Below are 57527 nucleotides of genomic sequence, written 5' to 3'. Positions count from 1 at the left end.
GGGCGCTGCGTGACGCGGCCTCCGACGCGCGCGCCGCGGCCGTGCTGCTCGGGCACACGCTCGACGACCAGGCCGAGACCGTGCTGCTGGGCCTCGCACGCGGCGCCGGGGCGACGAGCCTCGCCGGGATGCCGCCCGCGAGGCTCGACGAGAACGGGCTGCGCTGGCTGCGCCCCCTGCTCGGCCTGCGCCGCCGGACGACCCGCGACGCCTGCACGGCGCAGTGCCTTGCGCCCTGGGATGACCCGCACAACGTCGACGACCGGTTCTCGCGCGTGCGGGTGCGCGAGCGCATCCTGCCGGTCCTCGAGGCCGAGCTCGGCCCCGGCATCGCCGAGGCGCTCGCCCGCACGGCGGAGCAGCTGCGCGAGGACTCCGAGGCGTTCGCCGAGATGATCGACGAGACGATCGAGGACATCGTCGAGCACTCCGAGGCCGGCATCGCCGTCTCCGCCGCGGCGCTCGCCGCGAACCCGCCCGCGCTGCGGAACCGGATCATCCGCCACGTCGTGCAGAGCGAATTCGGCGTGGCGCTGACACGGGTGCAGACGCTCGAGGTGGCGCGGCTCGCGATCGACTGGGCCGGCCAGGGGCCGATCGATCTCCCCTCGTGCAGCGCCGCACGCCGCGGCGGCCTGATCCACTTCACGGCGCGCGACCAGCAGCGCGCTACGTAGACTCGACGCATGCGCGCGGCGGACATCCCGAACGACCTCACCTCCGTCCTCGTCACCGAGGAGCAGATCAACGAGAAGCTCGCGGAGCTCGCGCTCCGCGTGGAGGAGGACTACTCCGGGAAGAAGCTGCTGCTCGTCGGCGTCCTGAAGGGCGCGGTCATGGTCATGGCCGACTTCGCCCGTCACCTCACCCGGGACATCGCGATGGACTGGATGGCCGTGTCCAGCTACGGCAGCTCGACCAAGTCGAGCGGCGTCGTGCAGATCCGCAAGGACCTCGACACGGATCTCGGCGGCTGGCACGTCCTGATCGTCGAGGACATCATCGACTCGGGGCTCACCCTCAGCTGGCTGCTCGACAACTTCGCGTCGCGCGGCGCGGAGTCGATCGAGGTGCTGGCGCTGCTGCGCAAGCCCGAGGCGGCCAAGGTCGAGATCGACTGCAAGTATCTGGGCTTCGACATCCCGAACGAGTTCGTCATCGGCTACGGCCTCGACTACGCCGAGCGCTACCGCAACCTCCGCGACGTCGCGATCCTGGCGCCCCACGTATACGCATAGTTTTCCAGGAACGTTTCTCGCACGGGGCCGGACTGGCCGACCGCTCGGGACTCACCGGTACGCCGTGGGCGAATACCAGGTCGCCCATAGCCGGCCAGGGGTAACGTGAACGGCACGTCGCCAAGGGCTGCGACGCGCACGACAGGAGGGGCAGGGGGAGACCCCGGACCATGGACTTCAAGAAGCTCACACGCAATCCGCTGATCTACATCCTGCTGATCGGCGTGCTTCTCGTCGTCGGCTTCTCGCTGATCTCGAGCCTCACCGGCACGAAGCAGGTGACGACCCAGGAGGGTCTCGAGCTGCTCGGCGGAGACACCGTCGAGAAGGTGCTCATCACCGACGGCGACCAGCGGGTCGACCTGCACCTCTCCGAGGCGCACGAGGGTGCGACCGACGTGCAGTTCTACTACGTCACCGCCCGCGCCGACGAGGTCGTCGCCGCGGTCGAGAGCGCCGCCCCCAAGGACGGCTTCAACGACGCGGTGCCGCGCGCCACGTGGTTCGACGGGCTGATCTCGCTGCTGCTGCCGATGCTGCTGCTCGGTGTGCTGTTCTGGTTCCTGCTGTCGAGCGCCCAGGGCGGCGGCGGCAAGGTCATGCAGTTCGGCAAGTCGCGCGCGAAGCTCGCGAACAAGGAGCACCCGGACGTCACGTTCGCGGATGTCGCCGGTGCCGACGAGGCGCTCGAGGAACTGCAGGAGATCAAGGACTTCCTGAAGGACCCGGCCAAGTACCAGGCGCTCGGCGCCCGCATCCCGAAGGGCGTGCTGCTGTACGGCCCTCCCGGAACCGGAAAGACCCTGCTCGCGCGTGCCGTCGCGGGTGAGGCGGGCGTTCCCTTCTACTCGATCTCGGGCTCGGACTTCGTCGAGATGTTCGTCGGCGTCGGCGCGAGCCGCGTGCGCGACCTGTTCAACCAGGCCAAGGAGAACTCGCCCGCGATCATCTTCATCGACGAGATCGACGCCGTCGGCCGCCACCGCGGCGCCGGCATGGGCGGCGGTCACGACGAGCGTGAGCAGACCCTGAACCAGATGCTCGTCGAGATGGACGGCTTCGACCCCAAGGCGAACGTCATCGTCATCGCGGCGACGAACCGTCCCGACATCCTCGACCCGGCGCTGCTGCGTCCCGGCCGCTTCGACCGTCAGATCGGCGTGGACGCGCCGGATCTCGCCGGTCGCCGCCGCATCCTCGAGGTGCACGGGCGCGGCAAGCCGCTCGCCGACAGCGTCGACCTCGAGGTCGTCGCGCGCAAGACCCCCGGCTTCACCGGTGCGGATCTCGCGAACGTCCTGAACGAGGCGGCGCTGCTCACGGCCCGCTCGAACGCGCAGCTGATCGACAACCGCGCGCTCGACGAGGCGATCGACCGTGTCATCGCCGGCCCGCAGCGCCGCACCCGCGTGATGAACGACAAGGAGAAGCTCATCACCGCGTACCACGAGGGCGGTCACGCTCTCGCCGCGGCGGCGATGAACCACACCGACCCCGTGACGAAGATCACGATCCTGCCGCGCGGCAAGGCCCTCGGCTACACGATGGTGCTGCCGCTCGAGGACAAGTACTCCGTCACGCGCAACGAGCTGCAGGATCAGCTCGCCTACGCGATGGGTGGCCGTGTCGCCGAGGAGATCGTGTTCCACGACCCGACAACCGGCGCGTCGAACGACATCGAGAAGGCCACCGGCATCGCCCGCAAGATGGTCACCGAGTACGGAATGACCACCGACGTGGGCCCCGTGAAGCTCGCCTCGTCCAGCGGCGAGGTGTTCATGGGCCGCGACATGGGTCACGGGCGCGAGTACTCGGAGCGGGTCGCCGAGCGCATCGACCAGCAGGTGCGCGGGCTCATCGAGCAGGCCCACAACGAGGCCTACGAGGTGCTCAACGCCAACCGCGACGTGCTCGACAAGCTCGCGCTGGCGCTGCTCGAGCACGAGACGCTCGACCACGTGCAGCTCGAGGACATCTTCAAGGACGTCAAGAAGCTGCCGCCGCGCCCGCAGTGGCTCTCGAGCGAGGAGCGCCCCGTCTCGCAGCTGCCGCCCGTGCAGGTGCCGCGCCGCTCCGAGCAGGTCGGCGTCGCCGCATCCACCGCCGCCGAGCAGACGGCCAAGGCCGCCGTGACGCGCCCGGCCACCGGCCAGGCCCGCCCGGCCACCGCCTGACCTCGGCCATAGGATGAGCCGGTGCCAGTCGACAGGGAGCGCGTCGCCGCGCTGACACGGGAGCTGCTTGTCGCGATCGGCGAGGATCCGGATCGTCCCGGTCTGCGCCAGACCCCCGAGCGCGTCGCGGACGCGTACACGGAGTTCTTCGCCGGTGTTGGCGGCGACCCGGCCGAGCCGCTCTCGCACACGATCAGCGTCGCGCACGGACCGGCTCCGGACACGCTGCCGTCGGGCGCCGTGATGCTGCGGGACGTCCGGTTCCGCTCGATCTGCGAGCACCACCTGCTGCCGTTCGCGGGGCACGCGCACATCGCGTACCTGCCGGGCGAGCAGGTCGTGGGACTCGGCGCGCTGCCGAAGGTGGTCGAGGTCCTCGCCGCCCGCCCGCAGGTGCAGGAGCGCCTCGGCGAGCAGATCGCCGACACGATCGCGTCCTCGCTCGATGCCCGCGGCGTGCTCGTGGTGCTCGAGGCGTCCCACCAGTGCGTGACGATGCGCGGCGCGCGCCAGAGCGACAGCTCGACGGTCACGATCGCGGCCCGCGGCGAACTCGCCGAGCCCGCCGCACGCGCGGAGATCATCGCGCTCCTGGGGCGCTCATGACGCAGATCTGGGGCATCGTCAACGTCACGCCCGACTCGTTCAGCGACGGCGGGCGGTTCTTCGACCCGGCCGCGGCAATCGCGCACGGCCGGATGCTGCGGGAGCAGGGGGCGGACGTCCTCGACGTCGGCGGCGAGTCGACGCGGCCCGGTTCCGAGCCCATCGGGGCCGAGGAGGAGATCCGGCGTATCCTGCCTGTGATCGAGGCGCTCGCGGCCGATGGTGCCGTGGTCAGCGTCGACACCTATCGCGCCGAGACCGCGCGGGCGGCGCTCGCCGCCGGCGCGCGGATCGTCAACGACGTCGCGGGTGGCCTCGCCGATCCGGAGATCCTGGAGGTCGTCGCGGAGGCGCAGGCGTTCGTCGCGCTCGGGCACTGGCGCGGGCCGTCGGCGGACATGTACGCGAACGCGGCCTACGACCGGATCGGCGCGGAGGTCGCCGCCGAGCTGCGCGATCGCAGCGAGGACGCGCTCGCGGCCGGCGTGCTGCGCGAGCGGATCATCGTCGACCCCGGTATCGGGTTCGCGAAGGCCGGCGAGCAGAACTGGACGCTGCTGCGTCAGCTCGACGAGGTGCGCCGGCTCGGGTTCCCCGTGCTGATCGGCACCTCCCGCAAGCGGTTCCTGAGCACCGCGCTCGGCGAGGATGCATCCGAGCAGCGCAAGGATCTCGCGACGGCCGTGACGAGCGCCTTCGCCGCGCGGCACGGCCTGCACGCGGTGCGCGTTCACGACGTCGCCTCCACGCGGGACGCGATCGCGGTCATGGAGGCATGGGAGGGATGGGGATGAGCTCGCTGGACACGATCACCCTGACGGGCCTGCGCGCCTTCGGGCGCCACGGCGTCTTCGATTTCGAACGCGAGGACGGGCAGGAGTTCGTCGTCGACCTCGCGCTCGGGGTGTCCACCAAGAAGGCCGCGAAGAGCGACGACGTCGCCGACACCGTGCACTACGGCGAGCTCGCCGAGAAGGTCGTCGCGATCGTCGGCGGCGAGCCGGTGAACCTCATCGAGACCCTCGCGCACCGCATCGCCGGCGCCGTGATGGAGGACGAGCGCGTCCACTTCCTCGCCGTCACCGTGCACAAGCCGCACGCGCCGATCCAGGCGCAGTTCCAGGATGTCGCCGTCACCGTCCACGCGACCCGGGAAGACCACGGGACACACGGATGAGCCGAAACCTGCGTATGCCGCTGGGCTCGTCGCCGACGGCCGAGCCGCGCGCGACGGTCACGGCCGTGGTCGCCCTGGGGGCCAACCTCGGGGACCGCGAGGCGACCCTCGAGAACGCGCTCGCCGAGCTGCGTCGGCTGCCGCTCGTCGACGAGGTGACCGCGTCGACGCCCATCGAGTCGGTCGCGCTGACGCTGGAGGGGCCGGATGAATCCCAGCCCGCGTACCTCAACGCCGTGGCGCTCGTGCGCACGCGCCTGGCGCCGTCGGTGCTGCTGGGGATGCTCCACGCGATCGAGGCCCGGCACGGGCGGGAGCGCCGCGAGAAATGGGGCGCCCGCACCCTCGATCTCGACCTGATCGCGTACGGCGACGTGGTGTCCGAGGACGAGAGGCTGCAGCTGCCGCATCCGCGCGCGGCCGAGCGCGACTTCGTCCTCGCTCCCTGGCTCGAGGTGGATCCGGATGCCGTCCTCCCCGGTCGGGGACGCGTCGCCGACCTCCTGGCGGCCCTGCGCGGAGAAGGCGCATGACCCGCACGTCACCCCTCGCCCTGATCGTCGCCGCCGTGCTCGGCGGTGGCGTCGGATTCCTCGTCGATCACCTGCTCACCCTGTCGGGCCGGCCGACGTTCTCGCCCGCCGTGGGCCTGCCCATCCTGCTCGTGCTGCTCGGCGCGATCACGCTGGCACTCGCGTGGCCCGTGCGTCGGTCGGTGCGCTCGGCGGACGCCCCGCGCGTGGATCCGTTCCGCGCCGTCCGGATCGCCATGCTCGCCAAGGCGTCGAGCCTCGTCGGCGCGGCGTTCCTCGGCGCAGCGCTCGGCCTCGTCCTCTACGTCTCGACGCGACCGGTGACCCCCGGGCTAGGCTCGATGACGACGACCATCGCGACAATCGCGGCGGGTGCCGTGCTGGTGGTGGCGGCCCTGGTCGCGGAGCATTTCTGCAGCCTGCCGAAGGATCCTGATGAGCGAGATCGAGACGACGCCGAGCCCGGAGAGCCCGCGCACTGACCCGCCGGTGCTCGACCAGGGCACGTACACCGCGATCCGCGAGCCGCGCGGCGCGGGGCGCCTGGAGCTCGACGGCCAGTGGCACCAGATCTCGCCGAAGTACGTCGCGTCGCAGACCGTGCAGAACGGGATCTTCCTGGTGGTCGTGCTCGCCGCGGTCATCGCCGCCTGGCTGATCCTCGGACACTGGTGGCCGTGGCTGCCGGGCGGCGTCCTGATCCTGACGACGCTCATCACGCAGATCGTCCTGCCGCGTCAGGCCCGCGCCCTCGGCTACATGCTGCGCGCCGACGACCTCGTGTTCCGCAAGGGCATCCTGTGGCAGCGGATGATCGCCGTTCCGTACGGCCGGATGCAGCTGATCGACATCACCCACGGGCCGATGGATCGGGCGTTCGGGATCGCGAAGCTCAAGATGGTCACGGCCGCCGCGACGACCGGCGTCGAGATCCCCGGGCTCGGCCGCGAGGCCTCCGAGGCGCTGCGCGACACCCTGATCCACGTGGCCGAGACGCGACGGACGGGCCTGTGACGGATCCGCAGACCACCGCTCCGCAGCCGGCGCAGCAGCAGCCGCTTGCCGACGGCGGCTCGTCCTCGCTCGCGGACGGCGGCTGGCACCGGCTTCACCCGCTGACGCCCCTGTTCCAGGGCGGCCTGGTGCTGATCATCGTGGCCGGCATCGTGCTGTCGAACTTCCGCGACCACGCCGTGTTCTGGTTCATCTCGATCGTCGCGCCGGGGGAGCTCGACGACGACGAGATCGACCCGAGCGAGGGTGACTTCCTCGGCTTCCTTTTCGAGAACAACTTGATCCTGCTGGGGCTCGGCATCCTCCTTGCCGTGCTCGTGGTGCTGATCGTCGCCTTCTGGGTCGTCTGGCGCTTTCACCAGTTCCGCATCACGGGCGATGACGTCGAGGTGCGGAAGGGAATCGTCTTCCGCTCGCACCGCCGGGCACCGCTCGACCGGGTGCAGGGAGTGAACCTCACGCGGCCGTTCCCCGCGCGGATCATCGGCATGGCCAAGCTCGAGGTCGTCGGCGCGGGAACCGACGCGAACGTCGGGCTCGAGTACCTCTCGACGGATCGTGCCGAGCAGGTGCGCAGCGACATCCTGCGGCTCGCGTCCGGCGCCCGCGCGGCGCGGCAGGCCGCGCGTGACGAGGCGGCCGGAGTCGCTCCGCGCGCGCGCCTCGTGGATGCCCTGAACCAGGGCGTCGTCGGGATGATCGACGGCGTCGACCGCGCGGATGTCGCGCCCGAGAGCGTCGTCCACATCCCCGCCGGCCGCCTGATCGCCGCGCAGCTGCTTCACGGGGCGCTGTGGCTCGTGCTGTTCGCGGTCATCTGGGGAACGAGCGTGCTGCTTCCGCTGCTGCTGAGCACCGACGGCACCGAGGGGACCGTGATCACCATCGGCGTCGGGCTCGGCACGGGCATCCCGATGGCGTTCGCGGCCGTGGCGATCACGTGGTCGCAGATCTCGAAGTCGCTCCGCTACGCGATCGCGCCGACGCCCGACGGCGTGCGGGTGACGTTCGGCCTGTTCACGACCATCACCGAGACCCTGCCTCCCGGCCGGATCTTCGCGGTCGAGGTGACGCAGTCGATCCTGTGGCGCCCGTTCGGCTGGTGGGCGATCAAGATCAACCGGATGAGCGGCAAGAGCGCCGCCCAGCAGCAGTCGGGGACCGCGCAGCAGTTCAACACGGTGCTGCCCGTGGGGACGCGCGCCGACGTGGAGCGGGTGCTGTCGCTGATCCTGCCCGGTGTGCCGCGCGAGGACTGGCCGCTGCTGTGGGACCACGGAATGCTCGGCCCCGTGCCGGACGCGCCCGACCCGTACCGGACGATGGCGCGCCGCGCCTGGTGGCGCCGGCCGGTGTCGTGGCGCCGCCACGGCTTCGCGCTCACCCCGTACGCGCTCGTGCTGCGGCGCGGTGTGGTGTGGCGCAAGCTCGCGCTGTTCCCGCTCGCGCGCCTGCAGGGGATCTCGATCCAGCAGGGGCCGATCGACCGCTGGCAGCGCGTCGCGGCGGTGCAGGTGCACACGGTGCAGGGCCCGGTGCTCGGTCATGTCGTCGGCCTCGAGCGCGACGACGTGATCGGGCTGCTCGAGGACGTCAGCCGCGGAGCGGTCGCCGCCGCGGCGGCCGACCAGTCGCACCGGTGGCTGCAGCACCTCGCTCCCGTCGAGGAGACGGTGCCGGAGGAGGACTGGCCAGTGGCCGCGCCCGTCCCGCCTGTCGTGCCTGCCGCGCCGGTGCCGCCCGCCCCGCTCGGGAGCAGCGAGGAGCCCCGGGCATGAACCGCGACGGACGCCTCGGGGTCGGCATCATCGGCGCCGGGCGGGTCGGCCCGGTTGTCGGCGCCGCGCTCGCCGGAGCAGGTCACGCCCTCACGGGCATCACCAGCGGGTCGGATGACGAGCGCGTCGAGGCGATCCTGCCCGGCGTGCCGGTGCTCGACGCCCTCGAGGTCGTGCGGCGCAGCGAGCTGGTGATCGTGGCGGTTCCGCACGCCGAGCTGCCGGGCCTCGTCTCGGGCCTCGCCGAGCTCGGCGCCTGGCAGGTGGGGCAGCTCGTGCTCCACACCGACGCCGCGCACGGGATCGAGGTGCTGCGTCCGGCGGCCGAGCGTGGGGCCATCCCGCTGGCCGTGCACCCGGCGGTCGCCTTCACCGGCACCAGCATCGACCTCCGTCAGCTCGCGGCGTCCTACGCCGCCGTGACCGCCCCGGCGGCCGTGTTGCCGATCGCGCAGGCGATCGCCGTCGAGCTGGGCTGCGAGCCGGTCGTCGTCGCCGAGCAGGATCGCGCCGCGTACGCGGAGGCGATCGCGACCGCGTCCGAGTTCTCGCGGCAGATCGTCCATCAGGCCACCGGCATCCTCCGCGGCATCGGCGTCGAGAATCCCGGCGGCTACCTCTCGGCCCTCGTGCGCTCGACGGTCGACCACGCGCTCGCCGAGGCGTCGCCCACGGTGATCCTGCCCCCCGACGAGTAGGGAATGGGGTTTCATCCCGCGTTTCGGCTGTGCCCCTTTGCGAGCGAAGCGAGCGTGCTTCTTTTCCCGCTTCGCGGGGTAGTGCAGTGAGCGTGCGCGATCCTTCGCCCGACGCTTCGCGCCGGGGCTCTGGAATCGCGGGCTGTCGCTGCGCTCCATCCGCCGACGGGCGTTGCGTTTTCGAGGTGGTCGGCAGTCGCTTCGCTCCACGCTCGCTTCGCTCGCACAGGGGTACATGCCGGGACCGGCGTACAGGCCGTGACGGCTCGACCAGTCCTCTCAGATAAACGGGAACCGGGGCCCGCATAGGATTGAGCACATGCCTGAAACGCCCGCCGAGAACGCGCCCGAGCCCACCGAAGAGGACATCTTCGAGCAGAAGGCCGTGCGGCTGGCGAAGCGCGAGCGGCTCATCGCCGAGCGCGAGACCGCGGCTGGCGGGGCATACCCCGTGTCGGTGCCGGTGACGCACACGATCCCGGCGCTGCGTGCCGACTACGGCGACCTCGAGGCGGGGGCCGAGACCGGCGAGACCGCCGCGGTCGCCGGGCGGATCGTGTTCAGCCGCAACACCGGCAAGCTCTGCTTCGCGACGCTGCAGTCGGGCGACGGATCGCGCATCCAGGCGATGGTGTCGCTGGCGAACGTCGGCGACGACTCGCTGCAGCGCTGGAAGGAGCTCGTCGACCTCGGCGACCACGTCGCGGTGTCGGGCGAGATGATCTCGAGCCGCCGCGGCGAGCTGTCGATCATGGTGTCGGCGTGGGAGATCGCGGCGAAGGCCATCCTGCCTCTGCCGAACATGTACACCGAGCTCAACGAGGAGAGCCGCGTCCGCAGCCGCTTCCTCGACCTGATCGTGCGCGACACCGCCCGCACCACCGTGCGCGCCCGCGCCACGGTGAACGCGAGCCTGCGTGCAACGTTCGCCGGCCACGACTTCGTCGAGGTCGAGACGCCCATGCTGCAGGTGCAGCCCGGTGGCGCGACCGCGCGTCCGTTCATCACCCACTCGAACGCGTTCGACACCGATCTGTACCTGCGCATCGCGCCGGAGCTGTACCTGAAGCGCGCCGTGGTGGGCGGCATCGACCGCGTGTTCGAGATCAACCGCAACTTCCGCAACGAGGGCGCCGACTCCACGCACAGCCCCGAGTTCGCGATGCTCGAGGCATACCAGGCGTACAGCGACTACAACGGCATCGCCGACCTCACGCAGGAGCTGATCCAGAACGCCGCGGTCGCCGTGGCCGGATCGACCACGGTCACGTGGGCGGACGGCACCGAGTTCGACCTCGGCGGCGAGTGGGACCGCGTCTCGATGTACCCGTCGCTGTCGGAGGCCGCGGGCGTCGAGGTCACCCCGGAGACCGGCATGGACGAGCTGCTGAAGCTCGCCGAGGACAACGGCGTCGAGGTGCCGTCGCACGTGACGCACGGAAAGCTCGTCGAGGAGCTGTGGGAGCACTTCGTCAAGCAGCACCTGACGCGCCCCACGTTCGTGATGGACTTCCCTGTCGACACGAGCCCGCTCGTGCGCGAGCACCGCTCCATCCCGGGCGTCGTCGAGAAGTGGGACCTGTACGTGCGCGGTTTCGAGCTCGCCACGGGCTACTCCGAGCTCGTCGACCCGGTCATCCAGCGCGAGCGGTTCGTCGAGCAGGCGAAGCTCGCGGCGCGCGGCGACGACGAGGCGATGCGGATCGACGAGGAGTTCCTGCGTGCCCTCGAGCACGGAATGCCCCCCACAGGCGGCATGGGAATGGGAATCGACCGCCTGCTGATGGCCATCACGGGCCTCGGCATCCGCGAGACGATCCTCTTCCCGCTCGTCAAGTAGCACCGCCTCTACCGCCGGGACTTCGCCCAGCGGCGCCGCTCGTCGCGGTTCTTCGGCGGCGGCCCGGGGATCGCTCGGTCGAGCGCCCAGGACGGCAGATGCGCGTGCCGGATCATCGTCGCGACGATGTTGGCGAGCCCGTGGGCGGAGTTGATCTCCTGCGCGAGCCGCACGTAGTGCGCGGCGTGCGTAGACGACCCCAGGGCCCAGCACAGCCACGCGGTCGAGGCGAGCACGCCGGTGCGCAGGCGCGGCGGCGCGACCGAGGCGACCTTCTTGGTGACCTCGAGCGCGCGGCGGAGTCGCACGGGGTCGGGTCGCGGCCCCTCGCCGGCAAGACGGAGCGGACCGCGGAAGTCGGACGCCGTCCCCTCCAGCCAGGACACGTTGAACTGCTGGACCTCCCTTCCCTCCGCGAGGTCGCCGCACCACTGGCTGAGCGCGATGTCGCGGGCCGCCGGACGCTCGAGCGCAAGGACCAGCAGTGCGAGCGCCTCCGTGGAGAGCTCCACGTCGCTCGTCACGGCGTCCTCGAAGGCGAGGGGGAGCTCCGGATCCGCGGGGTTCAGCGTCAGCGCGCGGATCGCCTGCGCGACGCGCTCCCGCTCGTCCGCGTCGCTCGGCGGCAGCTCGAGTCCGGCGTGCTGGTCGGCGAGCGGCGCACCGTCGCCGAAGTCGAGGTCCTCGGGGCGGATCAGGTCGAGCGGGCTCCCCGAGTACGGGCCGTCCGGCTCGAGGTACGACCCCCACGCATCGGCCGCGACGCACAGGGCATCGACGACGGCGTAGTCGGCCGCCTCGGCGCACCGCACGAGGGCCTCGACGAACGTGGCGCGCGCGATCCGGCCCCGCTCGTCGCGGTAGCCGTCCTCGGTGTAGACGACGATCGCGATCCGATTCGCGTGGCGGACACGCGTGAACAAGCCGATGAAGCTCGCGGCGAGTTCGGCTGGGTCTGGCTCGTCGGCGCCCGGCAGGTCGACGCGCAGCGCGCCGAGCGTGCGCTTGTCGGCGAAGGGGACGAGCACCACGCTGTCGCGCGGGTGGCATCCCGCGAGATGCGGGATGAGCGAGAGGAACTCAGCGCTGTCGCCCGCACGGACGATCACGGGGCTGGGAGCGGAGGGCTGCAAGGTCATGCGTCGAGCCTGTCCGCGGCCCGCCGGCCGGCCCAGGGTGAAGGAGGGGAACAGGGCATTCATGCCCCTGTGCACGAGTCATCCGGCGGTTGTACACAGCCGACGGCCGTACCATTGAGGTGTGGACGAATACTGGCTGGCAGTGGTGTGGTCGCTCCTGCCGACCGTCGTCATCTGCGTGATCTTCTGGTACGTGCTGCGCAGCATCCTGCGCTTCGACCGCACCGAGCGTCGCGCCTACGCGCGGATCGAGGCCGAGGAGCGCGCGAAGCGCGGTCTCCCGCCCCGCGACGCCGCGGAATGACGCCCGGCCGCGTCTGATCCGGCCGCGTCCGACGCCCCCGATACGCTGGGGACGACCGCGCGAGAGGGGTGTCTTTGGACCTGTTCCTGGATCCGTCGTGGTCGCTGATCGCGGTCACGGTCATCGACCTCACGATCCGCATCGTCGCGGTCATCATCGTCCCGCGCAACCGCCGCCCCACGGCAGGCATGGCGTGGCTGCTGGCGATCTTCTTCCTGCCCATCCCCGGCCTGCTCCTGTTCCTGCTGATCGGCAACCCGAGGCTCCCGCGGCACCGGCGGCGACGGCAGCAGCAGATCAACGAGTACATCCACGAGGCGCGCGAGTACCTCGAGCTCGGCAGCCTGCGCCCCAACGAGCCGGCGTGGTTCACGTCGCTCGTGCGCATGAACCGCGAGCTCGGCGCCATGCCGCTCACGGGAGACAACGGCGCGCGCCTCATCCGGGACTACGACGAGAGCCTCGCCGAGATGGCCGCCGCCATCCGCAGCGCGCGCGAGTACGTGCACGTCGAGTTCTACATCTTCAAGTCCGACGAGACCACGGATGACTTCTTCCGCGCGCTCGAGGAGGTGCGCGAGCGCGGCGTTCCGGTGCGCGTCCTGCTCGATCACTGGGCGAACCTCTCGAAGCCCTACCACCGCCGCACGCTGAAGCGCCTCGACGCGATGGGTGCCGAGTGGCGCTTCGCGCTGCCGATCCAGCCGCTGCGCGGAAAGTGGCAGCGCCCCGATCTGCGCAACCACCGGAAGATCCTCGTGGTCGACGGCGACGTCGCGTTCCTCGGCTCGCAGAACATCACCGCGCCGAGCTACAACCTGCGCGCGAACATCCGCCGCGGGCTGCAGTGGGTCGACCTGATGGTGCGCCTCGACGGGCCGATCGTGTCGAGCGTGAACGCCGTCTTCCTGTCCGACTGGTTCAGCGAGGCGAGCGAGGTGCCCGAGGGGATCGACCTCAAGAAGATGGAGGCGGGCTCGGGCGACCTCGATTGCCAGATCGTGCCGTCGGGGCCCGGGTTCGAGGTCGAGAACAACCTGCGGCTGTTCCTCGGGCTGCTGTACGCGGCACAGAAGCGCGTCATCATGATCAGCCCCTACTTCGTGCCGGACGAGGCCCTGCTGCTCGCCATCACGGCGGCCACAAAGCGCGGCCTGCAGGTCGAGCTGTTCGTGTCGGAGGAGGGCGACCAGGCCGTCGTCTACCACGCGCAGCGCAGCTACTACGAGGCGCTGCTGCGCGCCGGCGTGCGCATCTGGCTCTACCCGAAGCCGTACATCCTCCACACAAAGGGCGTGACGATCGACGACGAGGTCGCCGTGATCGGCTCGAGCAACATGGACATGCGCTCGTTCGGTCTGAACCTCGAGATCACGCTGCTCGTGCGCGGCGAGGAGTTCGTGCAGCAGATGCGCGAGGTCGAGGCCGAGTACCGCGACCTCAGCCGCGAGCTCACGCTCGACGAGTGGCTTCAGCAGCCGCTGCGCTCGACCGTGCTCGACAACCTCGCGCGGCTCACGAGCGCTCTGCAGTAGCCCCGCGGGTCGCGGCCTGCACGTCGGCCTTCGGCTGCTTCGCGCGCACGTCATGGCCCTTGGGCACGTTCACGAGCAGGTTGCCCTTCTCGATGCGGCACGAGACCCGCGTCGCCTCGCCGAACTCGTCGCCGTCGAGCTGCACCTCCTGCGGGACGGTCGTCGCCGCCTCGGCCGCGATACCGCGCAGGTACCGCACCGACGCATCCCGGCCGCGACGCTCGAGCACCGCCCGACCCGCGCGCGTGCGCCGCAGCACCGAGTTGTCCCACCACACCTTGCGCCACACGCCGAGCCACCCGAAGGGACCCGTCGGCTGCATCAGCGCGACGTCGAGCTCGCCGTCGAGCACCGATCCGTCGGGGATCAGCGAGATTCCGCCCGGCAGCTCGCCGCAGTTCGCGAACAGGATGCTCTGCACCTTCGCCGTGTGCAGGCGGGCCGACGTGGGGATCGCCTGGGTCTGACCGCGGCGGATCGGGTTCTTCACGACCTCGAACGTGATGCGGAACGGCTCGGCGCCGGCAAGAGAGCGGGCGGCGCCGTCGACGTACGCGACCCAGCCCACCGACTTCTTCAGCTCAGGCTTGGTGTTCGCGATCATCGCGGCATCCAGGCCCATTCCCGCCATCACGACGAAGGCGTGCTCCTCGATATGGCCGTCAGGGCGGCGGATGGCCGCAACGCAGATGTCGACCTCCACGGTGTCGCCGTCGAAGGCGCCGGCGACCGCGTCCTCCTGGCCGTCGAGCGGCAGGCGCAGGTTGCGCGCCAGCAGGTTGCCCGTCCCGCTCGGGACGATCGTGAGGGGGACGCCGGATCCGCGGATCGCCTCCGACACGGCGCGGACGGTGCCGTCGCCGCCGGCGACGAGCACGGCATCCACGTTCTCGTCGAGCGCCTGGCGGGTGGTCGCCTGGCCGGGGTCCTCGACTGATGTCTCGAGCAGCAGCGGCGGCTGCCATCCTGCCTCGGCCGAGTGCCGCTCGACCAGCGCGCAGAGCGCCGGTCCGTCGACCTTGACGGGGTTGAAGATGAGCGCGGCCCGCTTCGACGACGCCGTCGAGTCGGCGGGGGCGAGGTCCTGCTCCTGATCCTTGGACGACACTTCGTCTCCCTTCGGTCGCTGGGCACGGCGCATGCGGTCAGCCTAGAGGTCCGGGTGCGGCCGGGGCGCGGGGCTCGCGATGAGCGGGCGAGTCGCGGTTACGATGAGCCGATGACCGCCGCCGCCGATGCGACCACCGACGATCCGTCCGCCGACGAGGGCTTCCTCACGGGCCCGGGCGAACCCGCCGGCGTGACGATGTTCGGGCCCGACTTCCCGTTCCCGTTCGACGACTGGATCTCGCACCGGGCGGGCCTCGGCGCGATCCCCGAGCAGGCGCACGGCCGCGAGGTCGCGATCATCGGCGCGGGCCTGGCCGGGATGGTGTCGGCGTACGAGCTGATGAGCCTGGGCCTCAAGCCCGTCATCTACGAGCCCACGCGGATCGGCGGGCGCCTGCGCACGCACCGGTTCGAGGGCGGCGACGGCGCGGTCGCCGAGCTCGGCGGCATGCGGTTCCCCCGCTCGGGCGCCGCCTTCTTCCACTACGCCGACCGGCTGGGGCTCACGCACCGGCCGTTCCCGAACCCCCTCACCGAGGCGGCCGGCAGCACGGTCATCGACCTGTGGGGCGAGACGCACTACGCGCGCACGCTCGATGACCTGCCGGAGTTCTACCGCGAGGTGTCGGACGCGTGGGATGCCGCGCTCGAGGAGATCGGCTTCACCGGGCTTCAGGATGCCATCCGCCGCCGCGACGCCGCCGGGCTGAAGCGCCAGTGGGACGAGCTCGTCCGCACCTGGGACGACCGCACGTTCTACGACTTCATCGCCAGCTCGAAGGCGTTCTCGAAGCTGTCGTTCCGGCACCGCGAGGCCTTCGGCCAGGTCGGCTTCGGCACGGGCGGCTGGGACTCCGACTTCCCCAACTCGATGCTCGAGATCCTGCGCGTCGCGGTGCTCGAGTGCGACACCGACCAGCGCCTGATCGAGGGCGGCGTCGAGCAGCTTCCGCGCGGGCTGTGGGATCTGCCGGTGCGGCCGGGGAGCCCGTGGCCCGAGGGGACGACGCTCGCCGCGCTCCATGGCGGGGCGACGCTGCCGGCGGCATCCGCGATCTGTCGTTCCGCGGACGGCGAGGCGTTCGACGTCCGGGACCGCTGGGGCACCACCCGCCGCCACGATGCGGTCGTCGCGACGTGCCAGAGCTGGCTGCTGACCACCGAGATCGACTGCGACGAGAGCCTGTTCTCGCAGGACATGTGGATGGCGTTCGACCGCACGCGGTACATGCAGTCGACGAAGACGTTCGTGATGGTGGATGAGCCGTTCTGGAAGCGGACCGACCCCGCGACCGGCCGCGATGTCATGAGCATGACGCTCACCGACCGCCTCACGCGCGGCACCTACCTGTTCGACAACGGGCCGGGAAAGCCTGCGGTGATCTGCCTGTCGTACTCGTGGATGTCCGACTCGCTGAAGATGCTTCCGCACTCGATCGACCGGCGCGTCGACCTCGCGCTCAACGCGCTCGCGAAGATCTACCCCGACGTCGACATCCGCAGCCACATCGTCGGCGATCCGGTCACGGTGACGTGGGAGGACGATCCGTACTTCCTCGGGGCGTTCAAAGGCGCGCTCCCCGGGCACTACCGCTACAACCACCGGATGTACACGCACTTCATGCAGGATGGGGCGCCCGATGCCGAGCGCGGCATCTTCATCGCGGGCGACGACGTGTCGTTCACCCCGGCGTGGGCCGAGGGGGCCGTGCAGACGGCGCTGAACGCGGTGTGGGGAGTGATGCACCACTTCGGCGGCGCCTCGTCGCCCGAGAACCCCGGGCCCGGCGACCGGTTCGCCGAGCTCGCCCCCGTGGCGCTGCCGGAGTAGGCCGATGAGCCCCCGCCCGCTGCGTGTCGCCGTCTGGCAGTGCCGGTCGCTGCCCGGCGACGTGGCGGGCAACCTCGCCCGGCTGGCGGATGCGGCCTCGCGCGCGGCGGGGGCCGGGGCGGATGTGCTCGTCACTCCCGAGATGTTCGTCACCGGGTACGACATCGGCGCCTTGCGGACGGCCGAACTGGCAGAGCCGGCCGACGGGCCGATCTTCGAGGCGGTCGCGGGGATCACGCGCCGGACGGGCGTCGCGGTCGCGTACGGCTATCCGGAGCTGCTTCCGGACGGGCGGATCGCGAACGCGGCGCAGCTCGTCGACCACGGCCGGTCGGTCGGCGCGCACCGCAAGGCGCACCTGTTCGGTGGGCTCGACAGCGACCGGTTCGCGCCGGGGGAGCGCCCCACGGCGTTCGACTTCCGCGGACGGCGCGTCGGGATGCTGATCTGCTACGACGTGGAGTTCCCCGAGGCGGTGCGGTCGCTCGCGGTCGACGGCGCCGAGGCGGTGCTTGTGCCGACCGCCAACATGGTGCCGTACGCGCTCGTGTCGACCGTTCTCGTGCGGGCCCGGGCGTACGAGAACGGCGTCGCGGTCGCCTACGCGAACTACTGCGGTGCCGAGGGATCGCAGGTGTACGCGGGGCTCAGCACCGTGTGCGGGCCGGATGGCGCCGTGCTCGCGCTCGCCGCGCCCGACGGCGAGGACCTGCTCGTCGCCGACCTCGTTGGCGAGGGGCAGCCGTACCTGAGGGACCGCCGGCCCGACCTGTACTGAGGCTCAGGCGACGGTCGCTTCGGCTCGCTGGCGCTCGCTCAGCAACCGGTCGTCAGGCGAGGTCGCTTCGGCTCGCTGGCGCTCGCTCAGCAACCGGTCCCGGTTATCGAGCGAGCGAAGCGAGTCGAGATGACCCGCCGGCCCTCAGCGGAACGCCTCGAGGCCCGTGATGTGGCGGCCGAGCACGAGGGTGTGGACCTCGTCCGTGCCCTCGTAGGTGCGCACCGACTCGAGGTTGTTCGCGTGGCGCAGCGGCGAGTAGTCGGCCGACACCCCGTTGCCGCCGAGGATCGTGCGGGCCTCGCGGGCGATCGCGATCGCGTCGCGCGTGTTCGCGAGCTTGCCCACCGAGATGTGGTGCGGCTGGATCTTCCCCTGCTCCTTGAGGCGGCCCAGGCGCAGCGCGACCAGCTGGCCCTGCGTGATCTTCACCGCCATGTCGGCGAGCTTCGCCTGCGTGAGCTGGAATCCGGCGATCGGGCGGCCGAACTGGACCCGCTCCTGCGCGTACGTGAGTGCGGTGAGGTAGCTGTCGCGCGCGGCGCCGAGCACGCCCCAGGCGATGCCGTAGCGGGCCTCGTTCAGGCACGAGAACGGCGCCTTCAGGCCGCGCGCCTCGGGCAGCTGGGCCGAGGCGGGGAGGCGCACGCCGTCGAGCGTGATGTCGCACTGGATCGACGCGCGCATCGACATCTTCGGCTCGATGGGCGTCGCGGTGAAGCCGGGGGTGTCGGTCGGCACGACGAAGCCGCGCACGCCCTCGTCCGTCATCGCCCAGATCACGGCGATACCGGCGATGGAGGCGAGGCCGATCCAGCGCTTGGCGCCGTCGATGACCCAGTCGTCGCCGTCGCGGCGCGCGAAGGTCTTCATGCTGCCGGGGTCGGATCCTGCGGTCGGCTCGGTGAGGCCGAAGCAGCCGACGAGCTCGCCCTTCGCCATACGGGGCAGGTACTCGTTCTTCTGCTCTTCGGAGCCGAACTTGTAGATCGCGGACATCGCCAGCGAGCCCTGCACCGACACGAAGGTGCGCAGGCCGGAGTCACCAGCCTCGAGCTCGAGCGCCGCGAGGCCGTACTCGACCGCGCCGCGGCCGGGGCATCCGTAGCCCTGGTAGATCATGCCGAGCAGGCCGAGGCGGCCGAGCTCGGGGATGATCTCCGTCGGGAAGTGCGCCTTGTCGTACCACTGGGCGATGTTCGGGCGGATGTGTTCGTCGACGAAGCCGCGGACGGCCTCACGTGTGGCGAGTTCCTCGTCGGTGAGGAGGTCGTCGATGTCGAGCAGGTCGGTGGGGCCGGTCATCCGATCACGATATCCCGGGGCGGCTCGTTGCGCGGGATCAGCTGTCGAGCCAGGACCGGATCGCGTCGCCCTGCTCGTCGAGGGCGGGCGCCGCGCGGCGGGGCGCCTCGAAGGGCGGGTCCCAGAGCACCGGATGCCGCACCTGCCGGCCGTGCGAAGCGCCGTCCGCGCCGTGCACCTCGATGGTCGGCTCGAGGCCGAGCCGCTCGGCGAACTCGAGGCCCGAGGCGATGTCGCTTGCCTGTCCCGCCGGGACGCCGATGGCTGTCAGTCGCTCCTGCCACTCGGCCGCGGTCGCGGCGGCGAGAGCCGTCTCGAGGGCGTCGCGGAGGGCAGGACGGTGCGCGACGCGATCCGCGTTCGTCCGGAACCGCTCATCCTGCGCGGCGCCCGGGATCCCGAGCGCCTCCGTGAGCTTCCGGAACTGGGCGTCGTTGCCGCACGCGATGGCGAGCGGGCCGTCAGCACACTGGAGCAGCTCGTACGGCGCGATGGAGGGATGCATGTTCCCCATGCGGGTGGGGGAGGCCCCGGCGCCGAGGTGCGCTGCGGCCTGGTTCGCGAGCGCTCCCTGCAGACTGCTGAGGAGGGAGACCTCGATGCGGGATCCCTCGCCGGTCGCCTCGCGACGGCGGAGAGCGGCGAGCACCCCGATGACCGCGTCCTTGCCGGTGAGCACGTCGACCACGGCGACCCCGACCTTCATCGGGTCGCCGTCGGGCGCGCCGGTGATGTGCATCAGACCGCCGATCGCCTGCACCACGAAGTCGTAGCCGGGAAGCTGCGCGCCGCCCGCCGATCCGAATCCGGTGATGGAGACGTAGACGACGCCGGGGTTCTCGCGGGCGACATCGTCGTAGCCGAGACCGACGCGGTCGAGCGTGCCGGGGAGGAAGTTCTCGATCACGACGTCGGCGCGCTGCGCGAGCCGCTTCGCCCGGTCGAGGTCGGCCGGGTCCTTCAGGTCGAGCGCGACGGACTCCTTGTTGCGGTTGACGCCCTCGAAGTAGGTGGCGGCGTGCGGGCTCCACGGCGGGCCCCAGGCGCGGGTGTCGTCTCCGGTGCCGGGGCGCTCGACCTTGACGACGCGCGCGCCGAGGTCGGCGAGGGTCATGCTCGCCAGGGGGCCCGCGAGCACGCGCGAGAAGTCGGCGACCAGGATGCCGTCGAGCGGGGCGGTGGACGCCGGTGCGGCGGTCATCCGGTCCACTCCTCGGCGAGGAGGCCGTAGTTCATGCCGTCCATCCACACGCCGGAGCGGTGGAGGCCGGTCTTGCGGCTGTGCTCCTCGCGGCGCATGCCGAGCCGCTCCATGACCCGCCACGACGGCTCGTTGTCCGCGAAGCAGCCGGCGTGCACGCGGCGTAGGCCCAGGGGCCCGAAGCAGATGCCGATCGCTCCGCGGACCGCCTCGGTCGCGTAGCCGCGGCCCTGGAACGCGGGGTCGAGCGTCCAGCCGAGCTCTGCCTGCACGCCCTTTCCCTGCTCGAGGATCTCGGCCTGGGCCCAGCCGTCCTCGATCTTGAGCATGAGGTCGCCGATCGGCTCGCCCTCGAGTTCGACGATCAGCGTGATGGCCAGACGCGCGGGGTCGATGAACTGCTCGTGGAAGCTGTCGTACTCGGTGGGTGCGCGGGTGATCCACTCGCCCACCTCGGGCAGCTGCCGCCAGCGCCACACGGCCTCGGCGTCGCCGGCCGCGGCTCTGCGGATCGACAGCCGCTCGGTCTGCACGGGCCAGGTCACGGCGTCGAGAGGGTCCATGGGGACAGGTTATTGGGGGCCGCCCACACGCTGTTCGCGGGCGCGTCGGGCGCGGCGGCGTGTCAGGCCGCGGAGCCGGCGCGTCCGCGGTGCACGCGGCGACGGGCATCGTCGGCGCGGGTGAGGAACATCTCCGACGTGACGCCCTCGAGAAGCGTCCCGGGGTCGGCGCCCAGTGCCTCCGAGAGCCGGATCAGGGAGTGCAGGTTCGTGAGCGAGCGCCCCGTCTCATAGGCGCGGATGTTCGAGGAGTCGATGCCGGTCGCCGCGGCGAGCTCATCCTGCGTCCAGTTCCTCGCGGCGCGCGCACCCCGGATGTTCTCGCCGATGACGGCGGCTGCGGGGGACGGGACGCGGGGCACCGAATCAGCCTGAATGTGCCCGGTGGGACGTGCCAGAGTGAAAGTCACCGGGTACATGTACCGTCATGTCGTGCCCTTGACTTTTGCGCCCTCCGCCGAGCAGTCCGACCTCGAACTCGAGTTCCCGCTGGAAGCTCTGCTCGGGGAATTCGATCGTCTGGCCGACAGCGTCCGGATGAAGGGCAATTACTTCGAGCAGCTCGTCGCGCACTACCTGAAAGCAGAGCCGCTGTGGGCGGATCAGCTCGGTGCCGTGTGGCTCTGGAAGGACTGGCCGGGACGCAACGGGCTGCCCGACACCGGGATCGACATCGTCGCCGAGATCCAGGGTGGCGGGCTGCTGGCCGTGCAGGCGAAGTTCTATGCCGCCGGTCACAAGATGCAGAAGGGCGACCTCGACTCGTTCTTCGAGGCGCTCGGCAGGGAGCCGTTCACCGAAGGGCTCGTGATCGACACGACCGTCGGAGACTGGTCGGCGAACGCGGCCGAGGCGCTGAAGAACCGCAGCAAGCCCGTGCGCCGCATCGGCCGCGAGGATCTGCGTCACAGCCTGATCGACTGGTCGAGCTACGAGCTGCTGAAGCCGGAGGCGGCTCCGGCGCTGCATGAGCGCAAGACGCTGCGCGCGCATCAGCACGACGCGATCCGTGCGGTGATCGAGGGACTCCCGGCCGATGGGGGAGCCGACCGCGGCAAGCTGATCATGGCCTGCGGGACGGGCAAGACCTTCACGGCCCTGAAGCTCGCCGAACGGTGGACTGAGGAGCGGGCCGGCGGAGCGGCGACCGTGCTGTTCATGGTGCCGTCGCTCGCCCTGCTGCAGCAGACGCTCGACGAATGGTCGCGGGAGAAGGATCCCGAGCTCGGCTTCCGGGCGTTCGCCGTCGGATCCGACACCAACATCGGTCGCCGGAAGAACGACGATCTCACGAGCGTGATGATGGAGGACCTCGGCGCGCCCGCCACCACGAACGGCAAGCGTCTCGCCGAGCTGCTCGGCGACACCGATGAGCAGCACGACGGGCTCACCGTCGTGTTCTCGACGTACCAGTCGATCGAGGCGGTCGCCGAGGCGCAGCGGATCCGAGGTGACGAGTTCGACCTCGTCATCTGCGACGAGGCGCACCGCACCACGGGCGTGACCCTCACGAACGAGGACGAGTCGCACTTCGTCAAGATCCACGACAACGACTTCATCGCCGCCACCAAGCGCGTCTACATGACCGCGACGCCGCGCATCTTCGCGCCCGAGGTGAAGAACGCGGCGAAGCAGAGGGATGCCGAGCTCGTCTCCATGGACGACGAGGCGCTGTACGGCGAGGTGCTGTACCGCATCGGCTTCGACGAGGCGGTGAGCAAGGGGCTGCTCACCGATTACAAGGTTGTCGTCCTCGGAATCAGCGAGGACGACATCATCGAGGGTCTCCAGAAGGATCTTTCGGTCGGTGGGCACGAGCTGCAGATCACCGACATCGCGAAGCTGGTGGGCTGCTACAACGCCCTCGCCAAGCGGAACGCCGGCGAGGTCGCCGAGGGCTTCGGTTCGGATATGTCGCCCATGCGGCGCGCTGTCGCGTTCGCCAAGGACATCAAGACGTCGGAGAACGTCGCGCACGACTTCGAGGTGCTCGCCAACGGCTACCTGCGCAATCTCCTCAACGACGACCCGACCGACGACCTCGCCGTGCAGGCGATGCACGTCGACGGCACGATGAACGCGACGCAGCGCGGCGAGCGACTCGACTGGCTGAAGGCCGCGCCCGAGCAGGATGAGCTCGGCAAGCCGGTCGCGCGCGTGCTCACCAATGCGCGATGCCTGAGTGAGGGCGTCGACGTGCCGAGCCTCGATGCCGTGCTGTTCCTCAGTCCCCGCAAGAGCCAGGTGGACGTCGTGCAGGCGGTCGGCCGCGTCATGCGCCGTGCCGAGGGGAAGCGCCTCGGCTACATCGTGCTGCCGATCGCGATCCCCGCCGGCATCTCGCCCGAGGAGGCCCTCAACGATAACGAGCGCTACAAGGTCGTCTGGCAGGTGCTTCAGGCGCTGCGCGCGCACGACGAGCGTCTCGATGCCGCAATCCAGCGGGCACAAGTCACCGGTAACCTGCCCGAGCAGGTGCTGATCGAGCGCGTCAGCCTGACGAAGCCGAAGCCGCGCAAGGACTCGCCGTTCGAGGCCCCGACCGATCCGCCCACGGACACAGAGCCGAGCGCCGGATCGGGTTCTCCGACGCACGTCCAGCCGATGCTTCCCGGTCTCATCGACAGCGCCGCGGCCTGGAAGGACTCGGTCTTCGCCAAGCTCGTCGCCAAGGTCGGCGACCGCATGTACTGGGACGACTGGGCCGGCGACATCGGTCAGATCGCCCAGCGGTTCATCGCCCTGATCACGGCGCACATCAACGCCGAGGGCAACGACCGTGCGCCGTTCGAGGCGTTCGTCAAGGCGCTGCGCGCGACGGTGACGCCGAGCATCGGCGAGCCCGAGGCGATCGAACTGCTCGCGCAGCACCTGATCACCAAGCCGGTGTTCGAGGCGATGTTCCCCGAGGGGTCGTTCACAAACGACAACCCGGTGTCGGTGTCGATGGAGCGGGTGCTCGAGACGTTCCACGAGAACGCCGCGTTCGAGAAGGAGCGCGAGCCGCTCGACGCGTTCTACGCGAGCGTCACCTCGCGCATCCGCGGCCTCGACTCGGTCACCGCGAAGCAGCGGATGCTCGTCACGCTCTACGACAAGTTCTTCTCGAAGGCGTTCCCGAAGCTCGCCGACGCGATGGGCATCGTCTTCACCCCGGTGGAGGTCGTCGATTACATCCTGCGTTCGGCGGACGCCGCGCTCGCCCAGCATTTCGGCAAGCACCTGAGTGACGAGGGCGTGAACATCCTCGAGCCCTTCGTCGGCACCGGCACGTTCCTCACCCGGCTGGCGCAGACCGGCCTGATCAAGCCGCAGGATCTCGCCCGCAAGTACCAGCACGAGCTCTTCGCGAACGAGATCGTGCTGCTGAGCTACTACATCGCCGCGGTCAACATCGAGAGCGTCTTCCGCGAGTGCGTGGACCAGGCCGTGGCGGCGGGGGAGCTCCCCGAGGGGACGATGCTTCCGGATGACGGCTTCCCCGGCATCTCCCTGACGGACACCTTCGCGATGGACGAACGGGCGAGTGAACTCGCCTTGAGCGTCTTCCCTGAGAACACTGCCCGCGTGGAGGCGCAGCGCGCGACGCCTATCGACGTGATCGTGATGAACCCGCCGTACCGCGCCGGTCAGTCGAGCGCGAACGAGGGCGCGCAGAACGCGAAGTACTCGCTTATTGACGGTCGGATCGCGGCGACTTACGCGAAGGAGTCGAGCGGAGCGAACAAGAACGGGCTGTATGACTCGTACTACCGCGCGCTGCGTTGGGCGACGGATCGCCTGCGTCCCGAGGGCGGTGTCATTGCCTTCGTTTCGAACAGCGGCTTCATCGACGGCGGCACGGCGGATGGGGTGCGCAAGACCTGGGGCGGCGAGTTCTCGGACGTCATCGTCTACAACCTGAGGGGCAACCAGCGGGTGAAGAACTGGCAGGCCGAGGGTGGCAAAGTCTTTGGCGAGGGCTCGCAAACTGGCGTCGCGATCACGATCCTCGTGAAGACCGCAGATCACGCGGGCCCTGCCCGCATCCATTACGCGGACGTCGGCGACTACCTGAGTCGTGAGGAGAAGATCGACCGGCTCGTTGCAGAGCGGTCCATCGAAGGCACCGCCTACGACGTGGTGACTCCCAACGAAGCGGGCGACTGGATCAACCAGCGTGACGAGCGATTCGGGACATGGACGCCAATTGGTGACAAGGCGACCAAACGCAGAGCGGAGACCACGGCGGTTTTTCGCGAGTTCTCTAACGGCGTCAAGACAAACCGTGATGCGTGGGCGTTCAACTTCTCGGAACCGGAGCTGAGATCGAATATCCGCACTCATGTCGACCATCTCAATGCCGAACGGGAGCGCGTGTGGGCAGCCATCGCCGCCGGTGATGATAGGGCGCCGGAACGCATCCTCTCGGCCGACTCGACTCGCGGGGCGTGGTCGCGCCCGAATGTGGCCGATCTGAAGCGCAACCGTGCCACAGTCATCGACGTCAATGGTTTTCGGAGTGCCCAGTACCGCCCGTTCACGAAACAACACATGTACCTCGACGGCCACGCCAAGCTCACGGAGATGCTCTATCGAATTCCCGCGATGTGGCCGACCGCAGCGCACGAGAATCTAGCGATTGCGGTCGGCACTGACCAGCGAAAGGCGACGCTTCCGCACGTCGTCACTGCGATCCCGAGCCTCGACTACAGTGGCGCATCCCAGCTCTTCCCGCGCTACACCTGGGCGACTATTGGTCCCGAGGCCGGCGGCTTTGACTTCGCCTCCCTCGCCGAAGGCGCGGCCGACGTCGTCGACGGCTACCGCCGCGTCGACAACATCACCGACGCCACCCTCGACCGCTATCGCGCCGCCGTAGGGGAGGCGCTGCCGGCGGAGGACACCGCGGCGAAGGATGAGATCTTCTACTCGGTCTACGCGCTGCTGCATCACCCGACGTACCGCGAGACGTTCGCGGCTGACCTGCAGAAGATGCTTCCACGCATCCCGGTCGTGAAGGGCTTCGCGGACTACGCGCGTATCGGTCGTGAGCTGGCCGATCTGCATGTCGACTACGAGACCGTCGCGCCCGCCGACCTCGGCGAGCAGATCACCTCGATAGATCCGCCGACGGATCCGTACGAGCTCTATCGCATCGACAAGCTCGCCTGGGTGTCTCGCAAGGACCACACGGCGATCCGGTACAACGCGCACCTCACGATCACGGGGATCCCGCTCAAGGAGAGCGAGTACAAGGTCGGCGGCCGCAGCCCGCTCGAATGGGTGCTCGACCGCTATAAGGTGACCGTCGACAAGGCCTCGGGCATCGTGAACGACCCGAACGCCTGGCTCCGAGAGCACGAGAATCCGCGTTACGTGGTCGACCTGATCCGCTCGCTCGTGACGGTCAGCCTCGAGACGCAGCGCCTGATCGCAGAACTCCCGACCTTCGAGGTGATCGAGTGAACGGCATTGAAGAGCTTTCCGAGTATGAGCGCGAGGCGTGGAAGCGCGTCCAGTCCTACCGCGGTCGGCCGCTGACCCAGTTCGGGCAGGAGATCGGTGAGCGCGTCGCGGCAGGAGCGAAAGCAGTCGGGGCGAAGACGGACGCCTTCCTCGAGCGGCATCCCAACGTCAACGGCGTCGCGGACAAGGGCAGGAAGGCGCTCGCGGCTGGTGCGGGAGGGGTGCGAAAAGGGGCCGCAAAGGCGGCCGAGCTGGTGCCGGAGAAAGTTGCCGATTGGGGTCCGCACGCGATCGCTTCAATGCAGAAGACAGGCGCACGGCTGGCGCGCGTTGGCCTGAGTCCGGCATGGATCCTCAAGAAGCATCGGAAGCGCGGGCACGACGTATCGGAACTCTTCCACCTGCGCCGGCTCGACCTGAAGCAGATCGACACGGTTCGGGGCGTCGGCGCGAGCTGGTACTACCCAGCAGCCGCGGCGATGTCCGGGGTCGGGGCCGGCATCCTGGTCACAGGCAGTCAGGCTGTCGTAACCGTCGGTGCCGGGGCAGCAGCCGCACCTGGCATCGGCGTGATCGCCGGCGCCATGGCGGGTGATGCAGCGTTCCTCCTGGGAGTGTCATCTCGCGCTGTGGGTCATGTCGCGCTGCAGTACGGATACGACCCGGAAGATCCCGCCGAGAAGCTGTTCATCCTGTCGGTGATCAACCTCGGCACGGCCGCCTCGACGTCCTCGAAGATGGCGGCGCTCGGTGACCTCTCCAAGCTGACTCAGAACCTCATGCGTGGCAGGAGTTGGGAGGTGTTGCTGAACGAGAGTCTCGTTGCCCGCGTTGTGCATAAGCTCGCACCTAGTTTCGGCGGTCGCCTCTACAAGCAGGGGCTGGGCAAGATCGTGCCCGCGATCGGAATCCTCATCGGCGGAACGATGAACTGGGCGGCGCTCGAGGGGATCGTCGACGCAGCAGACCTCGCGTACCGTCGACGCTTCCTCATCGAGAAGTACCCGCACCTGGCCGACGATGCCCCCATCGATCTCGTGCCCGTGGAAGGCGAGGACCTCGTCGAGGACGAAGTCATCAGCGTCGTGGACGCGATTGAGCGTGCCTCGGAGGAAGACGACGAGCCCGGAGAGCCGCCACGGGACGACTCGGACGACTGACCCTCATGGCGCCGAGGGTCGCCCGTGGTCAGAACATCGTCGGTCTCACCCACGCGCGCTACCGCTGCGTCATCGTCGCCGGCTGAGCCGACGGGCCACGGCGTCAGAACGGTGGTGGATCGGCGCCGGCGGCTTCGTCGGCCGCGGCGAGGGCCATAAAGCGCACCGCGGACGGCGGGGATTCGTCGAGGACCTGGCCGGTCGGGCTCGTCCACTCGTAGAGGCCGCGGCCGAGGTTCCTCGCGCTCCAGGCGGAGTTGTGCTTGAGCACGTGGTGTGCGCGGCACAGGGCCCCAAGGTTGTCGACGTGCGTGGCGCCGCCCTCGGAGTAGGGAACGGTGTGATCGAGGTCGCAGCGGTACACCGGGCGACGGCAGCCCGGGAAGCGGCAGTGCTCGTCGCGCGCGGTGAGGAAGCGGCGCTGCTCGGCCGTCGGGACGTAGGAATCGACCGCCGTGAGGGCACCGGTCTTCGGGTCCTGGAACAGCCGCGCCCACGTGTACGTCTTGCCGGCGAGGCAGCGCGCGGTCGACGGGGCGATGACGCCCACGCGAGGCGAGTGCGCGGCGCGGTCGTCGGCGCCCGCGATGACCTCAGCCGGAATCGTCACATGGACGACGGCGCGGATCGCGTCCAGGCCGTCTCCGTGGGCGGTCGGCGCAGCGGTGAGCAGCATGTCGGTCACGACATCCGCGCGAATCTGCGCGAGCGTGCGCGGATCCTCATCCTCCTCCGAGAGCCCGGCCTTCACCTCGCGGGCGATAGCCATCGTGCGGTCGTCGATTCCCTCGGCGAGAGCCGCATCCACAAGAAGCTGGATCAGGGCCATGCCGTCGCGCTCGGGGGTGAGCCACATTCCGCGCCGCTCGTTCGCCTGCTCGTGGCGCTCGGCGATCGTCTGCGGCTCGAGGCGCTCGGCGACGGCCTGGCAGATCGGGCGCAGCTTCGCCGGGGTCGTGTCGGCGAACTGCAGCGCGATTCCCTCGTATCGCGCGCGGACCTCGTCGTCGGCCAGGCGCTCGCCCTCGTCGCAGACGACGGCGGCGTGCGCGGCGGAGATCCCCATCTCGCACAGCGCCGTGAACGTCGCCGGGAAGCGCTCGATCATCGCGGTCGCGTCTTCCATCCGGTTGCGCATCGTGGCGTCGGACACGTGCTGGACGGCCGCGAGATCCGCCGCCATCGAGCGGATCGGGACCGCGTACTTGGACGGGGCGCCGGGGATGGAGTTCAGGATGTCGAGCGCGATCTCCTGCGCTCGCGCGTGAAGTGCGGCCTCCACCGCCGCGATGCCCGCCTTGGCTCGGGCCAGTTCGGTGAGGGCCTCCTTGACCGCACGCACGTGATCCTGCTGGGCGGGGGAGAGCTCCCAACGGTCCTCGAACGGGCTTTGCGGCATGAGGCCATTATAGTACGGATGTTCGAAAGTCGGAAGGGGTGTGGAGAGGATTTTTCGTAGGATTGGCGGCGGAGGGGAGTGAAGATTTGGGTGGGGAGTGATGGCCGTGGGGAGTGAGGTTTCGACTCGCGGAGACCCGCACTGAGCGAGCGAAGCGAGTCGAAGTGTCGCTCAACCCGTTTCGACTCCGCTTCGCTCCGCTCAACGACCGGAGGGGAGACAACGACCGGCGCGGAAAGACGCGCGGCCTAGACTGGCGGGGTGATCGATCCCGTGCTCCTCCGCGACAACCCTGACCTCGTGATCCGCTCGCAGGTGGCGCGTGGTCACTCGCCCGAGACGGTCACCGCCGCGATCGAGGCCGAGAAGGCCCGGCGCACGGCGATCACCGCCTTCGAGGAGCTGCGCGCCGAGCAGAACGCCTTCGGCAAGACGGTCGCCGCGGCGCCGAAGGACGAGAAGGCCGCGCTCGTCGCCCAGGCGAAGGAGCTCGCCAACGGCGTGAAGGAAGCCCAGCAGGCGGTCAACGCCGCCGAGGAGGCCTTCGTCGCGGCGATGTCGAAGATCGAGAACGTCGTGCTCGACGGCGTGCCCGAGGGTGGCGAGGACGACTTCGTCGTGCTGCGCGAGGTCGGTGACCGCCCCGCCTTCGACGCATCCGAGTTCCCCGACGGGCCCCTCGACCACCTCGCCCTCGGCGAGAAGCTCGGCGCGATCGACATGGAGCGCGGCGCGAAGGTCTCGGGCGCCCGGTTCTACTTCCTCAAGGGCGTCGGCGCGCGACTCGAGATCGCCCTCATGAACTACGCGCTGACGAAGGCCCTCGAGGCCGGGTTCACGCCCATGATCACGCCCACGCTCGTGCGCCCCGACATCATGTCGGGCACCGGGTTCCTCGGCGCGCACGCCGACGAGATCTACCGCCTCGAAGCCGACGACCTGTACCTCGTCGGCACGAGCGAGGTCGCGCTCGCCGGCTACCACAAGGACGAGATCGTCGACCTGCAGCAGGGCCCCCTGCGCTACGCCGGATGGTCGACCTGCTACCGCCGCGAGGCTGGCTCGTACGGCAAGGACACCCGCGGCATCATCCGCGTGCACCAGTTCAACAAGCTCGAGATGTTCGTCTACGCAAAGCCCGAGGAGGCCGAGGCGGAGCACGCCCGGCTGCTCGGCCTGGAGGAGGAGATGCTGCAGTCGCTCGGCCTCGCCTACCGCGTGATCGATGTGGCCGCCGGCGACCTCGGCTCGAGCGCCGCGCGCAAGTACGACACCGAGGCGTGGGTTCCCACGCAGGGCGCGTACCGCGAGCTCACCTCCACGTCGAACTGCACGACGTACCAGGCCCGGCGCCTCGACATCCGGCACCGCCCGGACGGCGCGAAGACGCAGCACGTCGCCACGCTCAACGGCACTCTCGCCACGACCCGCTGGATCGTCGCGATCCTCGAGACGCACCAGCGGCCGGATGGGTCGGTCGTGGTGCCCGAGGTGCTGCGACCGTACCTGGGTGGCCTCGAGGTGCTGGAGCCCATCGCATGACGAACCCCGCCACCACGCAGAACGAGGCCGACATCCGGCCGGGCCGCAAGCTCATCGCGCTCGACCTCGACGGCACGGTGATCTTCGAGGACGACACGTTCAGCCCCGGCGTCGAGGACGCGGTGCGCCGCGCCGTCGGCGAGGGCCACATCGTCACGATCGCGACCGGTCGCAGCTGGGAGGCGACCTCCCACATCCTGCATGGCCTGGCGATCCTGCCCGAATACGTCGTGTGCTCGAACGGGGCGGCCATCCTGTCTCGCGACTCGACCCAGCAGACCGGCTACGCCCGTCACACCACCGAGACGTTCGACCCGGCCGAGGTGCTCACGCTGCTTCACGAGCACCTTCCCGGCGCGAACTACCTCGTCGAGCTCGCCGACGGCACGCGCCTCTACACCGACTACGTCGAGGACTGGGGCCTGAACCGCGACGACGCCCGTCACGTCGAGTTCGAGGAGATGAAGCGCCACGAGGTCGCGCGCGTCGTCGTCGTCTCGCCCGAGCACAACCACGACGACGGCCGTCGCGACGACGTCGACTTCATCCAGCTCGTCGAGCGGATCGGCCTGCAGCACGTCTCGTACGCGGTCGGCTGGAGCGCCTGGCTCGACATCGCGCCGAAGGGCGTCGACAAGGGCACCGCGCTCGAGCAGGTGCGCGAGTGGCAGGGGATCGCCCCGCAGGATGTCGTTGTGATCGGCGACGGCCGCAACGACATCGGGATGTTCCAGTGGGCCGCCCGCAACGGCGGCCGCGCGTTCGTGATGGCGAACTCGCCCGAGGAAGTGATCGCGGCCGCCACCGACACGACCGGATCGCTCCAGGACGGCGGCGTCGCGCAGGCGATCGCCACGGTGCTCGACGCCTGATCCTCGTCCGAGGCCTCGCCGCTCGGACCTCGCAGAGTGCGCACCCCGCGTGCCACCGACGCGCCTCCGACCCGGCGGGATGCACGGTCGCCGCGCGAGTGATTGACGCCGCCGAGCGCGCGTTCGCATACTTCTTGCATCCCCTCCGTGCGATCCGCGGCGGGGTGCGTCCTGCCCGACACCCACGGCCAGGCGCGGCACACGAACGGCGACGACGCCCACAGGCGCGCGGCGCCGAGTGAGGAGCATCGAGATGCGGACAATGACCATCGCCCCGGCGGCAGAGGCGCTCGACATCGGCGACGAGGTGATCGACGGGCACGAAGAGGTGCTCTACTGCCACGACGAGGAGTCGGGGCTGCGCGCGATCATCGCGATCCACGACACGACCCTCGGTCCGGCGTTGGGCGGCACCCGCTTCAAGTCGTACGACACCGATCAGGATGCCCTCCACGACGTGCTTCGCCTCTCGCGCGGGATGACCTCGAAGAACGCCGCGGCCGGCCTTCCGTTCGGTGGCGGCAAGGCCGTCATCATCGGCGACCCGCGCACGGCGAAGACCCCCGAGCTGCTGCGGGCGTACGGCCGGTTCGTCGACTCGCTCGACGGCCGCTACGTCACGGCGGCGGATCTCGGCACCAACTCGGACGACCTCGACATCGTCGGCGAGACCACCACTCACCTGACCGGCCGCACCGCGGGTGCGGGCGGTGCCGGCGACAGCGGCCCCGCCACCGCGCTCGGCGTCTTCTCCGCCATGCGCGCCGGCGCCGAGCGCCTCTGGGGCGAGTCGGGCCTGCACGACCGGACGGTCGGCGTCGAGGGCGCCGGGAAGGTCGGCGGCGTGCTGACCCGCCTGCTGCTCGACGAGGGTGCGAACGTCGTCGTCGCCGATCCGGATCCCGCCGCGCGCGAGCGCGTGAGCGCCGCGACCGGCGGCGCGGTGACGCTCGCCGAGTCGCTCGCCGGCCCGCTCGACGTCTACGCCCCGTGCGCGCTCGGCGCGACGGTCACTGTCGACCGCGTGACGTCTCTCGGGGCGCGGCTCGTCTGCGGCGCCGCGAACAACCAGCTGCCGACGCAGGATGAGGACGCCGCGCTTCACGCCGCCGGCATCCTGTGGGTTCCCGACTACGTCGCCAACGCGGGTGGCGTCATCCACCTCGCCGGGCTGGAGCGGCTGAAGCACGAGCCCGACGTCGTGACGGCCGACGTGCGCCGGATCGGCGACACGGCGCGCGAGATCCTGTCGCGGTCCGCGGACGCCGGGATCCCGACCGGCATCGCGGCCGACGAGCTCGTCGCGGCTCGCCTGGCGGCCGGGCGTGGCTGAGCTCGACGCCGGCACGGTCACGGTCGGGCGATACCTCGCCGCGCGCCTGACGCAGCTCGGCTGCCGCCACCTGTTCGGCCTTCCCGGCGACTTCAACCTGAATCTGCTCGACGAGATGCTCGCGGGCGACGACCTCGAGTGGATGGGGTCGGCGAACGAGCTCAACGCCGCATACGCCGCCGACGGCTACGCCCGCGTCGGGCGCTGTGCCGGCGCGGTCGTGACGACCTACGGCGTCGGCGAGCTGTCGGCCGTGAACGGCATCGCCGGCTCCTACGCCGAGGACGTCCCCGTCGTGCACATCGCGGGGCTGCCGAGCAGCGAGGCGATCCGCAGCGGCGCGCGGCTTCATCACACGCTGCTGGACGGCGACTTCCTCCACTTCGTGCGGATGTTCGCCGAGGTGACGGTCGCGCAGGCGGTGCTGGATGCGACGGATCCGGCCGGCGCGATCGACCGCGTGCTCGAGACGATGCTCGCCACGAGCAAGCCCGTGTACCTCGGCGTGCCGCTCGACCTCGCCCGTCATCCGGTGCCTGCTGACCGCCTGCGGACGCCGCTCGTGCCGCCGCCGAGCGACCCCGAGGCCGTCGCCGCGTTCACCGACGCGCTGCGCGACCGCCTTCCCCGCATGGACCGCCTCACGGTGCTCGCGGGGCCCGGCGTCCACCGTCGCGGTCTCGAGGCGAGCGTCGCGCGCCTGGCCCAGGTTCCCGGCATCCGGATCGCGTCCCAGGTCGGCTCGAAGGCGATCCTGGATGAGACGCATCCCGCGAGTCTCGGGACGTACCTCGGCGTGAACACGAAGGATCCCGGATCGCAGGCGGTCGTGGACGACGCCGGGGTGCTGGTGATGGTCGGCACGGTCTTCAGCGACTTCACCACGGGCCACTTCAGCCACCGCTACCAGCCGGCCCACGCCATCGAGCTCGCGCTCGACCACGCGCGCATCGGGCCCGCGGTGTACCCGGGAGTGCGGCTCGAGGAAGGGCTCGCCGCGCTCGGCGAGGTCGTCGCGGACCTCGGCTTCACGCCGCAGGAGGACGTGCCGCCCACGCCCGTTCCGCCGGCGGCGACGGACGACGCGGCACCCCTCGACCACACGACGATGTGGGCGCTGCTGCAGGACTGGATCCACCCCGGCACCACCCTGATCGCCGAGGCCGGCACCGCCTTCTACGGCGCCGTCGACCTCACCCTTCCCGACCGCAGCGACCTGCTCGGGCAGCCGGTGTGGTCGTCCATCGGGTACACGCTTCCCGCCGCGTGGGGCGCCGCCGTCGCGCGACCCGATCGCCGTCCCGTGCTCGTGATCGGCGACGGATCCGCGCAGCTCACGATCCAGGAGCTCGGGCGCCTGCTCTCGCACCCGAGCGCGCCCGTCGTGCTGCTGCTCGACAACGACGGCTACACGGTGGAGCGGAAGATCCAGAGCCCCGACGCGGTGTACCAGGACATCCCGCGGTGGGACTGGACGGCGCTGCCGCCTGCGCTCGGCGCGAGCGGCGCCGTGGTGCACGACGTGGGAACGACGGGGGAGTTCCGCGAGACGCTCGATGCTGCCCGGGATGCCACGGCCGGGCACTTCGTGCGCGTGAGGCTCGATCGGGATGACGCGCCGCGGCTGCTCGTCGCGATCGTCGCGGGGATCCAGAAGGCGAACGCCCTGGCCGGTCGGTGAGCGGAGGGGGCGGTACCGGCGGTGATGGCCGGGAGTATCGTCGGGAGGACATGCCGGACGAGGAATGCGAGACGCCCCCGATGACCGATCCAAGCCCGATGCAGGAACGCAGAGTCGACAATCCGCTGCTCGCGTGGGCGGACGGGATCCTGCCCGAGATGCTCGCCGACCTCGAGCACCTCATCCGCTGCGAGTCGCCGTCGGCCGACCTCACGGCCGTCGCACGCTCGGCCGACCTCGTCTCGGCGATCGGCGAGCGGCGGCTCGGCTCCGCCCCCGAGCGCCTCGTGATCGACGGCGTCACGCACCTGCGCTGGCGGCTCGGATCGCCCGATCCCGACGCCCCTCGCGTGCTGCTCCTCGCGCATCACGACACCGTGTGGCCGGTGGGATCGCTCGAGTCGCACCCCTTCTCGATCCAGGACGGCGTGCTGCGCGGGCCCGGCTGCTTCGACATGCTGACCGGCCTCGTGATGGCGATCCACGCCGCGGCGACGTTCGCCGACGGGCCGGGCGGGCACCTCGCCCACTCGGCGATCACCCTGCTCGTCACGGGCGATGAGGAGGTGGGGTCGCCGACCTCGCGCGCGCTCATCGAGCAGGAGGCGCGCGGCTGCGTCGCCGCCCTCGTGCTGGAGGCCGCGGGCGACACCCCGGACGGCGTTCCCGGCGCCCTCAAGATCGGCCGCAAGGGCGTGTCGAACTACCGCGTCGACATCGTCGGCCGCGCCGCGCACGCCGGGACCGAGCCCGAGAAGGGCCTGAACGCGACGGTCGAGCTCGCGCACCAGGTGGGCGTCGTGCTGGGGTTCGCGGATGCGTCCGTCGGCACCTCGGTCGTGCCGACCGTCGCCCAGTCGGGCACCACGACCAACACGGTGCCGGCACGGGCGTCGTTCAAGGTGGATGTGCGCGCGCTCACGGCCGCGGAGCAGCACCGGATCGACGAGGCGTTCGCGACGCTCACCTCGCACACCGGCGCGACCGTCACGGTCGCGGGCGGCGTGAACCGCCCGCCGCTCGAGACCTCGGCCGCGGAGGGGACGTGGCAGCGGGCGCTCGCCGTGTCGAAGGGGCTCGGGATGGACCTGCCGGACGCGATCGTCGTCGGCGGGGCCTCGGACGGCAACTTCACGGCGGGCGTCGGCGTTCCCACGCTCGACGGCCTCGGGGCCGTCGGCGGCGGCGCGCACGCCGACCACGAGCACGTCCTCGTCGGCGAGATCCCGCCGCGCACGGCGCTGCTCGTCGCGCTGATCCAGGATCTGCTCGGCGACTGACGCTCCGAAGCCGGACGCTCGTCCACAGCCGGCGCGGGTGATCCGCTCAGGGGGCGTCCAGAGCGGGGCGGCACAATGGCCGATGAGCTGGCTATTAGACTGATCGCCTGATCAGCAGGGGAGACCCTGCCAGGGAGGGTTGTCCGAGCGGCCGAAGGATCTGGTCTTGAAAACCAGCGGGCAGCGATGTCCCGTGGGTTCGAATCCCACACCCTCCGCCAGAAACTCCCCCCGCAGGCGTACGAAAGGCACGGATGAGCGACACGTCGAAGCGACGCGGCCGCCGGACGGTGGCTCGTCACGGGCGCCTCGGCGCCGCCAATCCCTTCTCGCGCCTGCTGCGGGTCGTGGGCATCGGACTCGCCTGCGTGCTCGTCGCCGGCGTCGGCGTCGCGGGCTACGCGGCGTGGGATCTCGGGTCGGCGTTCTCGGAGAACGCGGTGGACATCCATGAGGGCACGACCCCGCCCGACATCGGCCAGCTCAGCGCCGAGGAGGGTGTCGACCTGCTGCTGACCGGCATCGACATCTGCGAGTGGGACTCGCACGAGAAGTTCGGCGACCGCTGCCCGACGAACCCCGACCTGTACGGTCCGGATGGCCGTGAGCTCGAGGCCGGACGCAACGACGTCAACCTGCTCGTCCACATCTCGCCCGAGCCGCGCAAGGTCACGGCGATCACGTTACCGCGCGACCTGATGATGGCGACGCCGGAATGCACGAACGCGCAGGGCCGCGTCACCCCCGCATCCGACAAGAAGATGATCAACACGGCCTACGAGGCCGGCGGCCTCGCCTGCGTGGTCCGAACGGTCGACTCGATCACCACGCAGTACAACCCCGATCTCGCGATCGAGTACGCCGCGACGGTGACGTGGAACGGCGTGATCGAGATCACCAACGCCATCGGTGGCGTCGACGTCTGCGTCGGCGAGACGATCGACGACGTCGAGGCGGGCATGCTCCACCTCGAGGGTGGCCAGACCCACAACCTGCAGGGCGAGCAGGCCCTCGCCTTCCTCCGCTCGCGTTACGGCGTCGGCGGCAGCGACCTGGCGCGCATCAGCAATCAGCAGGTCTACATGGCCTCGCTCGCCCGCAAGCTCACGAGCGAGCAGGTGCTCACCAACCCGGGCACGCTGCTCTCCCTCGCGCGCACGACGCTCACGAACGTCGACCCGAGCTCGAACCTCACGAACCCGGCAACTCTCGTGCAGATCGCGATGGCGGTGAAGGATGTGCCGACGTCCGACATCACCTTCCTGCAGCTGCCGGTGCTCGACGACCCGTACGACAAGAACCGCGTGGTCCCGGACGATGCCGGCGTCGAGGAGATGTTCGCGGCGATCAAGGCGAACGAGTCGGCCGATCCCGCGGCCCCGTCGACGGAGGCGACCGGCACCCCGGCGCCCACGGAGACCCCGGGCGCGACCGAGACGCCGGACCCCGGGCTCGCCGCCCCCGGCCGCACCGCCGAGGACGAGGGCTGCGCGAACTCCGTCGGCTGACCCGTTTTCGCGCTCGTCGCACGACAGGTTAGGATGGAATGACGCGCCCGCGTGCGGGTGCGGGATCCCTCGGGATCTGGAGACGTCGCATAGTCAGGCCTAGTGCACCACCCTGCTAAGGTGGAGTCCCCTTATGGGGACCGAGGGTTCAAATCCCTCCGTCTCCGCCACGAGTTTCGGCCCCCGATCCCTTGGAAACACTGGGATCGGGGGCCATAAGTTTCTCGTGGGAACACCGTTTGCGAAGAATCTGCGAACAAACGTTGAGAAATCGTCCTGTGATGTCACAGGGCATCGGCGACAGACGCGCGCGTCAGGACACCGGTGACGGTGCCAGGCGTAGTCAGAACAGCTTGTCGACCCCGACCTTGCGAGCACCCTTGTCCAGCCGCTTCGAGACGGCGTCGAGGTCCTCGTCGAAGAGATCTGAGTACACGTCGAGTGTCATCGCAGCGGACGTGTGCCCCAGCATCCGCTGGATCGTCTTGACGTTAGCGCCGGACTGCACGGCAAGCGACGCCGCCGTGTGGCGCAGATCGTGAGTCGTCATGTTCGGCAGTTCCGCCGTCGCCAAGGCCGTCTTGAACCACGAGCGTGATCCATCGTCCGAGCGGGTGCGGCGAAGGTAGCCTCCATCGACCCCTGGGAGTGCAAGATCGTGACGCGACCTTCCCTGCAAGGCGATCGCGAGTTGATCGAGAAGGAACTTCGGCACGGGCACGGCGCGGCCTGTGTGAGACTTCGGGGTCCCGACGTGGATCTTCCCATGGACCTCGACTGCGTTCCGTCTGATCCGAAACCGTCCGCGCTCGAAGTCGATGTCATCTACGCGCAGCGCCACGGCTTCGCCCCAGCGTATGCCCGTGTACGCAAGGACCAGCACAAGCAGCTTCCGATCGCCGGCTGCCCGAGCGAGCCGGAACACCTCCTCGTGCGTGAGATAGACGTGCCTCCCGCGCGACTTTCTCGGCAACCCGATGCGTCCAACCCGCGCGGGATTCACCGCGATCCGGCCGTCGTAGACCGCGTCGTCGAGAATGCTCGCGAGTACGCCGAACGTGCGGATCGTCACGGTGGCTCCCGTTGACTGCGTGAGTTCGGCCACCCAAGCTCTGATGTCCGTATGGCGGATGTCGGCGACCTCCCACCCGCCCCATTTCGGCTGCACGCGAAGACGCCAGGCCGTCTCGACCGGCGCGAACGAAGACGGCTTCATGGAGTGCCGCTTCGCCTCGATCCAGATCGGGCCAAGCATGTCTACGGTCGCGCGAGCCGCTTGCGGATCAATGAAGCTGCCTTTGGCGCGCGATGTCTCTATCTCCGCGAGCCAGATCTCCGCGTCCCGCTTGCGGGTGAATCCTCGCTTTGCGCCCTGCTTGCCGTTCGGCTTTCGGTAGCGCGCCTCGTAACGCCGGCCCTTCGCTGCCTGGTACGCGTGAACGCTACCCACCGGCCGGTCGACCAGCGTTGTAGTTCATGCCTCTGAGCCGCCCGGCGGCGCGCGCGGCGATGATCCACGACGACGCTGTGCGGTGGGGCACGCCGAGTTCAGTTTGGATCAGCTTCGCCGGCGGCTGCCCCGCCAACGCCGCCGACCCGTACAGCAGCTCGATGACCTGCATCCGTGCTTCACCAGCGCCGCGCCGCACGACGTCGGCAGCGAGTGCCGGCGGCAGGAGCCGCCCCTGTGAGGTGGTCAGTTCCGACACAGAGAGCCAGCGCGCGAGGGGGTCTGCCTCGTCGTCAAGCGTGAGGAAGATGCATCGCGGTGCCGCGGTCTGCACGATTGCCTGCATGCCGACCTTCGCGACGGTCGGGTAGTTCAGCTCGACGTCGTCCCTAACCGCGGTGTTGGTGACGGACTTGATGACGTACCGGCCAGCATCCGCGACATACAGAGCCGTCACCGCTGTCGACACCCCCAGGGGGACGTCCGCGGTCGTGGCGATGAATGCGGGAGCGATGCGTAGTGCGGACCCGACGGGCTGCGTCGCATCCTGCGATGTCACGGGGGAGCCTTCGGGTGTTGTCACGTCGACCTTCACCTCCTCAGTTTGTCTAACCGCACGGCGCTTTCGCATTCACCTCTTGCGGAGAGTAGCACATAGTGCTTCACTCGTGTCCAACAACGGTGATCATGCGCAACTGGAGGTGAATGATGGTCACGATCATGCAGGTGCGGTCGGAAGATCCCGAGCACACCTTCCTCACGCCGCAGGAGCTCGCCGACCTGCTCCCTGGCGTCCCGCTCAGTCGACTCGGCTCGTGGCGGCGCACTGGCGACGGACCGAACTTCGTGAAGTTCGGTCGCACCGTCGTCTACAAGCTGTCCGACATCGAGGCGTGGATGGCGGCGCAGACGCACCGGAGCACCGGCGAAACGCTTCCGAGAGCCCTCCGTCGATGATCACCGTGTATACGTCGGGATCTGCGTGCATGCAGTGCCGACTGACGAAGCAGGTGATGGATGCCGAGGGCATTGCGCATACGGACATCGACCTCACCGAACCGGGCAACGTGGCGGCGCGTGAGTACGTCACCGACGACCTGGGGTACTCGCAGGCGCCGGTGGTGGTCATCGACGATCACGACCATTGGTCAGGCTTCCAGCCGACGAAGATCAGGGAGCTGGCCGCGCGGATCGGAGCGACCGATGAGTGACGAAGCCGACGACCGCATCTTCCGCGAAACGGAGGATGTGCGCTTGCAGATCGCGCACGCCCAGGCGCAGTTGTACGACCGGGCGAAGCGCAAGCGGGACGCGCGACGCCAGTACGCGCGGGACTACTACGCGCGGCACCGCGACGAGCAGCGCGAGTATCAGCGACAGGCCCGGGCGAAGCAGCGCGCGCAGGATCCGGATGCCTACCGAGAGCGCGTACGGGCACGCAACAAGCGCTGGCGCGACAAGCATCGCGAGCAGGCGAATGCACACCAGCGCGAGAAGTACCACGCCGATCCCGAGAAGCGCCGCCAGCGTCGCCGCGAGGCCTACGCCCGCAATCCCGAGGAGCAACGCGCGCGCCGACGCGCTTACTACGCCGCGAACAAGCAGAAGTCGCTCGCTGCGCAGCAGCGTTGGCGCGATCGAGAGAAGCGTCGCGTCGAGGCAGGGCTCCCCGTGCAGCGACTGCACCGGGTTTCCCTCGAAGAGCGTTTCGCGAACCGCGCGGCAGCTGATGAGTTCTTCGACCGGGTGCGGACGAAAGCTGAGCTTGCCCTCGCACTGCGGGAGATTGCCACACCGCCCGAAATCTTCGCCGCGTGGAAGCGGGAATCCCTTCGAGTTCGCGCCGCGCACCACCTGGCGGTTCAGAAGGAGGAGCTTGAGCGTCTCCGCAAGGCACTCGCTCGCGGGCGCCCCGGCCCGGAACGTAATTCGCTTCTGACGCCCGAGCAGATCGAGGACGCACGGATGGATGCGATCGCGCGGCAGGTAAACAACCGCCTCCGCCACCGTGAGCCGCCGCGACGCCGGCACCATCTCGACCCCGCTGCGCCGCACCCGCAGGCACTCAACAACGACCAGATGGGAATGAACCGATGACCACCATCCACGACGTCCTTCCGAGCTTCATCGATCGATCGCAGACCGAGACGGTGCTGTACCGCGTTGCCGTCAGCGCGCTCACCTGGCAGGCAGATGCCGAACCGGGATACAGCCTCGAGGACGAACAGCGCTGGTGCCTGGCCCCTCTGCGGGGCGTCGATCCAGGGCTCCCTCTCCGGGTGCTCGTCGTCGACACGATCCTCGACCCGTCGCGCAACCGCGCCCAGCTCGTCCAGGCGCTCGTCGCGCTCAGCGATGGGTGATGTCGTGAATGCGATCGGGCGCGACTTCCCGGCGGCTGATCGTAGCTCCCTCCAGAGTGCTCCGTTCCGGGCTTTCGCGGCATATCCTCGCCCCTCCGCTGGCGCTCCGGGCCTCCGGTATTCCACGACCCGGCACTGCGCACCCCTCCGGTCGCTTCTCGTGCCACTTACCAGGAAGACGCCGAAGACAGGTCAGGTGCGAGTTCCAAGCAGGAGCGTGAAGCGCCGCGGCGCGAGGCGAGAATCGTGGATGTCGACACCGTAGCGGGGGCCGCGATCGTCGCCGGGGTTGCGAGCGGTGCACTCGGCGTCGTAGCTGCCGCACGGCTCGTCGGAGCCGTGTGCGAAGGAAATGGTAAGCGGATGCTGCGCCTCGGAGCTCTCGTCGTCACACTGGCATGTATTGCCTTCGCCGCCGCGCTCGTGCTGGCTGCTTCAGGAGTGCCCGAGTGCCCGGGTTGCGCGGTCCTGCCGCGAGACGGTGTGGTTGCGGCACCCTGATCCCACACGCCGTCGACGCGGGCCGGCGCGGTTCGTTCGCTTATCTTGGTCCGAGGTCGAGGCCGGGCACTGGCTGGGCGACCGCCGGCGCGGCGATGTCGAGAAGTGCGGCCTCAGCGGGTGGTGCCTGACGCAGCGCGTCGACGCGAGCGCGAATTGTCGCTTCCGCTCTCGAGCGGGCCACAGAGTCCACGGGTAGCGGCAGGCGGGGAAGTACTTCACCCAGAGCGAGCTCGTGCAGTTCCAGAAGGACTTCGGCCAGTGGAGCCGGCACCCGACCGTTGTTCAGCGCGAACTCGGTGCTTGCGCGGAGTTCCGAAAGCCACCGCCTCCCCTCGGGTCCGGACATCGGCGTCACCTGCTCGCGTACGAGCGCCCGGCTGGCTCCCGCGAAGCCGTCGGCGCGACGGGCATCGAAGACCCAGTCGCCTGCGCGACCGACGACCGTAAGCCGGTCGACGGATGCCTCGCCCTCGAGTTCGCTCACAAGCGCGCGTGTCACCTCGAACCCCGCGTCGTGTGCTGCGAGATCAGTGAACGGATTGCTACGTCCATCGAGGGCAGCAAGCAAGGACTGCGATGTCTCGGACAGCAGGCTGACAGCGCGGGGCTGCCCTACGACGGCCACGTGCGTCTCGAAGCCTTCACGTTGGAACAGCTCGGCGGTGGCGCTCGCTACGCGAGCGGAGGAGAAGGAACCCTCGACCAGCAACGAGCGCCGATTCGTTCGGGAATACGTGAAGCAGTCACGCAGCCACACCGAGGTCGCCTCAGCGAAGATGCGCAGCGCTTCCGGGGACCGCGACCGCGACAACTCTAAGTAGCGAGGATGGAAGGCGCGCAGGCCTCCTCCGTCGACGAGTGCGGCGCCAGGATGCTGCGCGAGCAGCGCCTGCGCTGCTCGTCCGGCGCCAGCTCCGGGCTGACCGACCACGAGCGTCAGGATCGGAGCTTCGGGGTGGTGCGATACAGGGAACAAGATCGGCGCGATCGTCGCATCGAAGATCACTCGCGCCTCGGCGGCTTCCAGTTCGAGATCGGTCACGGCAGCGGCCCCGAGAGTTCGGTGATGCGGAACGTGAGCCGATCGATCAACGCCTCGAGCGCCTTACGGTCATAGGCATCGACCTCGACGAGCTCGCGTCGGATGGCCGATGCCTCTGCGATGGCCCGCTCGTGCAGGATCGCGCCGTCATCGGCGAGACGCAGGACCGCCGCGATCGCGGTGTTCGCGGCCTCGCAGGCAATGTCGAAGGTGGCGGCGTCGCTCGCCCTCCACGCCGATCCTTCGCCCGTCATTCCAGTCCTCCTATTTGGAGTCTAGTTTCGCGCCATCGCCACGCACCGCCGCAGCGTGCGCAAGGACGCGCACTTGCGGGTAGTGCAAGGAAAATCACGGAGGCGGGCGGCAGGCTGGCACCTTGACGAGTCACTCAATGTCCGTTGCCACCCTTACGATCCGGGCATGAGTCGAAAGGTTGACCCCGCCGAGGCGGAACGTGTTATACGCGCCGCCGGGTGCAACCCGCTCGTTCCCTATCCGGGGAGTGCAGTCCCGTGGCCGTCGGTTCATGAGAAGTGCGGAAGCGAGATCGCGCCGCACTACGCCAATGTTCGCGCTCGTGGACGGGCGTGCAAGCGGTGTGCCGGTGTGACTGCGGGCGCGAACCGCCGTGCGGGCTTCGCAAGCGGAGCCGTCCAGACAATGCGTGCCGCTGGCTGCGAGCCCCTGGAGCCCTATCCCGGTGCTGACAAGCCATGGCGATGCCTACATCAGCCGTGCGAAACCGAGCGCACGCCATCGCTGAACACGGTGCGGGCGAACGGGACCGCCTGTCGCGAGTGCTCAGCAGTCGCGGCCGGCCGGAGGGTTTGGACATCTGAGGATGCCGAGGCAGTGTTCCGCGACGGCGGACTTGAGCCTTTGGTGCCATGGCCAGGATCCTCATCGAAGCCATGGCGCGCGCGGCACGTCGCGTGCGGTCGCGAAGTCACCCCGCGGCTGGGCAACGTCGCAGCTGGCCAAGGTCCTTGCAACGAGTGCGGGCAGGAAGCCGCACATGCCGCTATGCGACTGGACGAGGTTGAAACTGAGATGGTCTTCCGTGCTGCTGGCCTCGAGCCTCTTGTTGCTTTCCCAGGTGTGGACCGACCCTGGCGAAGTCGCCATGTGCGATGCGGCGGCGAGACCGCACCCACCTACTCGAACATCAAGCGTGGACAGGGCGGCTGCGTTACGTGTGGGGCCAAGGACAACGCCGCACGTCTCCTGATGCCCGAGCCTCGCGCACGCGCGGTAATGGTGGCACGCGGTCTCGATCCGATCGAACCGTATCCGGGTAGCAGCCGCCCGTGGAAGTCGCGACACGCGTGCGGAAGGGTGGTGTCTCCGACTCTTGCGAACGTGTCCGGCGGGAAGGGAATCTGCCGCTACTGCAACAGCGCATTCCCGTACAACGGGCCAGCGATGCTCTACCTCGTGGTCGATCGTGACGCCGTGAAGATAGGCTGCGCCAGTCGAAACGGGAAGCGGCTCGCAGATCATCAGCGATTTGGGTGGGAAGTTGCGTGGACTGTCGAAACCGCCACCGGTGACGATGCCTACAACCTCGAGCAAGCGATCCTCTCGTGGTGGCGCGAAGAGCTGTGCCTGCCGCCCGCTTATCCCGCAGAGCGGCTTCCGCAGTCGGGGTACTCAGAGACGGCGCTCTGGGACGACATGCATCCGACTTACGTGCTGACGAAGGTGCGGCAATTGGTTGGCGAACTCCAACGTCCACCCCTGGTCGTGAACGAGACAGCATTCGCTACGGGACGGCCGGAGAGGACGGCGAGCGGGCTCGGCCCCCGTTTGCGTGCCAAACTGAGTCGCACTTCTCGTGAAGCGCTCTTCGAACTGGATCATGTCCAGTAGTGCGGTCGATGCTCCGTAGGCACGCGAGGGGGTGCTGCTGCTCCCGCCGCGAGGATCACCTCGTGGCCAGGAGTCGCTCCGACGAGGATGCGCCGTCCACGAGTCCGCTACACGGCCGCTTGCGTCGACCATGTCTGAACTCGCTGGCATGATCAGCGCCATGATGTACGCCGACGGTGAGGATGCTGCTACCAGCTCAGAAAACCTGAACTGGGAGAATCCCGACGCACGAAAGATCGAAGCGCTCGACGAACAGATCCGGCAGCATCCGGGCCACCGGCTCCAGCTGCGGCTCTCCGAGCTGAACAGAGTGATGGAGGCCTGGGTAGGTTTCTCGATGTCACTGAGTTCGCTACTCAAGAAGTGCGAAGGGGACGACGAGTTTATTTCGGAGCTGATGCGCAACGTTGGCGATCGCTCGCGTCAGGACTGGATTATCCGCTCTCTCGACCAGACGATCATTGCGTACGTGGCTGCGCTGGGCGCGCTGATCGATCACACGCGCTCGCTCATGAAGCTGCAGCCGAAGATCCTGTCGGATGAGTACGACACGCGCACCGCGGAGCTGATGAAGCGGCATCCCGCTGCGCCCTTCCTCGGACGTCTTCGCAATTACATCCTGCACAGGGTCGCGGCGCCATGGGAGTTTGACGGAAACTTCGTCGGCGGCAACATGACTGCCCGGGTTCTGCTCTCATCGGAGGCGCTTCTCGAGGACAGGAAGGGGTGGACTGGCGACGCGAAAGCGTTCATCTTGGCCAGCGGTGAGCAGGTTCACCTCTCACCTCTGCTCCAGCCGTATCTAGAGGCGATGGTCGAGCACATCGTGCAGGTCTTCCCCGCAGTGGCGCGAGCCAACGCGGTAAGCATCGAGGACTGCGACCGGTTGGTCAAGGAGCGCAATCTGCTCCTGTCGGGCGGAGTGACGGACGGATCCGACTGGGAGCAGAGAGTCGCGCACATGCAGGAGAACTCGCAGCGACGCCAGCGTGGGGAGCCTCAGACGGATTTCCGCACCGGCCTGCCGATTAACAGAGAATCGGAGGGGGAGTGACCCGAGGGCAGATGTCGCGTTCCTTGATACCGCGGCTATTCCATCGGCGGGACGCCCCGCCTCGAGTCCTCGCCACGAAGTAGCTGATTCTCGGCGCACTGCTCGGCTGCGGCTGCGGCGATCGTGAGTTGGTCCCCGAGCTCCTGCATTCGATCCCGTAGCGCTCAGCCCGGGGAGCCTTGACACGGATGCCTCCACGAAGAGCTCGTGAACGTCGTCTTGCGGAACCCGGCGGGGATCATCGTCCTTCATGTGGGAAGAACACCTAGGTGCTGCACCGCTCGCGGGTCTCGCCGCACTCTGCCGAGTAAGCGCGGCCTCCCGGTTACGCTCCCCGACAGCAGCCGCCTGAGTAGCACTGGCAATACGTGCAGTGCTACTCAGGCAATGCACGCAGGCACTGGATGTGCAAGGTCTCGCTAGTTAGACATTAGCGGCGTACGCTGAACCTGTGCGCGGAGGTCTTGAGCGCTGGAAGCGGGGTGTCGAATCGCAAGGGGTTCGGCAGGCGATGGCGTACGCGTTCAAGGGGAGCTGCGATTCGCACCTGCGCGCGGTCACGGGAGTCGACGCGCTCGCCGCATACAGCCGCGGAGACGCCGAACGCGTCGCGCGGTTCACGGTGGAGGACGGCGCGGTGGCCGTCGACGGCCTCGACGCCGGCGAGCTCCGTCGGTGGGTCGACGGGCGCGAGCCCTTCACTGACGAGCCCCGCGGTCGTGAACTCACCTCGCCTCACGCGGATCTCATTCTTGACGGCACGATCAACGCACCGAAGTCGTACAGTATCGCCGCGCTGATCAACGACGACCTCGCCACGGAGTTCGAAGCGCTGCAAGACCGGCTCCGCACGCGCATCATGACGACCTGGCAGCGCGAGCTGAACGCGCGTCGAGGCGCGGGCGGCAGGATTCGCGAATCACTTCACCGCATCGAAGTCGTCGAACTTCAGCACAGGCGTTCGCGGGCTTTGGACCCGCACATCCACCGGCACCTATGGCTGAACGTCAAGGTGCTCGGCGAGGACGGTAAGTGGTCGAACGTCGACTCCCGGGTAGCGATGAAGCTGCACACGCTGATCAACGCGGAGGGCGAACTCGCGGCGCGCACCGACCCGGACTGGATAGCAGCGCTCGCGCGCAACGGCTACTCGATCGGCGACGACGGGGAGATCGCGCAACTCGCCCAAGCTGTCCGGCCGCTGTCGCGGCGCTCGAACCAGATCGAGGCGAACCGCGCCAAGCTTCTTCTGAAGTGGCGCTCGGAGCATCCCGGCCAGGAGCCCGACCACGACGTGCTACAGCACCTCGACCGGCTTGCGTGGGCGAAGAACCGCCCGGACAAGCCCGGCGCCGTGGACGAATCGGAGTGGGAGCAGCTCATCCGAGACGAGCTTCACGCGATCGACGCCGGGATACTCCGAGAGCGTTCGGCAGCCCGCTCGTGGCCAGCAGCGATCGAGACGCTCGACCGCGACCTGCTCGCTGCCAAGGCGATCGTGGATGCCGATAGCCGGTCGACCGCGTGCGGGGGGAGGTTCAGTAGCTATGACCTTCGGGCCGGCGCGACGCGGGCGGTCGCTGCATCCGGAGTGGTTGCCCGCCGCGACAACCTGCAGGTGCTGATTGACGACGTCGTGGCGCGCGGGCTCACCCAGACCGTCGACCTGCTCGAAGCCGAGGGCGATCGCCCACAGCACATCAAGGGATTCATGGCGTCATCGACTGCCCGGCTGAAGGTCGAGCTCGCCGCCAGGTTCGACGCCCTGACGCGGGTCGGCGAGTCGTTCCGCCCCCGCGCGATCCTCGACATCGCAGGCGCGGTCCTCGATGCTGATGTCACGCTCGACGAGGGACAGATCACAGCGGCGTCGGCGATCGCCGGAACAGATCGGCTCGTCTCGGTCACGGGCCCCGCGGGCGCTGGAAAGACGACGATGCTCAGGGCCGCTCGCATCGCGCTCGCTCAGCAACAACGTCAGCTCGTCGTCGTCGCGCCGACCAAGAAGGCAGCGTCTGTCGCGGGCCGCGAGATCGGCGTGACCGCCGTGAGCCTGCATGCGTTGTTGGCCGACTATGGATGGCGGTGGGGTCGCGACGAAGCCGGCGCGGAGGTGTGGAGGCGACTGCAAGCGGGCGAGATCGATGAGTGCGTCGGGCGGATCTACACCGGCCCGCGCTACTTTGCACTGGGCGCAGCTGACCGGGTCGTCGTCGACGAGGCGGGGATGGTCGACCTGCACACCGCCAATGCCCTGGCGGCTATCGCAGCAGAGACGGGCGCGGGCATCGCGATGGTCGGCGACCATCTGCAGGCCATGCCCGTCGGTCACGCCGGTGCGATGGCATGCATGACCCGACGCGCGACTGCGGTCGTCGAGCTGACGGCGGTGCATCGCTTCCGCGATCCGAGCTACGCCGCGCTCACGCTCCGCATGCGGGAGCCGGCATCCAAAGAAGCCGCGCTCGCAGTCGCGACCGAACTCGACGCGCGCGAACAGATCCACCGTGTGACGGATGCCGCGCAAGCAAGGGATGTGATGGTCGAGGCGTACTTCCGTTGGACGGCCGTGCGCAAGCGAGTCGCCCTCGTCACGAGCACGAACGATGAGGCGGATGCGATCAACGAGGCGATCCAGGAACGCCGAGTTGAGCTCGGGCAGCTGCATCCGGATCGTCTTGTGGTTGGGCAGGGCGAACAGCGGCTACTCGAAGGGGACATCGTTCAGACGCGGCTCAACGACCGAGTGGCGGATGTTGAAAACCGCGCGCTGTGGACGATCCGCCGGGTCCGCGCGTCCGATGTCGAGCTCGTCGCCCTTGGTGATCGTGGGGACGTGCGGCGCGTGTCGCTCGACTACGCGGCCGAGCACATGCACCTGGCCTACGCGTCGACGGTGCACGGGATTCAGGGTGAGACCACGGATGCGTCGGTGGTCGGCCCGGGTGTCGACGCCTCGGGACTCTACGTCGGTATGACCCGTGGGCGGGTGCACAACGAGGCGATCGCAATCGCATGGACAGCGTGCGCCGCACGTGAGCAGATCGCGGACAGCCTGATGCGCGGCGTGGCCGAGGTGACGATCGAGGACTCAGTGCGAGCGGCGCGGAGCGAGTTGGGAAGGGCTGCGAAGGTGGCTCGCGACCGAGGTCGGCGTGTCGGGGCCGAGGACGGCCAAAGCTCAGCCCGCCAACTCGATGAGTGGCTGAACGCGAGCCGGGTCGCCCTATCATCGCTCGATGCGCGGATCTCCGACGAGGAATCGCAAGGGCACGGTCGCGCGGCCGATTCTGGCGGGCGGCGTGAACTTGTCAGTCTGCGAGCCCGTCTTATCGAGCGGATCGAGGTGACGTCTCGAAGCATCGTGGAGCTTGCTCAACAGGATGGGTATGCCAGCAATTTTGACCGAAGTCAGGTCCGCGTTCGTGAGTATCGGAGTGAAGTAGGGCCCGTAGAACGCGGAGTAGAGACTCGCGAAGGGTTGACCCGGCAGTGATTCCACGCTGCAGTGCCCATCGCTACTTCGGAGGAGAGGCCGCTCCCAACGGCCGCTTCGTGCACGGAGGAGGTCCACGCGCCGTGGATGAGCGATGCGTCGCGCCAGAGTGAGGAGTTAGGAGAGCGAGAGGAAGAGCTTCTCCAACTCGGCCATGGAGACGCCGTCGGCGGTGGTGTCGTCGTCCGGCTCGACGAGGCAGTCCTTCATCGCGGTCGCGATGATCTGGAATCCGGCCTTGTCGAGCGCTGAACTCACGGCCGACAGCTGGGTGACGACGGTTTTGCAGTCGGACCCGCGTTCGACCGCGGCGATTACTGCAGCGAGCTGGCCCTGAGCCCGTCTCAGCCGGTTGAGGATCCTGCGTTGGGTCTGCGTGTCTGTCGTGGTCATGGTCTCTCCCTGTGTCGCTCCTGAATGCACAAGATACCCCGGGGGGTATCGTCTACGACTGTACCCCTAGTGGTGGGATCGAAGAGGAGTAGTGCAATGTGTCGTGCGGTGAAGTGTCGGACCTGTGGGAAGACGACCTGGGCGGGATGCGGTGAGCATGTCGAGTCGGTGCGTCGCACGGTGCCAGCGTCGCAGTGGTGCGCCGGGCACCCGGCAGAACCGAGTCAGGGCGGCTTCTTCTCGAAGCTGTTCCAGCGGTGACCTCGCCGATGCGGGTCGTCGTCGTCGGAGGTGTGGCGGGCGGCATGTCGGCGGCAACGCGGATGCGGCGCCTCGACGAGTCCGCGGAGATCGTCGTCTTCGAACGTGGCCCGGAGGTCTCCTACGCCAACTGCGGTCTGCCGTACTACGTCGGCGGCACGATCGCCGACCGCTCCTCGCTGCTGCTGCAGACCCCCGCATCGCTGCACCGCAGGTTCCGCCTCGATGTGCGCGTGCGCCACGAGGTCGTCCGCATCGATACCGCGACCAAATCGCTCGACGTTGTCGACCTGGATACCGGCCTTCGCAGCACCGAGGCGTACGACAAGCTCATCCTCGCGCCGGGCGCTCGCCCCCGTCGCGATGAACCGACCTCGACCATCCCGACGCTGAGCCTGCGCACCGTCGACGACGCCGACCGGATCCACAGGGCACTGGTCCACGCCGCGGTGCCGGTCGTCGTCGTCGGCGGCGGCTACACCGGTCTCGAAGCCGTGGAGAACCTCGTCGCGCGCGGGGCGCGCGTGACCCTCGTGCAGCGTGGTGGCCAGCTGCTGTCCCCGCTCGATGTCGAGATGGCGGCTCCCATCGCAGCTGCAGTGCGGGAACGTGGCGTCGACGTGCGATTGGGAGCGCAGATCGCGCGTATCGAGGACGGTGCTGTCATCCTGGATGACGGCACGGCGATTCCGGCGGAGCTCGTCATCGACGCATCCGGCGTCGTGCCGGAGAGCCAGCTTGCGGTCGACGCCGGCCTGCGCATCGGTGAGACCGGCGGCATCTGGGTCGATGAGACCTGCCGCACGAGCGACCCCGACGTTTTGGCGGTCGGCGACGGTGTCGAGAAGCAGGAGCTCATCGCGGGCGAGAGCACTCTGGTCACCATGGCGGGCCTTGCGAACCGGCACGGCCGCATGGTCGCCGACATCATCGCCGGCCGAGCCGAGACCGCGCGACCGGCGCTCGGCACCGGCATCGTGAAGGTATTCGACATCGTCGCCGCGAAGGCCGGCTGGAGCGAGAAGCAGCTGCGCGCCGCCGGCCGCGAGTTCTACATCGTCCACGTGCACCCGGTTTCCCACGCAGGCTACTACCCGGGCGCGGAGACGCTCTCGATGAAGCTGCTCGCGGACCCCGCGTCCGACCGCATCCTTGGCGCCCAGATCGTCGGGCGCGACGGCGTGGACAAGCGCATCGACGTGATCGCCACCGCGATGCACGCCGGGCTGCCTGCTGCTGAACTCGCCCAACTCGAGCTCGCGTACGCTCCACAGTTCGGATCCGCCAAGGATGCCGTCAACTTCCTCGGCTACGTAGCGGAGAACACGCGCACGGGCACGACGCCGACCGTGCAGTGGCACGAACTGGACGCCGCCCTCGCCTCGGGCGCCACCCTGGTCGATGTGCGCACGGCCTCCGAGTTCGCCGCGGGCGCCATCCCGGGCGCGGTCAACGTGCCGCTGGACGAGCTGCGTGAGCACATCGATGAGCTGCCCGGCGGGCCGCTCGTGGTGCACTGCCAGGTGGGTCTGCGCGGGCATCTCGCCACCCGTATCCTGACCCAGCGGGGACTCGCTGTACGGAACCTCGATGGCGGCTACCGGACCTGGCGGGACGGCACCGCAGCTTCGTAATCAATACAGCGGGCTATGTGTAGTCATCGAGTGCCGACTATTGCTAGGCGAATCGACGTGATGAACCGGCTGGGCCGGCAGATGACTCGGCAGTCATCGCGCACGTGGGCACGTGCCGGACAGTCACGGGCGCCCGGTACGGCGCGATGGCATGACCGACTGCACCGTCGACCCGTACCGGTAGCCCACTTACCGTCGACGTGACCTCGCACGAAGAGCGAAGAGCCCACCGACGAAGGCGGCAGCCACGAGCGCGCCGGCGCCGATCACGGCGGCCGCGACCGGTCCGCCGCTGTCGTTCTCCGTCTCTGTGGTCTCTGTGGTGCTCGGCTGCGGCGCTGATGCGTTCGCGGTCGATTCGGGTTGCTCTGTCGGCTCGGGGGCGGCGCCGGGCTGCATGCGGGTGTCGTCGTTACGGCAGGCGGGCTCATCCCATCCGAGCGCGGGCTCGACGCCCTCGGCCGGCGCGTACGTGAACTCGTAGGACTCCGAGATGGGGTGGCCGTCGCTGGAGACGGCATTCCAGTCGATCGTGTAGGTGCCCGCCTCTCCGAGCGCGACAGGCGTCGTCAGTACATTCAGGTCGATAGTCGAGCAGGACGTCTCGTAGTAGAGGCCGTCCGGGCCCTGTACCTGCGCGTAGCTCGCTCGCCCGAAGTCGATCAGCTCTGCACTGAAGGTCAGCGTCACCGTGTCAAGCGCCGCGACCGTCGCGCCCGGTGCGGGGGACGCTTCGAGAAGGTTGTCGTGGGCGGAAGCGGCCTGGGCCGGGAGCAACGCGAGAGTTGCGGCTACGATCAGCCCGGTGAGGGCTCCGAGTCGTGTGTGACGGTGGACGGTCATCAGTGTCCTTTCGATGACGAGGGCGAAAGAGATGCCGCGTCGTCGGCCCAGCCGAATCGACGCCCGGCGGTGGCAAGGAGTATGGGGATGACAGCTCCGACGATCGCTATGAGTCCGGCGTTGCGCTGGTCCTCGATCGGTGAGGCTCCCCATGGGCGACCCATCGCCCTCCACAGAGTCGCCACCATCAGGGATCGTCGCGAGCGCTGGAGGTCGGAGGATCCGGAGGGTGGGCAGCGTGATCGGGGCGGGAGGCTCGAGGCCGGCGCGTCGAGCGTTCATGAGAAACTCCGTTGTTCGATGCGGGGCGCACGGCCGCGGCGCGCGATCCCGAGGAGCAGCAGTGCCAGGATCGAACCGCCTGAGGCGGTCGCGGTCGGCCACGGGCCCAGCAAGACGGCGGGGGTCAGCCCGGTGCGCAGCGGGATGTCGCCGGTCCGGGCCGCGGTCGTCCCGGCTGCGGCCTCGTCGAGGACGGTGCCGTCGGGGGCGATGAGCTGGCTCGTGCCCGTGGTGGAGATGTTGGCGACAGAGCGGCCGGTCTCGATCGCACGCATCCGGGCGGTGGCGAGCTGCTGGAGGTTCTCGTCGGTGCCGCGGAAGTCGGCGTTGTTGGTCTGGAACACGTATGCCTGAGCGCCGCCGAGCGCGCCGGCACGGATGACATCGTCGTAGATGACGTCGAAGCAGATCGCGAGCCCGAGCGCGACATTCCCGACCGTGACCAGCGGCGGATTCGCTCCCGGGGTGTACTCGCGCTGGATCAGTCCGATCAGCTCGGGGGCGATCGCCTGGTAGAACCACCTATCGGGCACGTACTCGCCGAACGGCACGGGGTTGATCTTGTCGTGCATCTGCGATGCGCCCTCCCTCGTCCAGAGCAGCGACGTGTTGTAGGTGTCGTCGCCGCGCTGGGTGGCGGCGTTGGCGAGCAGCGGTGCCTCGGCCCGGCGTATGACGTCATCAAGCACTGCGGCCGTCGCCGGCTGGTTCAGAGGATCGGAGTCGACGGATCCTTCGGGCCAGACGAGCAGATCCATGTCCTGTCCGAGCAGCGTCTCGGTGGCGGTCAACTGCGCGGCGAGGATGTCACCGGAGGCGCGCTCGTCGAAGTAGGCCGACGGCCCGTTCGCCTGCACCCAGCCGATCCGCAGCTCGCCTGCCGGGGTCGTCGGGAACGCTGGCAGCAGCGCGAGCACGACCGCGACTGTCAGCGGAATGAGACCGCGACGCGGCTGCCGTGCACGCCCCGCCTGGATCGCTGAGGCGCACAGGGCGACGACGAGGAATGACAGTCCGCCCGTCCCTGTCCAGGACGCGATCTGGGCGAAGGGCCCGTCGACCTGGCTCAATCCGATCCGCGCCCACGGGAATCCCGTGTATGGCCATGCTCCGCTGACCAGCTCGCGCAGCGTCCACAACCCCGCGACCAGCAGTGGCGGCAGTACAACGCCGCCCGGTCGTGGCAACCACCGGTACGCGAGCGCGATCGGTACCGCCCCAACGGCGAACAGCGTCGCCTGCAGCGCCGCCAGTGCGATCCACGGCAGCGGGCCGAGGAACCCGTCCACCCAGATCAGATGGAGCGGGAAGAACCCGACGGCGAATGCGAGCCCGACGCCCAGCGCCCCGGGGACGCTCCGCCCGATCAGCGTGAGCAGGCCGAGCGTCACGGCGACGAACGCCGCGGGCCACCACCCGACGGCGGGGTACGCGAGGTCGAGGATCAGCCCACCGGCCAATGCGGTCGGCATGGCAAGGCGCATTCGCAGCAGGGGACGGGCTGCGCCGACTGGTGTGGGGGAGGGGAGCGTCTCAGTCGGCGATGGCGCGATCGAGGGCATCTGTGAGGTCCGTCAAGGAGGTGAGCTCGAGCTTCACGCCGTCGAGGAAGAACGTGGGCGTGCCAGTGACGCCCATCTCCTGCCCCTCCAGGAAGTCCTCCTCGACGCGGGCCTGCGTCTGCGGATCTGCCACTGCCGCGTCGTACGCGTCCATGTCCAGGCCCAGCTCCTCGGCATACCCGCGGAAGCGGGCAACCTCGGATGACTGGCCTTCGCCCCACTCGATCTGCGTCTCGAACATCCGGTCGTACATCTCCTCGAACCGGCCCTGCTGCGCAGCTGCCTCGACCGCGACGGCGGCGTGCATCGAGTTGTAGTGGTTGGGGATCGGGAAGTAGCGCACGACGTAGTTGATGTCTCCGGCGTACTGTTCGCGGATCTCCTCGATGTACGGGTAGAACGCCCCGCATGCCTCGCACTCGAAGTCGAGGAACTCCACCAGCGTCGGCGCGTCCGCCCCGGCCTCGTCGAGCACGTGGGAGTCACTGCGTGTGCCAGGCAGCGCACCGTCGTCGGGAGTCACCGGCGCTGGGCGGGTCACATTGACATACACGATCGCGGCGATCACGAGCACGACCACGACGGCGATCGAAATCACGGTGGCCTTGACCGGGGTCGGCAGTTTCTTGCGGGTGGAGGCAGGCGTGTTCACAGGGTCTCCTTGTCGGTGGGCGGATCGGTGGGGTCGTCAGTGACCGCGGCGAGATGCTCCTCGCGCAGTCGTGACACGACCTGGGCCAGCTGGGGGTCTTCGCCTCGGGCGAGGCCGGCGTATTCGAGGCGCAGCAGCTGCGGCGCTCCGTCGGGTGCGGTCAGGGAAGCCTTCACCCAGAGGCGACGGCGGGGCACCAGCAGTGCGGTGATGAGTCCGGCCGTCGCGATCGACGCGAATGCGAGCACCCAGATCGCGCCGCCGTCGCGCTGAATCTGCAGCGACACGAACCGCTTCACGGAGGACAGGGGATCCCCGGTCCCGGCGGCGTCCTCGAACGTGATCGTGCCCCACCCGTTCGGCAGGTTCGCGGTCTGTCCCGGAGTGAGCTCGATGGATTCGAGCCCGGTTTCGCCGCCAGTGACCTGCGTCATCCCTGACGTGTCGAGCGTGTACACGGAGCGCGGCGTGCCGTCGTCGATGCCGAGGCTGCCGGAGAACACGTTGAAAGTGACGACCGGGTTCACCAGGTCCGGGTACACCGACGTGTACGCGCCGCTGGGGAGAGTGCCCTGGGTCGGATAGAAGAACCCGACCAGTCCGATCTGCTCGGGCAATCCGTCGGGTACCTTGAGGATGCCGAGCGAGGTCATCATCCCGTCCTGCGGCAGGAACGGCTGCGATTCGCTGTAGACGACCTCGCCTTCCGCGTTGCGGATCGTGATCGTCGGGGCGTACCCGTTGCCGAGCAGGTAGATCCGGTCGCCTGCCACGTCGATGGGGTGGTTCACACGTACGACATCCTTGCGTCCGTCCGGATCGCCGGGGGCACGGATCGTGAGCCGGGCGGCGAAGTCGCCGGCCTGCCCCGCTCCGGGTGTCCCTGGAAGTTCGTACGTGACGTCGAATCGGTCGAGGGTGAGCGAATAGGGGTCAAGCGCGGTGTCGTCGACGAACCGACCCGGCGTGAACGAGGAATAGTCGCTGAGGCTGTTCACGAACGTGGAGCCCTCGACGATGACCCGCTGCCCCGTGTAGGCGAAGCCGCCCGTGATGAGGACGGAGACGAGCACCCCGACCAGGGAGGCATGGAAGACGAGGTTTCCGGTCTCGCGCAGGTAGCCCCGCTCGGCCGACACCGACCACACTCCCGCCGCGTCGTAGCGTTCGGTGCGGTACCCCTGGCGGCGCAGCAGCCGTTCTGCGATCGTGATGGCCGCTGGCGCTTCTGTCACTGCTTCCACGTGCGCGGGCACGTGCACGTCGTCGACGAGGTGATGGTCGAGCCTCTGCAACCGGACGGGCGTGCGTGGCGGGCGGGAACGGAGCGCCTTGGCATGGTGGCGCATGCGCGGGATGACGCATCCGATCAGCGAGACGAACAGCAGCAGGTAGACGGACGAGAACCACACCGAGCCATACAGGTCGAACAGCTGCAACGCGTCGAGCGTCGGTGCGATGTCGGGGTTGTCACGGAAGAACTGGGTCACGCCGTTCGGGTTCGCGACCCGCTGCGGGAAGATCGACCCCGGGACGGCGATCATGGCGAGCAGGAGCAGGAGCACCAGCGCAGTGCGCATGCTGGTCAGCTGCCGCCACGCCCACCGCAGCCATCCGGCGACTCCGAGCGTGGGCGAGGCGATCCGCTCCTCGTCGCCGCCGCGGTCGATGTGGTCGGCGGGGCGCGCGGGGTCGGTCGCAACGGGTTCAGAGCGGGAGGGTGACATTCAGCATCACCCCTTGCAGGATGGACATAAGCCGACTCCAGGCGCCGGTGACCATCAGGGCTCCGAGCAGGACGAGGACAGCGCCGCCGACGATGTTGAAGACGCGGATGTGGCGGCGCACGAATGTGACTGAACGGGTGGCCCATCCGACACCGAGGGCGAGCAGCAGGAACGGCAGGCCGAGCCCGAGCGAGTACGCGAGTCCGAGCAGGCCGGCCCGCCACGGGTCTCCGAGGTTCCACGACACCGACATGATCGCCGCCAGCGTCGGTCCGATGCACGGTGCCCACCCGATACCCAGTGCGACGCCGAGCAGTGGTGCTCCGATCAGGCCGAGATCGCCGCGCGATCGCAGCCGGACGGTGCGCTGGGCCCCGCGGAACACCCCGATGAAAACCAAGCCCATCACGATGACGAACACGCCGAGGATCCGGGTGAGGACGGCCGAGTACTGCACGAAGAACATACCGAACACGCCGCCGAGGACCGTCATGGCCAGGAACACGACCGTGAACCCGGCGATGAAGAGCCCGACGCCGCCCACCATTCGCCACCTCGCCGGATTGCCTCCCTCCGCGGCGCCGACGGCGGACCCGAGGTAGCCGAAGTACCCGGGGATGAGGGGCAGCACACAGGGCGAGACGAAGGAGACGAGTCCGGCCAAGGCAGCGACGAGGATCGCGAGCCATAGGGCGCCGTCGACGACGATCGCGCCCATCTCAGCCGTCCTCGGCCAAGGCGTCGGAGACCAGCGTCGACAGGATCGACGCCGATTGCAGCTGCCCGATGATCCGCGCCGCGACCCGGCCCTGCCGGTCCATCACCAGCGTGGTGGGCGTCGCCTGGATCGGCGTCGCGGCGGCGAAGGCGAGCTTCACCTGGCCGCTGTCCGCGTCGATCACACTCGGGTAGGTGATGCCGTTGTCTGCGGCGAAGGCGCGGGCCGTGGCGGGCTGATCATAGATGTTGATGCCGAGGAACCCGACATCCTCGGCCTGATAGTCCTGCCAGACGTCCTCGAGCATCGGCGCCTCGGCGATGCACGGCCCGCAGGCGGCGTACCAGAAGTTCACGACGTACACGCGGCCCGCGAACTCATCCTCTGACACAGCGTCGCCGTGCTCGGTGATGCCATCGAACATGACCGGCTCGCCTCGTTCCTCGGCGGCGATCGACTCGACGCGGAAGTCACCGGATTCGTAGGTCTGATTGCCGACGTCGTACTCAGCTGCGACGCCGTCCTGCGGCGCGCAGCCGACGAGCGCTGTCAGCAGGCCGACGGCGAGCACCGCCGCGAGAGAACGAGAAGGGGACGAAGAAGGGGATCGCAACGGGGGGTCTCCAGGGG

Annotated in this window: 50 protein-coding genes and 2 tRNA genes (1 of these 52 running past the window's edge); 34 read left to right on the top strand and 18 right to left on the bottom strand. The window is 69.1% G+C overall.

Annotated features, from left to right (window positions below; all coding sequences use genetic code 11):
* The 12 genes from tilS to lysS form a co-directional block, all read left to right on the top strand.
* Nucleotides 1–677: the 3' portion of a tRNA lysidine(34) synthetase TilS gene (gene tilS / locus IR155_RS06705; RefSeq protein WP_135114070.1), read on the top strand. Its footprint begins 334 nt before the window's first position; 677 of the gene's 1011 nt are visible here — the last part of the coding sequence; its start codon lies off the left edge, out of view; it ends in the stop codon at nucleotides 675–677.
* A 9-nt stretch (nucleotides 678–686) separates the two neighbouring features.
* Entirely contained in the window at nucleotides 687–1238 is a 552-nt protein-coding gene (hpt, locus tag IR155_RS06700; RefSeq protein WP_135114069.1) for a hypoxanthine phosphoribosyltransferase, read from the top strand.
* 170 nt (nucleotides 1239–1408) lie between these two features.
* Nucleotides 1409–3412 carry an ATP-dependent zinc metalloprotease FtsH gene (ftsH, locus tag IR155_RS06695; RefSeq protein WP_135114068.1) on the top strand — a complete coding sequence of 668 codons (2004 nt, stop codon included), beginning with the start codon at nucleotides 1409–1411 and terminating at the stop codon, nucleotides 3410–3412.
* Between the two features lie 21 nt (nucleotides 3413–3433).
* Nucleotides 3434–4018, top strand: a complete 585-nt coding sequence (gene folE / locus IR155_RS06690; RefSeq protein WP_135114067.1) for a GTP cyclohydrolase I — start codon at nucleotides 3434–3436, stop codon at nucleotides 4016–4018.
* Entirely contained in the window at nucleotides 4015–4812 is a 798-nt protein-coding gene (gene folP, locus IR155_RS06685) for a dihydropteroate synthase (RefSeq protein ID WP_135114066.1), read from the top strand. Before folE ends, folP begins: the two co-directional genes overlap by 4 nt.
* Nucleotides 4809–5195, top strand: coding sequence for a dihydroneopterin aldolase (gene folB / locus IR155_RS06680; protein WP_135114065.1), 387 nt, complete (start codon nucleotides 4809–4811; stop codon nucleotides 5193–5195). The genes folP and folB overlap by 4 nt, the downstream gene beginning before the upstream one ends.
* The gene (folK, locus tag IR155_RS06675) at nucleotides 5192–5728 is read left to right on the top strand and encodes a 2-amino-4-hydroxy-6-hydroxymethyldihydropteridine diphosphokinase (protein WP_135114064.1); all 537 of its coding nucleotides are present in this window, start codon (nucleotides 5192–5194) and stop codon (nucleotides 5726–5728) included. Before folB ends, folK begins: the two co-directional genes overlap by 4 nt.
* Nucleotides 5725–6210, top strand: coding sequence for a DUF3180 domain-containing protein (locus tag IR155_RS06670; RefSeq protein WP_135114063.1), 486 nt, complete (start codon nucleotides 5725–5727; stop codon nucleotides 6208–6210). The genes folK and IR155_RS06670 overlap by 4 nt, the downstream gene beginning before the upstream one ends.
* Complete coding sequence (locus IR155_RS06665) at nucleotides 6164–6742, top strand: PH domain-containing protein (RefSeq protein WP_135114062.1); 579 nt, start codon at nucleotides 6164–6166, stop codon at nucleotides 6740–6742. The genes IR155_RS06670 and IR155_RS06665 overlap by 47 nt, the downstream gene beginning before the upstream one ends.
* Nucleotides 6739–8520 (top strand): PH domain-containing protein, encoded by a 1782-nt coding sequence (locus IR155_RS06660; protein WP_135114061.1) that lies wholly within the window; start codon nucleotides 6739–6741, stop codon nucleotides 8518–8520. The genes IR155_RS06665 and IR155_RS06660 overlap by 4 nt, the downstream gene beginning before the upstream one ends.
* Entirely contained in the window at nucleotides 8517–9218 is a 702-nt protein-coding gene (locus IR155_RS06655; protein ID WP_135114060.1) for a DUF2520 domain-containing protein, read from the top strand. The genes IR155_RS06660 and IR155_RS06655 overlap by 4 nt, the downstream gene beginning before the upstream one ends.
* Before the next feature lie 319 nt (nucleotides 9219–9537).
* Nucleotides 9538–11058 (top strand): lysine--tRNA ligase, encoded by a 1521-nt coding sequence (gene lysS, locus IR155_RS06650; RefSeq protein ID WP_135114059.1) that lies wholly within the window; start codon nucleotides 9538–9540, stop codon nucleotides 11056–11058.
* A gap of 8 nt (nucleotides 11059–11066) precedes the next feature.
* Here lysS and IR155_RS06645 read toward each other — a convergent pair whose 3' ends face one another.
* Nucleotides 11067–12197: a DUF4192 family protein gene (locus IR155_RS06645; RefSeq protein ID WP_167760723.1), complete on the bottom strand. Its 1131-nt coding sequence runs from the start codon at nucleotides 12195–12197 to the stop codon at nucleotides 11067–11069.
* A 121-nt stretch (nucleotides 12198–12318) separates the two neighbouring features.
* On the opposite strand from IR155_RS06645, the gene IR155_RS06640 reads away from it, so the two are divergent.
* Nucleotides 12319–12501 (top strand): hypothetical protein, encoded by a 183-nt coding sequence (locus tag IR155_RS06640; RefSeq protein ID WP_135114057.1) that lies wholly within the window; start codon nucleotides 12319–12321, stop codon nucleotides 12499–12501.
* An 80-nt stretch (nucleotides 12502–12581) separates the two neighbouring features.
* A complete protein-coding gene (gene cls, locus IR155_RS06635) occupies nucleotides 12582–14036 on the top strand; it encodes a cardiolipin synthase (protein WP_406917338.1) in 1455 nt (484 codons plus the stop codon).
* On the opposite strand, the gene IR155_RS06630 is transcribed toward cls, so the two are convergent.
* Complete coding sequence (locus tag IR155_RS06630) at nucleotides 14017–15177, bottom strand: diacylglycerol/lipid kinase family protein (RefSeq protein ID WP_135114056.1); 1161 nt, start codon at nucleotides 15175–15177, stop codon at nucleotides 14017–14019. The two genes, cls and IR155_RS06630, sit on opposite strands and share 20 nt — an antisense overlap.
* Before the next feature lie 78 nt (nucleotides 15178–15255).
* Between IR155_RS06630 and IR155_RS06625 the strand changes: the two genes are divergently transcribed.
* Together IR155_RS06625 and IR155_RS06620 are read left to right on the top strand one after the other, a co-directional pair.
* The gene (locus IR155_RS06625; RefSeq protein ID WP_135114055.1) at nucleotides 15256–16977 is read left to right on the top strand and encodes a flavin monoamine oxidase family protein; all 1722 of its coding nucleotides are present in this window, start codon (nucleotides 15256–15258) and stop codon (nucleotides 16975–16977) included.
* Between the two features lie 4 nt (nucleotides 16978–16981).
* Entirely contained in the window at nucleotides 16982–17755 is a 774-nt protein-coding gene (locus IR155_RS06620; RefSeq protein WP_209306747.1) for a carbon-nitrogen hydrolase family protein, read from the top strand.
* Between the two features lie 144 nt (nucleotides 17756–17899).
* On the opposite strand, the gene IR155_RS06615 is transcribed toward IR155_RS06620, so the two are convergent.
* The 4 genes from IR155_RS06615 to IR155_RS06600 all read right to left on the bottom strand — a co-directional run bounded on the left by IR155_RS06615 (nucleotide 17900) and on the right by IR155_RS06600 (nucleotide 21186).
* Entirely contained in the window at nucleotides 17900–19060 is a 1161-nt protein-coding gene (locus tag IR155_RS06615) for an acyl-CoA dehydrogenase family protein (RefSeq protein WP_135114054.1), read from the bottom strand.
* 37 nt (nucleotides 19061–19097) lie between these two features.
* The gene (locus IR155_RS06610) at nucleotides 19098–20261 is read right to left on the bottom strand and encodes a CaiB/BaiF CoA transferase family protein (RefSeq protein WP_135114053.1); all 1164 of its coding nucleotides are present in this window, start codon (nucleotides 20259–20261) and stop codon (nucleotides 19098–19100) included.
* Nucleotides 20258–20824, bottom strand: coding sequence for a GNAT family N-acetyltransferase (locus tag IR155_RS06605; RefSeq protein WP_135114052.1), 567 nt, complete (start codon nucleotides 20822–20824; stop codon nucleotides 20258–20260). The genes IR155_RS06610 and IR155_RS06605 overlap by 4 nt, the downstream gene beginning before the upstream one ends.
* Nucleotides 20825–20886: 62 nt before the next feature.
* Nucleotides 20887–21186, bottom strand: coding sequence for a helix-turn-helix domain-containing protein (locus IR155_RS06600; protein ID WP_167760722.1), 300 nt, complete (start codon nucleotides 21184–21186; stop codon nucleotides 20887–20889).
* Between the two features lie 70 nt (nucleotides 21187–21256).
* Here IR155_RS06600 and IR155_RS06595 point away from each other — a divergent pair, with 70 nt between their 5' ends.
* Both IR155_RS06595 and IR155_RS06590 read left to right on the top strand, forming a co-directional pair.
* On the top strand, nucleotides 21257–26272 hold the full coding sequence (locus IR155_RS06595) for a type ISP restriction/modification enzyme (RefSeq protein ID WP_167760721.1): 5016 nt from the start codon (nucleotides 21257–21259) through the stop codon (nucleotides 26270–26272).
* Nucleotides 26269–27432, top strand: a complete 1164-nt coding sequence (locus IR155_RS06590) for an EcsC family protein (protein WP_233441135.1) — start codon at nucleotides 26269–26271, stop codon at nucleotides 27430–27432. The genes IR155_RS06595 and IR155_RS06590 overlap by 4 nt, the downstream gene beginning before the upstream one ends.
* A gap of 103 nt (nucleotides 27433–27535) precedes the next feature.
* Here IR155_RS06590 and IR155_RS06585 read toward each other — a convergent pair whose 3' ends face one another.
* A complete protein-coding gene (locus IR155_RS06585; RefSeq protein WP_135114049.1) occupies nucleotides 27536–28831 on the bottom strand; it encodes an HNH endonuclease signature motif containing protein in 1296 nt (431 codons plus the stop codon).
* A 261-nt stretch (nucleotides 28832–29092) separates the two neighbouring features.
* Between IR155_RS06585 and serS the strand changes: the two genes are divergently transcribed.
* The 8 genes from serS to IR155_RS06545 all read left to right on the top strand — a co-directional run bounded on the left by serS (nucleotide 29093) and on the right by IR155_RS06545 (nucleotide 37217).
* A complete protein-coding gene (gene serS / locus IR155_RS06580; protein WP_135114048.1) occupies nucleotides 29093–30373 on the top strand; it encodes a serine--tRNA ligase in 1281 nt (426 codons plus the stop codon).
* Entirely contained in the window at nucleotides 30370–31245 is an 876-nt protein-coding gene (locus IR155_RS06575; RefSeq protein WP_135114047.1) for an HAD-IIB family hydrolase, read from the top strand. The genes serS and IR155_RS06575 overlap by 4 nt, the downstream gene beginning before the upstream one ends.
* Nucleotides 31246–31507: 262 nt before the next feature.
* Nucleotides 31508–32578, top strand: a complete 1071-nt coding sequence (locus IR155_RS06570) for a Glu/Leu/Phe/Val dehydrogenase (protein ID WP_209306746.1) — start codon at nucleotides 31508–31510, stop codon at nucleotides 32576–32578.
* Entirely contained in the window at nucleotides 32571–34259 is a 1689-nt protein-coding gene (locus tag IR155_RS16220; protein ID WP_135114045.1) for an alpha-keto acid decarboxylase family protein, read from the top strand. Before IR155_RS06570 ends, IR155_RS16220 begins: the two co-directional genes overlap by 8 nt.
* Nucleotides 34260–34357: 98 nt before the next feature.
* The gene (locus tag IR155_RS06560; protein WP_209306745.1) at nucleotides 34358–35539 is read left to right on the top strand and encodes a M20 family metallopeptidase; all 1182 of its coding nucleotides are present in this window, start codon (nucleotides 34358–34360) and stop codon (nucleotides 35537–35539) included.
* Nucleotides 35540–35672: 133 nt separating this feature from the next.
* Nucleotides 35673–35760, top strand: a tRNA-Ser gene (locus tag IR155_RS06555).
* Between the two features lie 33 nt (nucleotides 35761–35793).
* Nucleotides 35794–37047 (top strand): LCP family protein, encoded by a 1254-nt coding sequence (locus IR155_RS06550; protein ID WP_135114044.1) that lies wholly within the window; start codon nucleotides 35794–35796, stop codon nucleotides 37045–37047.
* A gap of 78 nt (nucleotides 37048–37125) precedes the next feature.
* Nucleotides 37126–37217 (top strand) — tRNA-Ser (locus tag IR155_RS06545).
* Between the two features lie 173 nt (nucleotides 37218–37390).
* On the opposite strand, the gene IR155_RS06540 is transcribed toward IR155_RS06545, so the two are convergent.
* On the bottom strand, nucleotides 37391–38497 hold the full coding sequence (locus IR155_RS06540; RefSeq protein WP_135114043.1) for a tyrosine-type recombinase/integrase: 1107 nt from the start codon (nucleotides 38495–38497) through the stop codon (nucleotides 37391–37393).
* Nucleotides 38490–39092 carry a hypothetical protein gene (locus IR155_RS06535; protein ID WP_233441134.1) on the bottom strand — a complete coding sequence of 201 codons (603 nt, stop codon included), beginning with the start codon at nucleotides 39090–39092 and terminating at the stop codon, nucleotides 38490–38492. The genes IR155_RS06540 and IR155_RS06535 overlap by 8 nt, the downstream gene beginning before the upstream one ends.
* Nucleotides 39093–39202: 110 nt before the next feature.
* On the opposite strand from IR155_RS06535, the gene IR155_RS06530 reads away from it, so the two are divergent.
* Genes IR155_RS06530 through IR155_RS06515 form a run of 4 tightly spaced genes read left to right on the top strand, consistent with a single transcriptional unit; the run spans nucleotide 39203 to nucleotide 40860 of the window.
* Entirely contained in the window at nucleotides 39203–39454 is a 252-nt protein-coding gene (locus IR155_RS06530) for a helix-turn-helix transcriptional regulator (RefSeq protein ID WP_135114042.1), read from the top strand.
* The gene (locus tag IR155_RS06525; protein WP_135114041.1) at nucleotides 39451–39708 is read left to right on the top strand and encodes a glutaredoxin family protein; all 258 of its coding nucleotides are present in this window, start codon (nucleotides 39451–39453) and stop codon (nucleotides 39706–39708) included. Before IR155_RS06530 ends, IR155_RS06525 begins: the two co-directional genes overlap by 4 nt.
* Nucleotides 39701–40594, top strand: coding sequence for a hypothetical protein (locus IR155_RS06520; RefSeq protein ID WP_135114040.1), 894 nt, complete (start codon nucleotides 39701–39703; stop codon nucleotides 40592–40594). The genes IR155_RS06525 and IR155_RS06520 overlap by 8 nt, the downstream gene beginning before the upstream one ends.
* Nucleotides 40591–40860 carry a hypothetical protein gene (locus IR155_RS06515; protein ID WP_135114039.1) on the top strand — a complete coding sequence of 90 codons (270 nt, stop codon included), beginning with the start codon at nucleotides 40591–40593 and terminating at the stop codon, nucleotides 40858–40860. Before IR155_RS06520 ends, IR155_RS06515 begins: the two co-directional genes overlap by 4 nt.
* 541 nt (nucleotides 40861–41401) lie before the next feature.
* On the opposite strand, the gene IR155_RS06510 is transcribed toward IR155_RS06515, so the two are convergent.
* Together IR155_RS06510 and IR155_RS06505 are read right to left on the bottom strand one after the other, a co-directional pair.
* A complete protein-coding gene (locus IR155_RS06510) occupies nucleotides 41402–42406 on the bottom strand; it encodes a zeta toxin family protein (protein ID WP_135114038.1) in 1005 nt (334 codons plus the stop codon).
* Nucleotides 42403–42660 (bottom strand): hypothetical protein, encoded by a 258-nt coding sequence (locus IR155_RS06505; RefSeq protein WP_135114037.1) that lies wholly within the window; start codon nucleotides 42658–42660, stop codon nucleotides 42403–42405. The genes IR155_RS06510 and IR155_RS06505 overlap by 4 nt, the downstream gene beginning before the upstream one ends.
* Before the next feature lie 1168 nt (nucleotides 42661–43828).
* Between IR155_RS06505 and IR155_RS06500 the strand changes: the two genes are divergently transcribed.
* The 3 genes from IR155_RS06500 (at nucleotide 43829) to IR155_RS06490 (ending at nucleotide 48825) form a co-directional block, all read left to right on the top strand.
* Complete coding sequence (locus IR155_RS06500) at nucleotides 43829–44275, top strand: hypothetical protein (protein WP_135114036.1); 447 nt, start codon at nucleotides 43829–43831, stop codon at nucleotides 44273–44275.
* Nucleotides 44276–44405: 130 nt separating this feature from the next.
* Nucleotides 44406–45329, top strand: coding sequence for a hypothetical protein (locus tag IR155_RS06495; RefSeq protein ID WP_135114035.1), 924 nt, complete (start codon nucleotides 44406–44408; stop codon nucleotides 45327–45329).
* A 511-nt stretch (nucleotides 45330–45840) separates the two neighbouring features.
* Nucleotides 45841–48825: an AAA family ATPase gene (locus IR155_RS06490; protein ID WP_135114034.1), complete on the top strand. Its 2985-nt coding sequence runs from the start codon at nucleotides 45841–45843 to the stop codon at nucleotides 48823–48825.
* A 117-nt stretch (nucleotides 48826–48942) separates the two neighbouring features.
* Here IR155_RS06490 and IR155_RS06485 read toward each other — a convergent pair whose 3' ends face one another.
* Nucleotides 48943–49218, bottom strand: coding sequence for a metal-sensitive transcriptional regulator (locus IR155_RS06485; RefSeq protein WP_135114033.1), 276 nt, complete (start codon nucleotides 49216–49218; stop codon nucleotides 48943–48945).
* 269 nt (nucleotides 49219–49487) lie between these two features.
* Here IR155_RS06485 and IR155_RS06480 point away from each other — a divergent pair, with 269 nt between their 5' ends.
* On the top strand, nucleotides 49488–51113 hold the full coding sequence (locus IR155_RS06480; protein ID WP_135114083.1) for an FAD-dependent oxidoreductase: 1626 nt from the start codon (nucleotides 49488–49490) through the stop codon (nucleotides 51111–51113).
* Between the two features lie 189 nt (nucleotides 51114–51302).
* Here the strand turns inward: IR155_RS06480 and IR155_RS06475 are convergent, their stop codons facing one another.
* The 6 genes from IR155_RS06475 to IR155_RS06450 all read right to left on the bottom strand — a co-directional run bounded on the left by IR155_RS06475 (nucleotide 51303) and on the right by IR155_RS06450 (nucleotide 57468).
* Nucleotides 51303–51956, bottom strand: coding sequence for a copper resistance CopC family protein (locus IR155_RS06475; protein WP_167760720.1), 654 nt, complete (start codon nucleotides 51954–51956; stop codon nucleotides 51303–51305).
* A 278-nt stretch (nucleotides 51957–52234) separates the two neighbouring features.
* The gene (gene lnt / locus IR155_RS06470; protein ID WP_322783512.1) at nucleotides 52235–53710 is read right to left on the bottom strand and encodes an apolipoprotein N-acyltransferase; all 1476 of its coding nucleotides are present in this window, start codon (nucleotides 53708–53710) and stop codon (nucleotides 52235–52237) included.
* A 61-nt stretch (nucleotides 53711–53771) separates the two neighbouring features.
* Nucleotides 53772–54452 (bottom strand): DsbA family protein, encoded by a 681-nt coding sequence (locus tag IR155_RS06465; protein ID WP_233441133.1) that lies wholly within the window; start codon nucleotides 54450–54452, stop codon nucleotides 53772–53774.
* Nucleotides 54449–56179 (bottom strand): cytochrome c biogenesis protein ResB, encoded by a 1731-nt coding sequence (gene resB / locus IR155_RS06460; RefSeq protein ID WP_135114030.1) that lies wholly within the window; start codon nucleotides 56177–56179, stop codon nucleotides 54449–54451. The genes IR155_RS06465 and resB overlap by 4 nt, the downstream gene beginning before the upstream one ends.
* Nucleotides 56160–56897, bottom strand: coding sequence for a cytochrome c biogenesis CcdA family protein (locus IR155_RS06455; RefSeq protein WP_135114029.1), 738 nt, complete (start codon nucleotides 56895–56897; stop codon nucleotides 56160–56162). Before IR155_RS06455 ends, resB begins: the two co-directional genes overlap by 20 nt.
* Before the next feature lies 1 nt (nucleotide 56898).
* On the bottom strand, nucleotides 56899–57468 hold the full coding sequence (locus IR155_RS06450; RefSeq protein ID WP_233441132.1) for a TlpA family protein disulfide reductase: 570 nt from the start codon (nucleotides 57466–57468) through the stop codon (nucleotides 56899–56901).
* Between the last annotated feature and the right edge of the window lie 59 nt (nucleotides 57469–57527).

Source organism: Microbacterium paludicola, from assembly GCF_015235415.1.
GTDB lineage: Bacteria > Actinomycetota > Actinomycetes > Actinomycetales > Microbacteriaceae > Microbacterium > Microbacterium paludicola.
Note: the sequence above shows the minus strand (reverse complement) of the source record. Positions and strands in the feature narration are given on the sequence as shown.

What these genes read in the sequence shown, in the direction of transcription:
- hpt (WP_135114069.1), top strand. Translation starts at nt 687, where the DNA reads ATGCGCGCGGCGGACATCCCGAACGACCTCACCTCCGTCCTCGTCACC.
- ftsH (WP_135114068.1), top strand. Translation starts at nt 1,409, where the DNA reads ATGGACTTCAAGAAGCTCACACGCAATCCGCTGATCTACATCCTGCTG.
- folP (WP_135114066.1), top strand. Translation starts at nt 4,015, where the DNA reads ATGACGCAGATCTGGGGCATCGTCAACGTCACGCCCGACTCGTTCAGC.
- folB (WP_135114065.1), top strand. Translation starts at nt 4,809, where the DNA reads ATGAGCTCGCTGGACACGATCACCCTGACGGGCCTGCGCGCCTTCGGG.
- folK (WP_135114064.1), top strand. Translation starts at nt 5,192, where the DNA reads ATGAGCCGAAACCTGCGTATGCCGCTGGGCTCGTCGCCGACGGCCGAG.
- IR155_RS06670 (WP_135114063.1), top strand. Translation starts at nt 5,725, where the DNA reads ATGACCCGCACGTCACCCCTCGCCCTGATCGTCGCCGCCGTGCTCGGC.
- IR155_RS06665 (WP_135114062.1), top strand. Translation starts at nt 6,164, where the DNA reads ATGAGCGAGATCGAGACGACGCCGAGCCCGGAGAGCCCGCGCACTGAC.
- IR155_RS06655 (WP_135114060.1), top strand. Translation starts at nt 8,517, where the DNA reads ATGAACCGCGACGGACGCCTCGGGGTCGGCATCATCGGCGCCGGGCGG.
- lysS (WP_135114059.1), top strand. Translation starts at nt 9,538, where the DNA reads ATGCCTGAAACGCCCGCCGAGAACGCGCCCGAGCCCACCGAAGAGGAC.
- IR155_RS06645 (WP_167760723.1), bottom strand. Translation starts at nt 12,197, where the DNA reads ATGACCTTGCAGCCCTCCGCTCCCAGCCCCGTGATCGTCCGTGCGGGC.
- IR155_RS06630 (WP_135114056.1), bottom strand. Translation starts at nt 15,177, where the DNA reads ATGCGCCGTGCCCAGCGACCGAAGGGAGACGAAGTGTCGTCCAAGGAT.
- IR155_RS06625 (WP_135114055.1), top strand. Translation starts at nt 15,256, where the DNA reads ATGACCGCCGCCGCCGATGCGACCACCGACGATCCGTCCGCCGACGAG.
- IR155_RS06620 (WP_209306747.1), top strand. Translation starts at nt 16,982, where the DNA reads ATGAGCCCCCGCCCGCTGCGTGTCGCCGTCTGGCAGTGCCGGTCGCTG.
- IR155_RS06615 (WP_135114054.1), bottom strand. Translation starts at nt 19,060, where the DNA reads ATGACCGGCCCCACCGACCTGCTCGACATCGACGACCTCCTCACCGAC.
- IR155_RS06610 (WP_135114053.1), bottom strand. Translation starts at nt 20,261, where the DNA reads ATGACCGCCGCACCGGCGTCCACCGCCCCGCTCGACGGCATCCTGGTC.
- IR155_RS06605 (WP_135114052.1), bottom strand. Translation starts at nt 20,824, where the DNA reads ATGGACCCTCTCGACGCCGTGACCTGGCCCGTGCAGACCGAGCGGCTG.
- IR155_RS06585 (WP_135114049.1), bottom strand. Translation starts at nt 28,831, where the DNA reads ATGCCGCAAAGCCCGTTCGAGGACCGTTGGGAGCTCTCCCCCGCCCAG.
- IR155_RS06575 (WP_135114047.1), top strand. Translation starts at nt 30,370, where the DNA reads ATGACGAACCCCGCCACCACGCAGAACGAGGCCGACATCCGGCCGGGC.
- IR155_RS06570 (WP_209306746.1), top strand. Translation starts at nt 31,508, where the DNA reads ATGACCATCGCCCCGGCGGCAGAGGCGCTCGACATCGGCGACGAGGTG.
- IR155_RS06560 (WP_209306745.1), top strand. Translation starts at nt 34,358, where the DNA reads ATGCAGGAACGCAGAGTCGACAATCCGCTGCTCGCGTGGGCGGACGGG.
- IR155_RS06550 (WP_135114044.1), top strand. Translation starts at nt 35,794, where the DNA reads ATGAGCGACACGTCGAAGCGACGCGGCCGCCGGACGGTGGCTCGTCAC.
- IR155_RS06530 (WP_135114042.1), top strand. Translation starts at nt 39,203, where the DNA reads ATGATGGTCACGATCATGCAGGTGCGGTCGGAAGATCCCGAGCACACC.
- IR155_RS06525 (WP_135114041.1), top strand. Translation starts at nt 39,451, where the DNA reads ATGATCACCGTGTATACGTCGGGATCTGCGTGCATGCAGTGCCGACTG.
- IR155_RS06520 (WP_135114040.1), top strand. Translation starts at nt 39,701, where the DNA reads ATGAGTGACGAAGCCGACGACCGCATCTTCCGCGAAACGGAGGATGTG.
- IR155_RS06515 (WP_135114039.1), top strand. Translation starts at nt 40,591, where the DNA reads ATGACCACCATCCACGACGTCCTTCCGAGCTTCATCGATCGATCGCAG.
- IR155_RS06505 (WP_135114037.1), bottom strand. Translation starts at nt 42,660, where the DNA reads ATGACGGGCGAAGGATCGGCGTGGAGGGCGAGCGACGCCGCCACCTTC.
- IR155_RS06500 (WP_135114036.1), top strand. Translation starts at nt 43,829, where the DNA reads ATGCTCTACCTCGTGGTCGATCGTGACGCCGTGAAGATAGGCTGCGCC.
- IR155_RS06495 (WP_135114035.1), top strand. Translation starts at nt 44,406, where the DNA reads ATGTCTGAACTCGCTGGCATGATCAGCGCCATGATGTACGCCGACGGT.
- IR155_RS06490 (WP_135114034.1), top strand. Translation starts at nt 45,841, where the DNA reads ATGGCGTACGCGTTCAAGGGGAGCTGCGATTCGCACCTGCGCGCGGTC.
- IR155_RS06485 (WP_135114033.1), bottom strand. Translation starts at nt 49,218, where the DNA reads ATGACCACGACAGACACGCAGACCCAACGCAGGATCCTCAACCGGCTG.
- IR155_RS06480 (WP_135114083.1), top strand. Translation starts at nt 49,488, where the DNA reads ATGCGGGTCGTCGTCGTCGGAGGTGTGGCGGGCGGCATGTCGGCGGCA.
- IR155_RS06475 (WP_167760720.1), bottom strand. Translation starts at nt 51,956, where the DNA reads ATGACCGTCCACCGTCACACACGACTCGGAGCCCTCACCGGGCTGATC.
- lnt (WP_322783512.1), bottom strand. Translation starts at nt 53,710, where the DNA reads ATGCCGACCGCATTGGCCGGTGGGCTGATCCTCGACCTCGCGTACCCC.
- resB (WP_135114030.1), bottom strand. Translation starts at nt 56,179, where the DNA reads ATGTCACCCTCCCGCTCTGAACCCGTTGCGACCGACCCCGCGCGCCCC.
- IR155_RS06455 (WP_135114029.1), bottom strand. Translation starts at nt 56,897, where the DNA reads ATGGGCGCGATCGTCGTCGACGGCGCCCTATGGCTCGCGATCCTCGTC.